This is a genomic window from Daejeonella sp. (assembly GCF_017495225.1).
In the GTDB taxonomy this organism is placed as follows: domain Bacteria; phylum Bacteroidota; class Bacteroidia; order Sphingobacteriales; family Sphingobacteriaceae; genus Daejeonella.
Map to the genome: position 1 here is coordinate 1 of NZ_JAFEIG010000001.1, position 57,671 is coordinate 57,671.

A 57,671-nucleotide genomic window follows, 5' to 3' on the forward strand; every position below is an offset into this window, starting at 1 on the left:
TAACTGACAACTGCTAACTGCTAACTGACAACTGCTAACTGACAACTGATAACTGATACCTGATAACCTCCCCAAAAAAACTGTGGAAAACTTTTTTGTGGGAGATAGTGGTAAAAAGTGGTAAGTTTTTTACTTTTACACTTGAATTATAGAATAAAAATAGAGAATGTCCCATTTCTTAGGAGAATTTGATTGTAAACTTGACGCTAAAGGCCGGATGATGATACCATCCAGCCTGAAAAAACAGCTTCCAGAAGCTGAGCGTGAAGGTCTTGTGATCAATCGTGGCTTCGAGAAACATTTAGTGATCTACACTAAAAAAGAATGGGATTCTATCACCGAAGAGTTAAGCAAGCTCAATGCTTACGAAAAAAAGAGTCGCGATTTTATCCGATACTTTACTCGAGGTGCTACCGAGCTAAGCCTCGATTCTGCAAATCGTATTCTTTTTCCTAAAGCTTTAATGGAATATGCAGGCATCACCGGCGAAGTGGTTCTTTCTTGCGTACTCAATAAAATTGAAGTCTGGGCCAAAGATGCCTACGACAATCAATTAGATAGTGAACCTGAAAACTTTGCCAACCTTGCCGAAGAGGTGATGGGCAATACTGCAAGAAGGGGGGCAAATGACTGAATATCATAATCCCGTTATGCTTCAGGAATGTATCGAAGGTTTGAATATTAAACCAGATGGGGTTTACGTCGATGTAACCTTTGGCGGTGGTGGTCACTCTCGCGAAATATTAAAAAATTTAGGCCCCAAAGGTCGCCTGATTGCCTTCGACCAAGATGCAGACGCGCAAAAGAACTTGCCACAAGATGAGCGACTAACTTTTATCGATCAAAATTTTAGATATCTAAAAAATAATTGCCGACTTCAAGGTGCTACCGCTGTGGATGGTATCCTAGCTGATCTAGGCGTTTCTTCTCATCAATTTGATCAGGCTGAACGTGGCTTCTCTATTCGCTTTGATGCTGAATTGGATATGCGCATGGATCAAGCAGGACAACTCACTGCTAAAGAGGTAGTTAATACCTATAGTGAAGAACAGCTACACCGCATTTTCGGAATTTATGGTGAGATAAAAAATGCTAAAACTTTAGCCAATACTCTGGTTACTCAGCGTTTAAATAAGCCTATAAATACCGTTCAAGATTTAAAAACAGTCATCGCTAAATTAATCCCAAAAGGGAAAGAAAATAAATACTTAGCCCAAGTTTTTCAGGCACTTCGAATTGAAGTAAATCAAGAACTAGAGGCTTTGAAAGAGTTTTTAGAACAAACTATTGATATTCTAAAGCCTGAAGGTCGTTTGGTTATTATGTCCTACCACTCACTTGAAGATAGACTCGTAAAGAATTTTATTGCCAAAGGGAAATTCCATGGGGAGGTTGAAATCGATTTTTTTGGAAATCAAATCAAACCGCTGGAAAGTTTTACCCGCAAAGCAATTATTGCCTCTGATGAGGAAATAGCACAGAATAATCGCGCTAGAAGTGCGAAGTTGAGAATAGCAGTAAAGAAAAATTTATCTAAATCTTAATTTATGGCTAATCAGTTTAGAACAAATAAAGTAGAAGAAGAGATTGAACCAATAGCAAAGGTTGAGGCTCCAGCTAAGCTAGATGAAAAGGTAGAGATTCCTAAGAATTTCTTTACCCAATTATTTACTGAAGGGGTAATTTCTAAGCAAGCAGCTACCAGCTTCCTGCCATTCATCATCTTCATCGCTTTTTTAGGAATGATTTACATCGCCAATCGTCATTTCGCCGAAAATAATATTCGCGATATCGACAAGTTAAGCACCGAGGTAAAGGAACTAAGCTGGGATTTTAAATCATTGAAAGCTGATTTAATGCTCAAAAGCACCCAAACGGAAGTCGCAAAAGAGGTGGATACTCTTGGTTTAATGGAGCCAAATGAACCACCTCTGAAAATTGTGCTTACACAAGGGGAATTTGATTAATATAATATACATAAAAAATAAATAAAAAGCAAATTGAATATTAGAACCGACATATTAGTACGTGTGTATATAGCCTTCGGCTTTATCCTTGTATTGGCTATGGCCGTGCTTTATCAATTGTTTAATGTTCAAGTTGTGGAGGGTGCAAAATGGCGCACTTTGGCTAAAAAGTACTCTACAAAATTTGTTAATGTAGAAGCTGCACGCGGGAATATTTATTCAGTAGATGGTAGCTTACTCGCAACTTCTGTTCCTGAATACGAAGTTCGTATAGATCTCCTTGCTGGTGGTATCGAAGACGATAAGGTGTTTTTTGAAAAAGTAGATTCTCTTGCGGATGAAATGTCTTCTTTTTTTGGAGATAAATCTTCCAAGCAATATGCTCGTATCTTAAGGGAAGGTCGCGCCGACAAATCTCGATACACCCTGCTAAAAAGAAATGTTACTCATCAACAATTAAAAGCTGTTCGTGAATTTCCGATTTTTAATTTAGGTCGTTATAGGGGTGGTTTAATTGCTGTTCCTCAAAATAAGCGCATTCTGCCTTTTCAATCTCTTGCTAAGAGAACAATAGGTTATAAGAACGATAACGTTCAGCCTGTGGGCTTAGAAGGGGCTTATAGCTCATTTATTGATGGCGAAAGTGGTCGCAGATTAATGCAGCGTATTGCTGGCGGTGTATTTGTGCCTGTAAATCAAGATGATGAAATTGCTCCTAAAGAGGGTGCCGATATAATTTCTACTATCGATATCAATATGCAAGATGTGGCTCAAAGAGCCCTTAAAAAGCAATTGATCGCCAGCGATGCTGATCATGGTTGTGTAATCCTCATGGAAGTGGCAACAGGCGAAATTCGGGCAGTAGCTAATTTTAGTAAAACACCTTCTGGTAATTATGAGGAGCAGTATAACTATGCAATCGCCGCAAGTCAGGATCCTGGTTCAACATTTAAACTCGCTTCATACCTTTCCCTTCTCGAAGATAATAAAGTGGATACCAATTCCATGATCGCTACGGGTGATGGTACCTATCGTATTCCTGGTCATACCATTCGTGATTCGCATGGGAGTATCGGGACTGTCACAGTTAAAAAAGCTTTCGAAGAGTCTTCAAATGTGGCTATCGCCAAAATGATTAATGCAGCCTATCAAAATGATCAGGCTAAATTTTCTGAGAATCTATACAACTGGGGACTAAACAAAAAATTAATGCTGCAAATTCCTGGTGAAGGAACTCCAGTGATTAAAAATCCCAATAATAGAAGCTGGAACAATAAACAATCGCTTCCGCAAATGGCCTATGGCTATGAAATGAATATTACACCACTGCAAATGCTCGCTTTTTATAATGCAGTTGCCAATGATGGTAAATACATCGCACCCATATTTGTGCGTGAAATACGCCGACTAGGCAATACCGTTGAGCAATTCAAAGCTCGTGTTATCAACGAGAAAATTGTTTCTGATCAAACCATTAAAAAAGCTCAAGCGCTGCTTGAAGGGGTAGTAACAGAGGGAACAGGTAAAGGCCTTGCTTCGCCTCTATACCGTATCGCAGGAAAAACAGGTACTGCTCAAGTGGCAGATGCAAATAAGGGTTATAAGGCTGATAAAAAATATCAAGCTTCTTTCTGTGGCTATTTCCCAGCTGATAATCCTAAATACTCTCTAATCGTGGTGGTTAATAATCCGCGTAAAGGGACTTATTACGCTGCATCTGTTGCGGGGCCAGTCTTTCGTGAGATTGCCGATAGAGTTTATACAAGCGATGTGAACATGTATAATCCACTAAATGGACAAAAAATTGTGGCTAACGCAAAAATGCCTGAAGCTAAATTAGGCGAGAAAAAAGCAACTCAAAATGTGTTTAAAGCATTCGGAATTAAAGCTGCATTCGGTGGATCTGGCGAATATGTAAAAATTGACTCTAACTCCGGTCTCGCCAATAAAAATATTCAAGTTATCGAAGGTTCTGTTCCTGATGTAAATGGGATGGGTTTGAAAGATGCATTGTTTGTTTTGGGTAACTCGGGACTCAAAACTCAAGTGCGTGGTAGCGGCAGGGTAGTGAGGCAATCAATCACAGCTGGAACGCGTGTAAATAAAGGTGTACCAATTATTTTAGATCTACAATAATGAAGACTCTCAAGGATATATTGTACAGTGTGCCCCTTAGCAAGGTAATAGGCTCAACTAGTCAGCAGGTAGAGCACATCTGCTTCGACTCTAGAAAAGTTGTACCTGGGGCTTTATTTGTGGCAATTCGCGGGACTGAGTCAGACGGGCATGCTTTTATAGATAAAGCCATCGATCTGGGTGCTACTTCAATTATCTGTGAAGAATACCCTTCTACTATTCGTCAAGAAATCAATTATTTCTTAGTTGAAAACTCGGCACAAGCGCTCGGAATTATCGCCGCTAATTTTTACGATAACCCTTCTTCTAAACTTAAATTGGTTGGTGTTACTGGCACCAATGGTAAAACAACTATCGCTACGCTACTTTTTCAATTGTTTAGAGATCTTGGATTTAAAGTAGGATTGCTCTCAACCGTTCAAAATCAAATCAATGATTTGGTCATTCCTTCTACACATACAACTCCTAATCCGCTTGCAATCAACGAATTACTAAATGATATGCTGATCTCTGGTTGCGACTATTGTTTCATGGAGGTTAGCTCGCATGCAGTGGCTCAAGCTCGAATTGAAGGTCTCGATTTTGCTGGTGGTATTTTTACTAATCTTACGCATGATCACCTCGATTTTCATAAAACATTCGATTCTTATCTAAAGGCTAAAAAAGGCTTTTTCGACGGGCTAAGCAATAAGGCTTTCGCATTAACCAATGTGGATGATAAAAATGGAATGGTGATGCTCCAGAATACTAAGGCGCATAAAAAAACCTACGGACTTAAAAATATTGCTGATTTTAAAGCTAAAATCATTGAAAACCATTTTAGCGGACTCCTTCTTGACATCGATCAAGATGAGGTTTGGTTTAAAATGGTAGGTAGCTTCAATGCTTATAATTTATTGGCTGTTTATGCCACTGCACTCTTACTTGAGCAAGATAAATTGAGAGTCCTAACTTCCTTAAGTCGCTTAACCGGCGCTGAAGGTCGCTTTGATTATATGATTTCTCCTGCTGGAATAATCGGTATTGTTGACTATGCTCATACGCCAGATGCAGTACAAAATGTGTTAAGTACCATCCAAGATATCCGCAAAGGCACCGAACAGCTTATAACTGTAATTGGCTGTGGTGGCGATCGCGATAAAACAAAGCGCCCCCTAATGGCTCAAGTGGCTTGCGATTGGAGCGATAAAGTGATTCTAACTTCTGATAACCCTCGTTCTGAAGCTCCTGAGCAAATTATTAGGGAAATGGAAGTCGGCGTAATGCCTCACAATAAGAAAAAAGTACTCTCAATCACCGATAGGAAAGAAGCCATCCGCACGGCTTGCCATTTGGCAAAACCTGGCGATATCATCGTGGTAGCCGGAAAAGGTCATGAAAAATATCAGGAAATCGCTGGTGTTAAACTTCCTTTTGATGATAAAGAAATATTAACTGAATTTTTAAATCTAGTAAGCTAATGTTATACTACCTATTTGCCTGGCTTGATAAGCAATATGATATTCCTGGAGCAGGATTATTCCAGTTTATATCGTTCCGCACAAGCATGGCTGTAATTTTATCACTCCTGCTCACTACCGTGTATGGTGCGCGATTAATCAGGATTCTCCGTGCTAAACAAGTAGGAGAATCTGTTAGGAATTTAGGCCTTGAAGGACAAATGCAAAAGCAAGGGACTCCCACAATGGGCGGACTCATTATTCTGCTAGGTATTTTAGTCCCAACGCTTTTATTCGCCCGTATTGATAATATCTATATCATCCTGATGCTCATCACCACCGTTTGGATGGGTGCAATTGGCTTCCTCGATGACTATATCAAAGTATTTAAAAAAGATAAGGAAGGTCTTGCCGGACGATTTAAAATTATGGGTCAGGTGGGATTGGCTTTAATCATCGGCTGGACCATGTACTTTCACCCAGATATCGTGGTGAGAGAACGTATTGCTGCTCCTGCAGATATCCAGTCCTCAACTAATACTCAAGCTCCCGAAAAATATTATTATCGAGACGTAAAATCAACACTCACCAATGTGCCTTTTTACAAGGATAATGAATTTGATTACGCCAAAGTTTTAACGGTTTTTGGGGATGATTATGGAAAATATTCATTAGCAGTTTTTCTATTATTCGTCGTTGTTATTGTTACCGCCGTGTCTAATGGGGCCAATTTAACAGATGGTATCGACGGATTAGCAACAGGTACTTCAGCAATTATTGGTATTACCCTAGCTATTCTAGCCTATGTTTCGGGAAATACCATTTTCGCAGATTACCTCAATATCATGTACATCCCTTACTCAGGTGAGCTGGTAATATTTGCCGGTGCCTTTGTGGGTGCTTGTGTGGGATTCTTATGGTATAACTCTTATCCTGCTCAAGTATTTATGGGCGATACGGGTAGCCTTGCCATCGGTGGTATCATCGCCGCCTTTGCGATTATGATTAGAAAAGAACTTCTAATTCCAGTGCTATGTGGGGTGTTCTTAATCGAAAACCTATCCGTAATCATGCAGGTGTCTTACTTTAAATATACGAAAAAGAAATTTGGTGAAGGCCGTCGTATCTTTTTGATGTCGCCTCTTCACCATCATTACCAGAAAAAAGGGTATCACGAAGCTAAAATCGTAACCAGATTCTGGATTGTAGGTATCATCCTAGCCATTTTAACCATCGTCACCTTAAAGCTAAGATAATGGGAGAAAAGAAATATATCGTTATTCTTGGTGCCGGCGAAAGCGGGGTAGGTGCAGCATTACTTGCCCAAAAGCAAGGTTTTGATGTTTTTGTGTCTGATTTTGGTCCAATCACTGATCAGTATAAAAACGATTTAATTCAAGCTAATATCGCTTTTGAAGAGAATGGTCATACTGATGATCTTATTCTTTCAGCTAGTAAAGTGGTTAAAAGTCCGGGAATACCCGACAAAGCTCCCATAATCAAAAAACTAATCGAAAAGAATATTCCTATTCTCTCCGAAATTGAATTTGCCGGTGCTTATACCCAAGCAAAAATGATTTGTATTACCGGCTCTAATGGCAAATCAACTACCACCTTGCTTACTTACCATATTCTTAAAAATGCAGGCCTCAATATTGGCCTCGCCGGAAATATCGGTAAAAGCTTCGCACGTCAGGTAGCATTCGAAAACTTTGATTTCTATGTATTGGAAATTAGCAGCTTTATGCTCGATAATATGTATCAGTTTAAAGCTGATATAGCGGTTTTACTGAATATTACGCCCGACCATCTAGATCGTTACGATTATAAAATGGAAAACTACTCGGACTCAAAGTTCCGAATTATTCAAAACCAGGGACCAGAAGATGTGTTTATCTACTGTGCCGATGATGCGGAGACTCAAAAAGGTCTTTTAAAACATCAAGTCCATGCTCAAGCTTTTCCTTTTTCAATTGAAAAAGTGCTTGAAAATGGCGCATTCCTTCAAAACGATCAGATCACTATAAAACTTCACCAAACGCAAGACTTATTTACTATGTCATTAAAAGATTTAGCCCTTCAAGGCAAGCACAATATCTACAATTCTATGGCTTCTGGAATAGTGGCAAAAGTTCTTGAATTAAGAAATGAAAGCATCCGCGAAAGCATGGGTAGCTTCACCAATATTGAGCATAGACTGGAGCATGTGGCGCGCATCTCGGGTATTGATTTTATCAACGACTCCAAAGCGACAAACGTGAACTCTACTTGGTATGCTCTTGAAAGCATGCCTTCTGATGTTGTTCTTATTCTTGGTGGAGTAGATAAAGGCAACGATTATAATATGCTTAAAGATCTGGTGAAGTCGAAAGTGAAAGCCATCGTTTGCCTTGGTAAAGATAATAAGCGTATTCACGATGCCTTTGAAGATGATGTAGAAGTAATAATAAACACCTTCTCAGCCGAGGAAGCCGTGCAAATGGCCTACCACCTCGCCGCAAAAGGTGATACCGTACTTCTATCACCAGCTTGCGCAAGCTTCGACCTCTTCAAAAATTATGAAGACCGTGGCCAACAATTTAAAAACGCCGTTAAACAACTTTAATTAAAATTGTTAACCACCAACTGATAACTGCCAACCGATAACTGATAACCGCCTACTGATAACCGATAACTGACAACTGATAACTGATAACCGATAACCGCCAACTGATAACTGATAACCGATAACCGCCAACTGATAACCGATAACTGATAACTGCCAACCGATAACCGATAACTGACAACTGATAACCGCCTACTGATAACCGATAACTGATAACTGCCAACTGATAACTACCAACTGATAACTGACAACTGAACCATGGAAAGACTAATTAGCAAAACAAAAGGTGATCGCTGGATCTGGCTCATTGTGATCCTACTATCCGTATGGTCGCTTTTAGCTGTTTACAGTGCCACAGGTACGCTTGCCTATAAAAAAGGTGTGGGTAGTGAGCAGTTTCTAATTAAACACTTGGTCATGATTGTTGGTGGTATTGCTTTGATGTACTTTTCACACTTATTGGATTATCGCTACTATGCGGGAATAAGTAAGGTTTTGATGGTTATTACTATTCCTTTACTTCTTTACACCCTACTTTTCGGGGCCAATGTAAATGAGGCGAGTCGTTGGGTAACTATTCCAATTATTAATCAAACATTCCAAACTTCCGATCTTGCTAAACTTGCCCTAATAACCTTTTTGGCAAGAAGCTTAAGCAAGAAACAAGAAAATATAAAAGATGTAAAAAAGGCATTCATTCCAATTATGGGCGCCGTTTGTGGTGTCTTTGTCTTAATTGCTCTGGCAAACCTTTCTACTGCCGTGATGTTATTTGGTGTAAGTATTCTTCTTCTTATCATCGGTAGAATAAGTATTAAACAAATTGCTGTAGTATGCCTTGCCGGCTCTATATTACTTGCCGCTGTAATGTTCCTCGGTCCGCGACGCAATACTTATTGGTCGCGTATTCAAACATATTTGAACCCTGAAACTGCTACTTCTGATAAGTCATTCCAAGCTGATCAAGCTAAAATTGCAATCGCTACTGGCGGACTATTCGGTAAAGGACCCGGAAATAGCACGCAAAGAAATTATTTACCGCACCCTTATTCTGATTTTGTGTATGCACTCATTATTGAGGAATATGGAATGGTGGGGGGCGTCGGACTAGTCCTGCTTTACCTCGTCTTTCTGTATCGATGTGTGTTGATTGTGACGCAGAGTCCCAAGGCCTTTGGAGCACTCCTCGCAGCAGGTTTGAGCTTCAGCTTAAGTATTCAAGCATTTGGAAATATGGCAGTAGCAGTAGGCTTGGGACCTGTAACGGGTGTGCCGCTGCCTCTGGTAAGTATGGGTGGGACATCCATTTTGTTTACGAGTATCGCTTTCGGAATTATTCTAAGCGTGAGCCGAGATAATGATGAACGTAAAAAAGAAAAGGATGAAAAGGTTATTGTAGGTGAGATTCCAGCAATGGCTTAATTATAATATACGAAAATACAACGAGAAAAACAAGAAAAAATGGCAAAAAGAGTGATCATAAGCGGAGGCGGGACTGGCGGGCATATTTTCCCGGCAATTGCCATTGCTAATGCCCTGAAAAAAATCGATCCCCAAACGGAGATCCTTTTTGTCGGTGCTAATGGTCGCATGGAAATGGAAAAAGTCCCAGCAGCAGGCTATAAAATTATTGGTTTAGATATCAGCGGTTTTCAGCGTGCTTCGCTTCTTAAAAATGTATTCCTGCCATTCAAGGTCTTGAAAAGTGTGCTCAAAGCAAGGGCAATTATTAAAGATTTTAAGCCTGATGCAGCTGTAGGAGTGGGTGGCTATGCCTCCGGTCCGTTATTATACGCCGCTTCTCAAATGAATATTCCTTATCTTATTCAGGAGCAAAATTCTTATGCAGGCATAACAAATAAATGGCTCGCTAAAAATGCCAAATTAATATGCGTAGCCTTTGAGGGAATGGAAAAATTCTTCCCGAAAGCTAAAATTTTACTAACCGGAAATCCTATCCGTAAGGAATCAATTGCTATAGAGAATAAAGGCCCTGAAGCTGCCGAGCATTTTGGGATCTCAGTTGATAAAAAAACAATTTTAGTTATTGGCGGTAGCCTCGGTTCAGGTACGCTAAACAAAAGTGTGTTGGGCGCTCTAGATAAAATTATTGCTGCAGATGTGCAGGTGATTTGGCAGACTGGAAAATATTATTTCCAATCAATAAATGAACAATTGAAAGGAAAAGAACATGCCAATATTAAAGTGCTTGAATTTTTAAATCGTATGGATTTAGCCTATGCGGCCTCTGATTTAATTATTTCGAGGGCAGGAGCAGGCACAATCGCCGAATTATGTGTGATTAAAAAACCTGTGATTCTTGTCCCTTCACCAAATGTTGCCGAAGATCATCAAACAAAAAATGCCATGGCACTGGTTGAGAAAAATGCAGCTCTATTGGTTACAGATGCCTCAGCTGAACGCGAATTGATGGATATCGCACTGCTTTTAATCAATAACAAAGAAAAATGTAAAGAATTGGCAAATCAGATAGGTAAAATGGAACTGCCTCATTCTGACGAAATTATAGCAAAAGAAGTATTCAAATTAGCTAAATAGAAAAGACTATGGAACTGGAGAATATACAAAGGGTGTTTTTAATTGGTATTGGCGGAATAGGAATGAGCGGACTAGCACGTTATTTTAAAAAACGGGGCTGTGTGGTTTGTGGTTATGATAAAACAGGTACCCCGCTTACGGAGTCTTTAATGAATGAAGGTATTCCTGTTGTTTTTATGGATGATGAGGATAGTATCCAAGTAAGCTTCCTTGAGAATGATTCTAATACGCTGGTTATTTATACTCCTGCAATTCCTTCAGATTCTAAAATATTAAATTTCTTCAAAGAGGGTGGCTACACCATGAAGAAACGCTCGGAAGTACTCGGAATTATCAGTAAAGGAATGTTTACCATCGCTATTGCTGGTACTCATGGCAAAACTACAACATCCAGCATCGTAGCGCATGTGCTTAAAGATTCGGGATATGATTGCTCGGCTTTCCTTGGTGGGATAGCTACAAACTATAATTCAAATGTGCTATTCGGCGATAATAATACCATGGTGGTTGAAGCGGATGAGTATGATCGCTCATTCTTAACACTACACCCTGATATCGCCATCGTTACTTCTATGGATGCCGATCACCTCGATATTTATGGAGATAAATCGCATCTCGTTGATTCTTTTAAGCAGTTTACTTCTCAACTGAAAGAGGGTGGAAGGTTAATCTATAGGCAAGGTCTTGATCTTAGCAATGGTAAAACTTATTCTGCCAATGTGGTTGCTGATATTCAGGCAGTTAACGTGCAAATTAAAGAGGGTAGCTTCTTCTTCGATTTTAAAAATGCAAATGGAATAATCGAAAATATTCAATTAGGCTTACCAGGTTTACATAATATCGAAAATGCTGTTGCAGCTATTGAAGTGGCACTTCATTTGGGAATTTCAGCAGATAAAATTCGTAATGCTCTGGCAAATTTCCTAGGTGTAAAACGTCGCTTCGAATATGTGGTGAAATCACCTGAGCATATTTATATCGACGATTATGCACATCACCCTGAAGAATTAAGGGCTTGTATTCAGGCAGTGAAAAGCTTGTACCCTAATAAAAAGTTGACGGCAATTTTTCAACCGCATTTGTTTAGTCGGACTAGAGATTTTGCTGATGGATTTGCAGAAGTACTCGCTATGATCGACGATTTGATTATGCTTGATATTTATCCTGCTAGAGAACTTCCTATCGAAGGGGTTAATTCGGCAATGATTCTCGATAAGATTAATAATCCTAAAAAACAGATTCTAAGCAAGCAAGATGCCATCGAATATGTGCGTGCAAATAAGCCTGAATTGTTGCTCACTGTGGGTGCTGGAGATATCGATACTTTAATTCAACCTTTAAAAACAATATTCCAAAATGCTTAAAAATATTAACTGGAAAGGGATTTTAATGGCTTTTACATGGCTTGTGAGCCTCTCCGGACTTGTCGTCTTGATGAGTTTTATTGAGGTGAAAAAGGCAAGTCAGAAGTGTAAGGATTTAAAAGTTATCCTTCCGGGAAGAAATAATTTTATTGAGCGTAATGAGATCGATAGAATCCTCTTGGATGCTGGCGGCGCTCTCATTGGTAGAGACCTCAGAGATATAAATATTCACAAATTGGAGAACTCCTTAAAAAGCAATCCTTTTATTGAGTTTGCCAAGGTTTATGTGGATATGGATGGTGTTATTCATGCAGAAGTCAGACAAAGACAGCCTATTTTAAGATTAATAAATAGAGCCAATGTTCAATTCTATATCGATGAAAATGGCTTAAAAATGCCTCTTTCAGAGAATTTTACTGCGAATGTATTGGTGGCTAACGGACTAATTGACGAAGATTTTTCAGGTAAAGTGGATACTCTGAATACTAAACTGGCTAAAGATCTCTTCCGAATGGCTCAATTTATTAAAGCAGATACACTTTGGGATAGTCAAATAGAACAACTCTATGTAGATGTTAAAGGAGATATTGAGATGGTGCCAAGAGTAGGTAATCATAAAATTATTTTAGGCGATGCGGATTCATTGCAAAGCAAGTTTAAAAATCTACTCGCTTTTTATAAGAAAGCCATGCCTAAAGTGGGATGGGATACCTACAAAAGCATCAACCTGAAATTTGCTAATCAGGTTGTATGTTCTAAAAACAGCCTTAATACAAGTAAATTAGTGGTAGATAGCATTCCAAACACTGTTGATAGTACAATGGTTATAAATAAAGAATTAACAAAAAATTAAATATAAACCCTATGGATCAAATTAACTCAGCTTCAGCTAAAAATTCACCAATTGTTGTCGGTCTGGATATCGGTACAACAAAAATCTGTGTTACCGTTGGCCGTAGAAGCGAACATGGTAAAATTGAAATTTTGGGTATGGGTAAAGCCGAATCGGCAGGAGTAACTCGTGGCGTGGTCTCCAATATCCAAAAAACTGTTCAAGCAATCATGCAAGCAGTTGAAGAAGCCAGCGCACAATCAAATGTTGACGTTAAAATTGTTAATGTTGGTATCGCTGGGCAGCACATCAAAAGTTTGCAACACCGTGGTATATTGACTCGTAAAGAGCTTAATACCGAGATTCAGCGTAAGGATATCGATAAGCTAATCGAAGACATGTACAAATTATTGATGCCTCCAGGCGAAGAAATTATTCATGTTTTACCGCAGGAATTTACTGTAGATAACGAGCCTGGTATCAAAGATCCAATTGGTATGGCAGGCGTGCGACTTGAAGCTAATTTCCACATTATTTCGGGTCATGTAAGTGCTGTAAAAAACATTTTAAAATGTGTAAGCAATGCTGATCTTGAAACACAAGAGCTTATCCTTGAGCCTCTTGCATCTTCTGAATCGGTTTTAAGTGATGAAGAAAAAGAAGCGGGTGTTGTTTTAGTGGATATTGGTGGTGGTACTACTGATGTGGCTATCTTCCATGAAGGTATTATTCGTCATACCGCCGTAATTCCTTTTGGTGGAAATAGCGTTACCGAAGATATTCGTGAAGGTTGCTCAGTGATGCGCAATCAAGCCGAACTACTTAAAACTCGCTTTGGTTCTGCTCTGGCCGATGAAAATAAAGAGAATGAAATTATCTGCGTCCCAGGATTAAGAGGTAGAGATCCTAAAGAAATCTCAGTTAAAAACCTAGCTTATGTAATCCAAGCACGTATGGAAGAAATTATCGAACACGTGTACTATGAGATTAAATCTTCTGGTTATGAGAAGAAATTAATTGCCGGTGTGGTTATTACAGGTGGCGGTGCACAGTTAAAACATCTTCCTCAATTGGTTGAATTTGTTACTGGTTTAGATAGCCGAATTGGATATCCTAACGAACACCTCGCTAAAAATGATGTACTTCCTAAATCAATTTATGAAGAACTAAAAAGCCCAATGTATGCCACAGGTATTGGTCTGCTAATCAAAGGTATTCAAAAAGCCGAAATGATCGAAGAATCGCTTTCAACTGGAACAAGCTCAGTAGAGAAAATTGCATCGCCAATCAAAGAGAAAAAGGGACTTGGTATGCTAGATTGGATATTGCAATCAGGTGCAAAATTCATTAAGGATGATATCAAAGACGAGGATTATGTTCGTTAATTATCCACAATCGTTGAGTTTCCCACATTTTAACAAATGTGGATAACTAATGTGGATAAATAACTATAATTACGTATCAAAAATCTAGGGAATAAATAAATTCTAATCAACTGATAATTAAGTATATGCAGTTTGAAATGTTAAAGGAAAAGTCATCAATCATTAAGGTAATTGGTGTTGGTGGCGGCGGCGGAAATGCTGTAAATCATATGTACCGTCAGGGAATAACTGGTGTTGATTTCATTATTTGTAATACTGACGCACAAGCCCTTGAATTAAGTCCGATACCTAACAAGGTTCAACTCGGCGCTAGCTTGACCGAAGGGATGGGGGCAGGCTCTATTCCTGAAGTGGGAAAGAACTCAGCCATCGAAAATATTGACGACATCAAAAGGATGTTAGGTCCCAATACCAAAATGCTTTTTATTACCGCAGGAATGGGTGGTGGTACCGGAACTGGTGCTAGCCCTATAATCGCAAAAGCAGCTAAAGAAATGGGTATTCTAACCGTAGGTATTATTACCACTCCCTTTTCTTTTGAAGGTAAACGCAGAAAAACTCAAGCTGAAGAGGGTTTAGAAGAGTTTAAAAAACAAGTTGATTCATACTTAGTGATTTCCAATGATCGCCTACGTGAGATATTTGGAAATTTAACGCTTGGTTCTGCATTTGCTCAAGCAGATAATATTTTGACAACCGCAGCCAAGGGTATCGCAGAAATTATTACTATTCCAGGTTATATAAACGTCGATTTTAAAGATGTGCGTACCGTAATGCAAGAAAGCGGTGTTGCCATCATGGGTAGTTTTGCTGCCGAAGGTGAAAATCGTGCGCTAAGAGCTGTTGAAGGTGCCTTAGCATCTCCATTATTGAAAGATAATGAAATTGAAGGCGCTCGTTATATCCTTTTAAATATCAGCTCTGGTGATAAAGAAGTTACCATGGATGAGGTGACTGTTATTACCGATTTTATCCAACAAGAGGCTGGATTAGCTGCCGATTTAATCTGGGGTAATTGTAGTGATGCTGGCTTAGGAGAAAAAATTTCTGTCACCATTATCGCCACAGGTTTCCAAACCATGGAAGAACGTGAAGTTGAAAAAAGTCAGGTGCGTAAAGTATCTCTCCTAACTCCTGAACAAGCACCAATGGTGAAACCGGTTCAGACAAATAACTTTATTCAAGAGAAAAAAGAAGAGTTAAAAGAAGAAATTAATGAGCCTGTTCTTAAATCACCTCAGGATAGTCAGGTAGATCTTTTTGCAGGTTATTTCCATAGTACTCCTAAAGTAGAGGAGCTTAAAGTTGAAGATCCCAATACTATTCGCCATGAATTGGATGAGGAAATTGCAATGGAAGTTAGTCCGCTAGAGACAAGCTTCGAGTTTGAAATAAAAAACCAAGACTTCACTCCTCAAGAGCAGGAGCCAGAAGTAAAGGAAATTCAAATGCTAGATGAAGAAGTTACATTCGATTTCCAACTGCAAGAAGAAGAAGTGTCTATCGCTTGGGAAAACCCAGACGAAAATAAAACAGATGATTCTATCGAAGAGCAATTACGTAAATCGAAAGAAAGAATTCTTCGTCTTAAAGATCTCAGTATGAAACTTCGTACCAGCAATGGTTTACAAGAACTGGAAAATGAGCCTGCATACAAACGCAAGCAAATGTCGCTGCATGATGTACCGCATTCTTCCGAATCTGAAGTCTCACGTTTTACGCTAAGTAATGATGAAGGTATCACCGAAATCAGACCAAATAATTCCTTTTTACATGATAATGTAGACTAATAGGAATCAAATTTATATTAAAAGGCCTTTATTCTACGAATAAAGGCCTTTTTTGCATAAACTATTTAATTTATATATTCCAATTTAGCTTTTGATAATCAGCCAGCTAAATCTTAACTTTGCACCAAATATCCGTTAACTATAAAATTATACAAATTGGATTTATTTGATAAAATTTCGAAAAATATGGGACCTCTGGGCCAGCACCAGAAAATGGCTCATGGTTATTTTTCCTTTCCTAAACTAGAGGGTGAAATAGCTCCACATATGATGTTCAGAGGTAAAGAACACTTGGTTTGGAGTCTTAATAATTACCTCGGACTTGCAAATCATCCGGAAGTTCGTAAAGCTGATATCGAAGGTGCTCAAGAATATGGCCTTGCTTACCCAATGGGTGCTCGTATGATGTCAGGTAACTCTAATCACCATGAAGCCCTTGAAAGAGAGCTTGCTGAATTTGTTGGTAAACAAGATGCATTCTTGCTAAACTTTGGTTACCAGGGTATTATGTCGGCAATTGATGCAATAGTTGATAGACACGATGTAATCGTTTACGATGCTGAATCTCACGCTTGTATTATTGATGGTGTTCGTTTACACCAAGGTAAACGCTTTGTTTACTCTCATAATGACATGGTAAGCCTTGAAAAGCAATTGGAAAGAGCTACCAGATGGGTTGAAAATACAGGTGGCGCAATTCTTGTAATTACCGAAGGTGTTTTTGGTATGTCAGGTGCACAAGGTAAATTAAAAGAGGTTGTTGATCTTAAAAGTAAATTTAGCTTCCGTCTCCTAATTGATGATGCACATGGTTTCGGTACTATGGGCGCTACTGGCGCTGGTACGCATGAAGCACAAAATTGTATCGATGGTGTTGATATTTATTTCGGAACTTTTGCTAAATCAATGGCCGGAATCGGTGCCTTTATTGCCGCAACTGAAGAAATTACTAATTTCCTTCGCTATAATATGCGCTCCCAAATTTTTGCTAAATCTTTACCTATGCCAATGGTTGTTGGTCTGCGTAAAAGATTAGAATTATTGAAGAGCCAGCCAGAAATGAGAGAAAAACTTTGGTTTATCGCTAAAACTCTTCAGTCGGGACTAAAAGAAAGAGGTTTTGATATCGGTGTAACTGATACGATGGTAACTCCTGTTTTCCTTCAAGGTGAACTCCAAGAAGCTACAGCAATCACAATGGACCTAAGAGAAAATTACGGTATCTTCTGTTCTATAGTTGTTTACCCGGTTATCCCTAAAGGTTTAATCATGCTTCGCTTAATTCCTACGGCACTTCATACCATTGAAGACGTAAATCGCACCTTAGATGCGTATAGCGAACTCGCTGAAAAACTTAAAAAAGGTCACTACAAAGAAAAAGTAGCTTCAAATGCTTAAATAATTAGCAAGTAGTAATACTCATTTTTATAATTTTCAAGAATGCCCTCTACATGTCGTTGAGGGCATTTTATTTGACAATAATTACATAAATCATTGATTTACAGGTTTTTATTAATTTAAAAATTTTCTTCTTACATTTCTTTTTTTAATAAATGCTTGTTTAAACTCAATAAACGCATTTTTTTTATTTTTTTATTTTTGCTTTTTTATAAAAAATCCTTTTAAATTAGATAAAGTAACATTACTAACCTTAATACTAAAAGAGTAAAACCATGAAAAAATTCACCGAAGCAAAAAATTTATTTGCGTCTCTAGAAGCAGATGCTGACAAGTTCTACACTAAAGGTAACAGCGCAGCTGGAACTCGTGTAAGAAAAGGCATGCAAGATTTAAAAAACCTAGCTCAAGCTATCCGTCTTGAAGTTCAGGACATGAAGAATAAAGAAGCAGCGAAAGCAGCTAAGAAATAATAAATTCTTCTTAACAAAGAAGGCCCGTTCATTAGAGCGGGCCTTTTTTGTTTTAAAGCATTTTTAAGAGCTCTAGCTGAGCTCGAATCTGCTCTTCGGTATGATTGCTTACATTAACCAAAGGAAGGCGCATCGTGTCGCTACAAAGTCCTAATTGCTTCATAGCCGATTTTACACCTCCAGGATTTCCTTCTACAAAACATAATCCTGTAATCTCTGTCAAACTGTGATGCAAAGGCTGTGCCTCTATAAACTTCCCATCCAAACACATTCTTACCATCGTTGAAAATATCCCCGGAAGGGCATTGCCTATTACCGATATTACTCCGGCAGCGCCCATCGCAATCAAAGGCAAGGTAATAGGATCATCTCCCGATAAAAACAAGAAATCGGCTGGTTTATCCTTTATGATTTTATTGAACTGATCGAAATTTCCTGAAGCTTCCTTCATGGCAATAATATTCTTGAAATCATGCGCCAAACGAAGTGTTGTGTCAGCTGTCATGTTTACTCCCGTTCTGCCAGGAACATTATAAAGTATGATCGGCAATACGCTTTCCTCAGCTATCGCCTTATAATGTTGGTATATTCCTTCTTGTGTGGGTTTGTTATAATAGGGGCAGACTGATAAAATAGCGTCAAAGCCTTTGCTGTCAAATTTTTTAAGATCTTTTAATACTTCTGCTGTATTATTTCCCCCAACGCCCGCTACAAGTTTTACGCGACCATCAACATGTGATATCGTAGTCTCCCAAACCGATTTCTTCTCATCACTACTCAAGGTAGCCGACTCGCCAGTAGTTCCTAAAGATACAATGTACTCAACACCACCATTGATAATATGGTCAATCACATTTTTTAAAGCTGCATGATCAACAGTTCCATCTGTTTTAAATGGAGTGATGATGGCTACTCCCGTTCCATGAAACTTATTCATTATTTTTATCTATTTTTTGATTTTAATTGAGAATGCTTCAATATTAAGAGGATTTTTTAAATATTTCGGCATTTTCTTTAAATTATTGCAACATTTTGATCAAATCTTCATCAGAAATGATCGGAATTTGAAGTTTTAATGCTTTTTCAAGCTTCGCAGGTCCCATATTGTCGCCAGCAACTAAATAGTTCAGTTTTGGTGAGATACTACTCAATATTTTACCCCCATTAGCCTCAATCATGTCTTTTAACTCATCGCGACTATAATCTCCAAATACCCCCGAAATAATAAAGGTCTTGCCCTCAAAAGTATTGCTCTCTAAAACAATGCTTTTATGCAATGATTCAAACTGTAATCCATGACTCCTTAACGCTTCAATCTGCTCTACATGTTTAACTTCCTTAAAATATTCAATCAGACTCTCTGCAATGCGCTCACCAATCTCATCTACGCTTTTTAGTTCCTCAAAACTTGCACCCATCAATTGGTCAATGTTTTTAAAATGTGCCGCAAGCTTCTTCGCCACTGTTTCTCCCACATACCTTATGCCAAGTCCGAAAAGTACCTTCTCAAAAGGCATAGACTTCGATTTCTCGATGCCTTCAAGCATATTATTTATCGATTTCTCGCCAAATCGATCCATCTGCTTTAATAAATCTACCTTCTGATATAAAGTATATAAATCGCTAATATGCTTTACAAATCCTCTTCTGTAAAATGCATCAACGGTCTCATCACCCAATCCATCAATATTCATCGCCTTACGGCCAATAAAATGTTGCATTTTGCCGATAATTTGTGGGGGACAACCTTCATCATTGGGACAGTAATGAACGGCTTCTCCTTCTTTACGGATGAGAGATGTACCACATTCCGGACATACATCTGGATAATTAACTTTTATTGCATCTGCATTACGTTTTCCAGTATTTACAGCAATAATTTTTGGGATAATCTCGCCACCCTTCTCCACCAAAACAGTATCCCCCAAGTGTAAATCTAAACGCTTAATTTCATTGGCATTGTGTAAAGTGGCTCTCTTAACGGTAGTGCCAGCCAATAAAACGGGCTTTAAATTAGCTACAGGAGTCACAGCGCCAGTTCTACCAACTTGATAAGTCACTTTTTCAAGGATGGTTTCTACCTCCTGCGCCTTGTACTTGTAGGATATCGCCCATCGAGGAGATTTTGCTGTAAAGCCTAATTCTTGCTGCTGACTAAAACTATTGACCTTGATTACTATTCCATCAATGTCATAACTCAATCCAAAGCGATGCTCATCCCAATAGTTGATGAATTCTAATACATCATTGATGCTTTTGCATAATTTGGTATGCTCACATACGTGAAAACCCCATTTTTTTACCGCCTCTAAACTCTCCCAATGGGTGCCGAAATTGTTTTTATCGCTGTATAAAAAATATAAAAAACAATCTAGTGGTCGCTTGGCAACTACCGCCGAATCTTGCATTTTTAATGTCCCAGATGCAAAATTTCTAGGATTAGCAAAAGCTACTTCATTGTTTTCAATGCGCTCATTATTAAGCTTTTCAAATGCTGCACGATGCATAAATATCTCCCCCCGAATATCAAATATCTCTGGGAAGTTTCCTGCCTTAATGCTTTTCGGTATGCTGCGTATAGTCTTTACATTATTCGTTACATCATCACCCTGAGTGCCATCTCCTCGCGTAACTGCACGTATCATTTTTCCATTTTCATACGTAATGTTAATGGATAATCCGTCGAACTTTAACTCACATACATACTCGAAATCATGGCCAATCGATTTTCGAACACGCTCGTCAAATTCCTTTAAATCTTGTTCATTATAGGTGTTACCCAATGAAAGCATCGGCCATTTATGCCTTACCGTTTCAAATTCCTTGGTAATATATCCGCCAACTTTTACAGTCGGCGATTCTGGATCTAAATATTCAGGGTATTCTTTCTCTAATTTGGCTAGCTCTTCAAGCTTTTTATCAAATTCAAAATCTGAAATTTCTGGTTGCGCTAATACATAATATTTGTAATTATGCTCATTTAACTCTTTTACGAGACTTTCAATCCGTTCTTTTATTTCAAATAGTGACATGAAGCGAAGATAATTTTTTCAATTGATAATTTGAATTTGACAGCTAATTTGTTCTCCCTTTTATCCAAAAATTAATCTATTTGAGAATTATTTATATGCTAATTTATTTTATATTGATGGGTCTATCACCAGACTGATTTCATCATATATTTCTAAATAATTTTCCTTCAATAATTCATGGTATTCACTAAGTATTACCGAAAGATTTTGCATTTGTTCCTCATTCAATGGATCTTTCCAAATACGCATGCAAATACGATTTAATGCATACATAATATGATGGCTTTCGCGATAGCTATTGAGGTAATTCGATTGTATAAACTTCTCAAAGAAATTGAAAAAATGATCGGTATCGTCTAATTGGTTAATTTCTAAAAAACGTTTTATTAATGCTCTGTCGGATTGGCGTAGGTGCACATATAAATCCTCCGCATCCAAATGATTTTCTGTAAGCAAAGTGCTATCGAGCATCAGCTCTAAGGAAATATGGGCTAAAAATGAGGGCCTTACGACCGAGTTTTGCAGACTTGGTTTGATGAGATCTCGGATAGCATGGGTATGGGCATGAAAAAACTGTGAATTGTGAAAATGACGGTCGACCGCCAAATGTCGCTTCCAGCCCGTTAAAATGGAATGTTCAACCTGACTATCATATAATTCAATCTTTTTCTCTGGATGTAAATTCCAATCCTTTCTCGCATTTTTTACTAAATCCGGCAAAATTGTACCTAGCACCAAATGCGGGTCTTCACTGTTCCGGTCGAAGTAAAAGTGTGATAGGAAATTCATTTTCTTTGCTTTAGGATGTGAGTTTAACGCATCTTAAATGGATATGCTCAATGATATAAAAATACGAAAATTTTACGATGCATGGGTTTTATCAATTCTGCTATATTTGTAGCTCTAATGAGCCTTAATATAAAATGAACTTTGTAGAAGAATTACGCTGGCGAGGAATGCTGCACGATATCATGCCCGGAACGGAAGAGGAGCTGAATAAAAAAATGACCTCTGGGTATATAGGTTTTGATCCAACAGCAGATTCGCTGCATGTGGGACACCTAACGCAAATTATGACCCTCATACATTTTCAAAGAGCAGGGCATAAGCCTGTAGCTCTTGTTGGTGGGGCAACAGGTATGGTTGGCGACCCGTCTGGGAAGTCGGCAGAGCGTAACCTCCTCTCAGAAGATGTGCTAAATCATAATGTACATTGCCTCGAAAGTCAGTTGAAGAAATTCCTCGACTTTAATTGCGGTGCCAATAGTGCCGAAATGGTGAATAATTACGATTGGTTTAAAAACTTTACTTTCCTTGATTTTATTCGCGATGTAGGTAAACACCTAACTGTCAATTACATGATGGCTAAAGACTCCGTAAAAAAGCGTTTGGAAGGCGAAACGGGAATGTCGTTCACTGAGTTTAGCTACCAGCTTGTGCAAGGTTACGATTTCTACTATTTATGGAAAGAAAAGAATTGCCAAGTTCAAATGGGTGGTTCTGATCAGTGGGGGAATATTGTAACCGGGACAGAATTAATACGTAGGAAGGGCTCAGGAAGTGCTTTTGCAATTACTACTCAATTGATTAAAAAAGCAGATGGGACTAAATTCGGGAAGACGGAAAGTGGTGCGGTATGGCTCGACCCCGCAAAAACTTCTCCCTATAAATTTTATCAGTTTTGGCTAAATACTACCGACTCCGACGCTAAAAGCTGGATTCGTATTTTTACGCTTAAATCACAGTCAGAAATTGAAGCTCTTGAAAAAGAACATGATCTTGCTCCACATTTAAGAATCTTGCAAAAGGCTCTTGCTGAGGAGATTACTATCCGTACTCACTCGCAAGAAGCGCTACTAACTGCTCTCAAAACATCCGATTTCTTGTTTGGCAACGGTACCCTCGAATTCCTGAACTCACTCTCAAAAGAGGATGTTCTCGAAGTTTTTGAAGGTTTACCTCAATTTACTATTTCAAGAAATGAACTTGCAGGAGGTATCAATGCAACAGATCTTTTGGCCGAAAAAACAAGTGTTTTCCCTTCAAAAGGTGAAGCTCGTAAGATGATTAGTGGGGGAGGGGTATCTATCAATAAAGAGAAAATTGCTGATCCCGCGCTTATTCTTAATTCCGAAAACTTAATAAATGGAGAGTTTTTGGTCGCGCAAAAGGGTAAAAAGAACTATTTCTTGATTAGTGTGGAATAAACTAATTCTGTTCTTGCAATATTCATTTATAGGTTCCTAAATTAACATAATGTTTATGCAAGATCAGATTTTCGATTATTATAAAGCCCAATTAATAGATTCTGAGCTAGAAATTATCCGCTTGGATAGACTAATTAATGTCTATTCATTTCTGCGTCTTTTTGCCTTAGCTTTTGCTTTGATTATTTTTTATCAGTGCATCAAATATGATCAAATTTGGCTTTCTATTCTGACTGTTCTGCTTTTTATCCTCGGATTTTCCTGGCTCGTTTCTAAACAAAGTGCTTTCCAAAAGCTTAAAAAATATGTTAGCGCTTTAGCGGATGTTCATACCAATGAACTCAATAGCATCGATAGAAAGGGATCCTTGTACTCTGATGGTTCGGCCTTCACTGATGATCTACATCCTTACTCCTCAGATTTAGATATTTTCGGAAAATCTTCTCTCTTTGAGATGATAAATCGCTGTTCTACAGTCCTTGGAAACACTATTTTATCAAATTGGCTACTTAAACCTAGCTCCACAATTGATATCAGAGAACGCCAGGAAACACTAAAAGAATTAAGCTCCAAGCTTAAATGGAAACATAATTTTCAAGCTGTTCTGCTCTTTGCTAATAATCCCTCCGAAGATAAAGTAAAAGATTTATTTCGCTATCTAGAGGCTAAACCCGAAGTGTCGGCAAGCTGGATAAAATACTATGCTAACATTGCTCCTTGGCTCTTTCTATTCTTTTCAATTGCTACTTTCTTTGTTCCTTATTTATCCTTAATACTTTTTGTACTCCTTATTTTTAACTTCTTTCTTAATCAAAGTTTTAATGCTAGGATTCTTAAAACTGATAGTATTATCGGTAAAATGAGTAATATTCTTACTCAATTTTCGGAGGCTATTAAAGCGATTAAAACTGAAGATTGGACTTCTGATTTGGCTGAAAAATTAGCCTCAGATCTCAAAAATGATGAAAATGCTAAGTTTTCTGAACAAATTAAACGTTTTTCGCTCTTAATTAATCATTTAACATTCGGGCTGACTAGTATTGGGGTTCTTCTAAACGCTGTTATGATCTGGAATATCCGTCAATTGTTTGCTATTGAGGATTGGAAAAAACAAAATCATACTAATTTGAAGGAGGCTTTCGACTTAATTGCCACTTTTGAAGCGCTAATTAGTCTGAGTAGCTTAAATAGTAATTATCCTGATTGGTGTTTCCCCACTATCCACGAAGGGGAAAATTATACGCTGAATACCAAGGATATTGGTCATCCTTTAATTTCGTCTCAAATTCGCGTGACTAATAATTATAGCTTGAAGGATGAATTGAAGATTGATATCATTACCGGTTCAAATATGGCTGGTAAAAGTACTTTCCTGCGCACACTCGGTATAAATACTATTTTGGCTTTATCTGGCGCACCATGTTGCGCAAAAGAAATGACATTAAGTAGGATGATGGTATTTTCTTATATGCGTATCCGCGATTCTTTAAATGAAAGTACCTCCACTTTTAAAGCTGAATTGGATCGTTTACAAGCATTATTAAAGATTCTGGAAGGATCTGAAAAGATATTCTTCTTAATTGATGAAATGTTACGCGGAACGAACTCTCAGGATAAATATTTAGGTTCTAAGGCAGTTATTGAGAAATTAATCTCACAAAATGGCGTAGGAATTGTAGCTACCCACGATTTACAAATTGCAGATCTAGAAAAAAAATACCCCAATTATATTCGCAATTTCTACTTTGATATTCAGGTAGAAGGGGAGGAAATGAACTTCGATTATAAGCTTAAACCCGGCGAATGTAAAACCTTCAATGCCTCTTTATTACTTAAACGCATCGGTATCTATCCTGAAAAGGAATAATCTAAACATTTCAAAATTTTTAATCATAAATAAAGCCCTTAAAATCTTGATTTTAAGGGCTTTATTATTTAGACTTTTAGAGTCCTTGTACTAATTTCTAACTACTAATTACTAACTACTAACTACTAACTACAGTTTCTTTATCTCAATATTCCTATACCATACCTCATCTCCATGATCTTGAAGCGAGATTTTTCCTGATTTGTACTTCGCAAATCCAGGCATGGTATTAAACTTACTTCCAGCAACCATCTTATTCCATTGCTCATCCCAAATAGTAGTTGATACGATGTTAACACCGTTCATCTTGAAATCAAGCTTACCATTGTTTGAAATGATTTCTACCTGATTCCATTCACCCACCGCTTTAACAGGTTCTGAACTACTTGCAATTAGGTCGTAAAGGTCGCCAGCACGATGTTTATTAAATTTTCCATCTGGGTGACCGTCATTATCTAATACTTGCATTTCGGGGCCAGTATTATAAGATGCTCCGTATTTTGAAAGATCCTCATTTACGAAAAACATGATTCCACTATTTCCGTTTTTAGAAATCTTCCACTCAAGCTTAAGATGAAAATTACCAAATTCTTCATTCGTAGTAATATCACCACCTTGGCCGTCTTTTTTGTTCTTTGCATCAAAATATAAAGCACCATCAACTACCTTCCAAGCTTTTCCAGCCTTCTTTTCGCCATAACTATGCCATCCAGAAGTTGTTTGTCCGTCAAATAGCTTTTGCCATTCGCCTGAACTTGTATTTGAAGGAGTTTTCATTGCGTTCTTATTTGATCCACATCCGCTAATGATAATTGCAGAGAGAATAATTAAGCTTAAATATTTCATATTAATTAGTTTTTAAAGAAAGAATATATTTAACCATTTCTGTTGCATCTTCAGTGCTAATTGCTGGGTGTGGTGCCATCGGAATTTCACCCCAATTTCCTGAACCTCCTTGAATGATTTTTCCAGCTAACATAGCAATATTCTCATCAGTTGCTGGATATTTATTGGCTACATCAACATAAGAAGGGCCAACAATTTTAGAATTTACTTGATGACAAGTTAAGCAGTCGGACGTACTGATTAATTTCTCTCCGGTTGCTGATCCTACAGCTGCAGTAGCAGGTGCTGCTTCTTCAGTTTTTGTTGTACTACTTGTTTCTTCAGTGCTTTCTGATTTCTCGCTTCCACAAGCAAAAATTACACTGCAAATACCCAAAATGGCGATTATCTTTTTCATATTGTTTTGTTATATTAATGTAAAAATAGTGATTTAAATTAAATCCCTAGTATTTTTCGGTTAAACTCTTCATCACTTCCGCGTCCAGCAAAATCATCAAAAGCTTTCTCTGTTACTCGGATAATGTGGTCTTTAATAAAGGCCGCTCCTTCACGTGCTCCATCTTCTGGATGCTTGATGCAACATTCCCATTCCATCACCGCCCATCCCTTAAAATCATATTGTGTTAATTTGCTGAAAATCTTCTTGAAGTCAACCTGTCCATCACCCGGTGAACGATATCTTCCCGCACGATTTGCCCAGCTCTGATATCCGCCAAATGTTCCTTGTTTTCCTGTTGAATTGAACTCTGCATCCTTCACATGGAAGGCCTTTATCCGCTCATGATAATGGTCTATATATTGCACATAATCAAGGCATTGCAAAACAAAGTGTGATGGGTCATACAATAAACAAGCTCTCGGATGATTGTTTACTTTCTCTAAAAATAGCTCATAAGTCACCCCATCAAATAGGTCCTCCCCAGGATGTATCTCATAACAAACATCTACTCCATGTTCATCAAAATGGTTAAGAATAGGTAACCACCTTCTTGCTAATTCTTTAAAGCCTGCATCTACTAATCCCTCAGGTCTTTGTGGCCAAGGATGCCAAGTATGCCATAATAATGAACCGCTAAATGTGGCATGTGCATTTAAACCTAAATTTTTTGATGCCTGTGCAGCGTACTTTAATTGCTGAACTGCCCACTCTGTACGTGCCTTCGAATTATTATGTACCGAAGCAGGTGCAAAATTGTCAAATTGGAGATCGTAAGCTGGGTTAACAGCCACCAATTGGCCTTGCAAATGGGTTGAAAGCTCTGTAATCTCTAATCCGCAAGAATTGATTAATCCCTTTAACTCATCGGCATAGGTCTTACTTTCTGCTGCTTTTTGAAGATCAATGCAGCGTGGATCCCAAGTAGGAATTTGTACTCCCTCATAGCCAAGGCTCTTTGCCCATTTACAAATCGACTCTAGACTGTTAAATGGAGCTTCATCTCCTAAAAATTGTGCTAGAAATATTCCAGGTCCTTTTATTGTTGTCATATTCTATTAATTAAACGTCAAAATTTGTCCACTTTTCATTGCTTAAACCACTCTTTACCACATTGTCAATAAAGGCCATTCCTCTTACTCCTTCATTTACTGATGGATAGTCTAAGGCTTCCGCAGGTGCTTCAATGCCCTCAATCTTCGCCGAAAGGCATAATGCAAAGTTTCGGTAAAGGTTTCCAAAGGCCTCTAAATAGCCTTCTGGGTGACCAGCAGGAGTGCGACTATTGAAATTAGCCTCATTGCTTAATCGGTGACTTCCCGTTCTTAGTATTTGAATAGGCTCATCCAACCATTTCATAATCAAGGTGTTTGGCTCTTGTTGTGCCCATTCAAGGCCTCCCTTTTCGCCATAAACTCTAATTCTAAGCGCATTCTCTTCACCTGCAGCAATTTGCGAGGCAACAAGCACTCCGTTGGCGCCATTGTCGAATTTAAGGAGTACATTTCCATCATCATCCAATTTTCTTCCCTCCACAACAATGTTGAGATCTGCACAGAGCTTCGTAATCTTTAATCCGCTAATATATTCAGCCAAATGGGCCGCATGGGTACCAATATCGCCCATACATCCACTCTTACCTGATCTCGCTGGGTCCGTCCGCCAAGCGGCTTGGGCATTACCATCCTTCTCTGAAAGTCGGCTTAACCAGCCTTGTGGATACTCAACCAATATTTTTCTAATCTTACCCAATTCTCCCATCTTAACCATATTTCTTGCCTGCTTCACCATTGGGTAACCAGCATAAGTATGAGTCAAAAGTAGTAATAGGCCTGTTTCTTCAACTTTTTTCTTTAACTGCTTCGCCTCATCCAACGTAAATGAAATAGGTTTGTCAATAACCACATGAAAGCCATGGTCTAGGGCCATCATCGCTGGACCGAAATGTGCATGATTCGGGGTAACAATGGTCAGAAAATCCATCCGCTGATCTGCTGGTAATTGGCTTTCCCTCTTAATCATATCTTCATAGCTATGATAAGTTCTGTCTTCTGCTAGGAATAGCATTTTTCCGCTTTCGTTGGCTTTCTCCGGACTAGTACTCAATGCGCCACAAACTAGCTCAATCATTCCATCCATATTGGCGGCAATGCGGTGTACGGCACCAATAAAGGCTCCTTTACCACCACCAACCATTCCCATTCTTAATTTTCTATTCATATTTTTCTAAAAATGTATTCGCTAAACTCCTTATAAATGAATCGATTATGAGCTATAATATTATTTTTTAAGCGCTAATTAATCCATTTAAATCATGGCTCAATATAATAATCCACTGGCGGAATTAAAATTTCTTAAAGGCATTTTTCTAGAATTTTTCAACGTCTCTGTCTATTCTATTTTGTAGGAATAAAAGCTAAACTTCTCAATAATGGCCTCTTTTTTGCATTTTTAGGATCTGCAATGATGTGCACATAAATCGTATGTAACTTCTTATCAATTACAGGTTTAAGTGCAAGCAATAAATTTCTTTGTGAATTTGCTACTCCATTGTCTATCAATGCACCTTTCCCAATTAAAAGGCCCTTCTCGGAGTCTAATCGCAACTCTATGCTGTAATTCCCTGATTGCCCCGAAGAAATATTAGATAATTCAATAGCATTAATGCCTGTTAAGTCAATTTGCTTCATTTTTATCCATCCATTATTTTCAGGATAGACCAAAAATCCACTGCTTGTTGAATCTTTTAATGCTATATTTTTTCTATCTACAAGCTCCCTAGCATTAATTTTATTGCTGCGCAATAGTACCGATGCCGTGCTAGTCAATGGTTTTAATCCAAATGCTCCTTGGTCTGTATAACTTGCAAATAAATTGAAATTTTTAGGCTCATCTTCATCTTTTGCGGGCTCAGGAATGATTTTTCCTAGCATAGGAAGCGATGCCTTCGGAATAGCTGCATTTTCAAGTGATAATACCCACTGCGCAATTTTTTTAGAATCGGCTTCGCTAATTGTTGGATGCGCCGACATAGCTACCGGTCCCCAAACTCCACTACCTCCATTAATAATTTTTGTTGCTAAATAACTCAAAGCATTGGCATCTTTCTGGTATTTGGCAGAAACCTGCTTAAAGGATGGTCCAACAGATTTCCTATCCATCTGATGACATGCCTGACAATCAGATTTTAACATCAAAGCCTGGCCAGCCTGCGTTTCAGAATAAACTTGATGGCCCAAAGATGATCCCGCCATGTCGCTGCCCTTATTATAACTATTCGCTACATAAACTGTATTTTTATTAACTACTGCTCCTTCATCACTTACCATTACTTGATATTCAATGGGTTTTCCTGTAAAATAGAAGCTACGATTGCCTGCTAATTTTATGTTGAGCTTCGGACTAGCATTTCCCGCTACTATTTCGATTTTATTGCTCTGACTGCTTGCTTTGTGCTTGTCAATAACTTGAACACTTACCTGATGCTCGCCCGCTTTGGTATAAATATGCTCAATAGATGGCACTGAAGTGGTTTTTTTAATACCATTTCCTAAATCCCATAAATAGCTTAGCGCATCTCCATCTGTATCTATAGCCTCAACTCTTGCTTCTAATTTGAATGGGATTAATCCACTGCTATTTTTTACACTAAACTTTTTGATTTTTGGAGGGCGATTACCAGCAATATAATCGATGCGGGAAATGCTTGCATCAGCATTTTTTGTAAACCATCCTTTTCCATATTCTAGAATGTAAAGTCGGCCATCGGGACCAACTTCCATATCTACAGGGGCAGCAAATGATGTGGATGGCATGAAATTTTCCATGTTATCATAGTCGCCATTCTCTTTCATGCTCACTGCCTTAATCCAATTTCTTATCCAATCATAAAAAAATAATTTTCCATTGAAATAGTCTGGATATCTGGTCTCTTTAGGATATGTTTCATTATAATAAACTGGTCCCGCCATTGCTGTTCTTCCACCTGTACCCAATTGCGGAAATTCCTTCGATTCTCCATAAGGATACCAAATAAATGCCGGTTGAACTGGAGGGAGATTCTTTAATCCCGTATTATTAACAGAGTTATTAATAGGCTTTTTAGGATCAAATGCCTCACCCGAAACTCCTGTTTTATAATCGTATGCTCGGTATGGATAATTATTCCCAACAAAATAAGGCCAACCAAAGAAACCTGCATTTCTTGCCTGGTTTAATTCGTCATAGCCTCGGGGGCCACGCTCGGGACTATCAGCGCTGGCGTCGGGGCCAACCTCGCCCCAATATAAAAAGCCTGTTTTGCTATCTATTGAGATACGATAAGGGTTACGGTTTCCCATAACGTATATCTCTGGTCGCGTACCTGGGGTGTTGGGTGGGAATAAATTCCCCGCTGGAATTTCATAGCTTCCATCTTCCTTGAGCTTAATTCTCAGAATTTTACCTCTTAGATCATTGGTATTCCCCGATGATCTTCCTCCATCGTATTGCTCTAATCCAGACCTGTTATCCATCGGTCCGTAACCTTTATTCACAAATTTTTCATCCGGTACATCAAATGGGGTAGTATTATCCCCCGAAGAAACATACAATAAACCATCCGGTCCAAAGGCAATCGATCCTCCTGTATGGCAGCAAATTTCACGCTGCGATTTTACATCTAAAATCACCTTTTCGGATGATATGTCTAATTTATCATTTGTGAATTTGAATCTTGAAAGTCGGTTGACTGCAGTATCTAGCGGACTATAATAAATATACACAAAATTATTTTCCTTGAAATTTGGATCCGCTGCCAAGCCTAAAACTCCTTCTTCGGCATTTACTCCTTTGATAGATGTTTGTGAATAGGTTTTTAATTCTGCTACCTGACTTATGCTATTTGTGCTCGCTTTGTAAAGCATCACTTCCCCACGACGCTGCACCAATAAAATATCTAAATTAGGTAGAATGGCCATTTCTGTAGGTTCAAATAATGTCCCCATGGTTAAAACCGTTTTTACGAGGCGGTCTTCTTCTGGCACTCTTACTGTCTTCGCTTTTGAATAATCTAGCTTTGTATTCGTTCCAATTGCATATTGAATTCCTCCTAAAACATGTTTTAGGAAATTTTCTTCGGTATAGGATTCATTGGTATGGCCTAAACCTGTATAAAATGCTCGGCCGCCATCAAATTCATGAAACCATGATATGGGATGATTTTCTCCATTTTCACCGCCTTCATAACTCTTCTCATCTAAATTAATTAATACCTGAATATCTTTATTCAAGTCCTTATAATTATACCACTCATCCTTGCGAATCCAATTTTCTGGCAAATGCTTAGTGGAAATATGATTTTTATTTCGTATATTAAGGCTAGCGTCTTGAATTTTCGGGTGACTAACAAAATAGCCGCCTGCTAATTTTCCGTACCAAGGCCAGTCGTATTCAGTGTCCGCCGCCGCATGAATTCCAACATAGCCGCCGCCAGCTTGAATGTAACGTTCGAAGCTAATTTGCTGCGGACTATTCAAAACATTGCCTGTTGTGCTTAAGAAAATTACCGCCGAATATTTTTTCAATGAATCTTCACTGAAGTAATTTTCATTCTCTGTAGTGTCAACCACAAAGCCATTTTCATTTCCTAATTTTATCAGTGCAAGCTTCCCCGCCTGGATTGATCCATGTCGGTAGCCAGCCGTTTTACTGAAAACTAAAACTCTTGGCTTTACAATTTGCTTCCAATTATTGAAAGCAAATAAGGATATCATAATAATAAATGCAGGAATTAATTTTGCTGTACGCTTCATTTTATATTGATTGTTTTATTCTTAAAATTTTTAATTTTTCTTTAATTCCAGCCCTGAGCTAATTGAACACAAATATTTTTGATATTTTTCAAGGATTTTAACAAAACAGGATTTAAAAAATTTAACAATGAATTATAATTGAGTATGAATATTAAAAATAAAAATATACATTTATTTTAAAGAAAAAATAGAAATTGATGGATGTGTTATTGTTTTGGAAGATTTATGTTTATGATCACTACAATGTTCTCATTTAATGATCATAATTCGATAATTGACTCTTTATCAATTCATTTCATTCTTTTTCCGTTTTTACCGTTGAAAATAAACTAAATAAAAATTAATTATGACCCCAACAAAACGAATTAAATTATCCTTCATGATGTTCCTAGAATTTTTTATCTGGGGCTCTTGGTTTGTTACTCTTGGTACTTTTTTAGGAAAAAATCTTGCCGCTGATGGTGCTCAAAGCGCCGCAGTATTTTCTACTCAATCTTTTGGAGCTATTATCGCGCCATTTATCATCGGACTTATTGCTGATAGGTTTTTTAATGCTGAAAAAATTCTTGGTTTCCTACACCTTATTGGAGCATTATTGATGTTCCAAATGTACAATGCGACTGATTTTGCAGGTTTTTACCCTTATGTTTTTACCTACATGATCATGTTCATGCCAACTTTGGCTCTTGTTAATTCGGTGTCTTTTAATCAAATGAAAAACCCTGAGCAGGAATTTTCTTCCATTCGTATTTGGGGGACTATCGGTTGGATTGTTGCTGGTTTATGTATCAGTTTCTTATTTCACTGGGACTCACCACAAGGCGTAAGTGATGGCCTTTTGAAAAATACTTTTTTAATGGCCGCTATTGCATCTGCTATTTTAGGTCTCTTTAGTTTTACTCTTCCTCAAACTCCTCCTTCTGCTGCTAAAGGCGATAAGGTAACCATGTCTGATATTTTAGGCCTCGACGCTCTGAAATTATTGAAGAATAAAAACTTTTTAATCTTTTTCATCTCATCTATCTTAATCTGTATTCCTCTCGCATTTTATTATCAAAATGCCAACCTTTTCTTATCTGAACTGGGTATGGAAAATCCGACAGGGAAAATGACTATCGGACAGATTTCGGAGGTGTTATTCCTTTTATTATTACCTGTTTTCTTCACAAAGTTTGGTTTCAAGAAAACAATTCTTGTTGGTATGATTGCATGGGCTCTACGCTATGTTTTCTTCGCCTACGGTAATGCAAATGAATTGGCATCTTTATTAATTATCGGAATCGCTTTGCATGGTATTTGTTATGATTTTTTCTTCGTTTCCGGACAAATCTATACTAACTCAAAGGCCGGCGAAAAATATAAAAGCTCGGCTCAAGGTCTTATTGCCCTAGCCACTTATGGTGTTGGTATGCTCATCGGTTTCTGGGTTGCAGGTTTAGTAAGCGATGCTTATAAAATTTCTGAAACAAGCCATGACTGGTCGAAAATTTGGTTGGTGGCGGCCGGCATCGCTGCAGCAGTAGCCATCATATTTGTGATCACTTTTAGCCAAAAAGAAGAAGAGGCGCAAAGACAAAGTGATGCAGTATCTCATTAATCTTTGATTAATTTCATCGCAATAGCGATTATATAATTTTTAGTGAAAAGCAGTAAAAATGCTGCTTTTCACTTTCTTCTCTACAATGAATAAACTTTCTCAAACTCTTAAAGGTAATATTAACCACTCTGTTTGCAGATGGTGCTTCAACTCACTAAGCCTAGATGAACTTTGTATCCTAGCTAAAGAAATCGGAATAAAGGGTATCGATTTAGTCGGACCGAAAGACTGGTCAATTTTGCAAAAATACGGACTCGAATCAACCATGTGTAATGGTGCAGAAATAAGTCTCGAAGAGGGTTGGAACAATAAATCATTTCATCCTACGCTAATCAAGAATTATCTCGATATGATTCCACTAGTTGCTAAAACTGGATATTCTAATTTAATATGCTTTAGTGGCAATAGAAAGGGCTTGGATGATGAAATGGGTCTTAATAATTGCGCCGAAGGTTTATCACAAATCATGCATCTCGCCGAAAAATACAATGTATGCATAATAATGGAATTGCTCAATAGTAAAATTGATCATCCTGATTATCAGTGTGATAGGACCAAGTGGGCAGTTCGTTTGGCAAAAAAGATTGATTCGCCAAATTTCAAACTATTATACGATATTTATCATATGCAGGTTGATGAAGGTGATGTGATAAGAACAATTCAAGAGAGTCATGAATTTATTGCTCATTATCATACGGCAGGGGTTCCTGGAAGACATGAAATTGATGATTCACAGGAATTGAATTATCCAGCAATTATGAGAGCTATTCATGCGACTGGTTTTAAGGGTTTTGTAGCACAGGAGTTCATTCCGCTACAAACAGACAAGGCAGCATCTTTAAGAGCTGCAATTAGTATTTGTGATATTTAAAAGAATTGAAATTGTAAATAAAAAATATGGCTGAGAATAAGTATGATGCAATTGTAATCGGTTCAGGAATTAGTGGGGGCTGGGCTGCCAAAGAATTGACCGAAAAAGGATTGAAAACAATCATGCTCGAGCGTGGAAGAAACATCGAACATGTTAAAGATTATGCAAGCGCAACCAAAAATCCATGGGAATTTCCTCATAGAGGAGGGCGCACGCAAGAAATGATTGAGAATTATCCTGTTCTTAAGCGGGATTATGCCCTCAATGAGAAAAACCTCGACTTCTGGGCAAACGAAAAGGAGAGTCCCTATACTGAAGTAAAGCGTTTTGATTGGTACAGAGGCTATCAGGTGGGTGGTCGTTCACTGATGTGGGGCCGTCAAAGTTATCGCCTAAGTGAAATGGACTTTGAAGCGAACGCCAAAGAAGGTATTGCTGTCGATTGGCCTATTCGTTATAAAGACCTTGAAAAATGGTATGGCTATGTGGAACGCTTCGCCGGAATTAGTGGTTCTAAGGATGGTTTAGCTCAACTTCCTGATGGCGATTTTCTCCCTCCCATGGAGATGAATGTAGTCGAAAAGGCAGTTGCCGCGCGTATAAAAGAGCACTACAAAGAAAGTAGACATATGCTAATTGGAAGGGCAGCTAACCTCACCAAGGCTATTCAAGGTCGTACAAATTGTCAATACCGTAATAAATGTTGGCTAGGATGCCCTTTTGGGGGATATTTTAGCACGCAATCTTCAACTCTTCCTGCCGCAGTGGCAACCGGGAACCTAACACTTCGTCCATTTTCTATCGTAACTAAAATATTGTACGATAAGGACACCAAAAAAGCTACTGGAGTAGAAGTATTGGATGCCGAAACTAATCAGACTTACGAGTATTTTGCAAAAGTTATCTTTTTAAATGCATCAGCACTAAATTCTACCTGGATTTTAATGAATTCAGCAACAGATGTTTGGGATGGTGGTTTAGGTAGCAGTAGCGGTGAACTAGGTCATAATTTAATGGATCATCATTTCCGCTTAGGCGCATCTGGCAGAGTGGAAGGTTTTGAAGATAAATATGTATTTGGCCGCCGACCAAACGGAATTTATATCCCTCGTTTCAGAAATCTAGGCAACGAAAAACGCGATTATCTTCGTGGATTTGGTTATCAGGGTGGCGCTGGTCGCGAAGGCTGGGGAAGAAATGTGGCCGAATTGAGTATTGGTGGCGATTTTAAAGATGCACTTTGTGAACCAGGATCATGGACCATGGGTATTACCGCCTTCGGTGAAACACTTCCATATCATGAAAATAAAGTTACACTGGATAAGACTAAAAAAGATAAATGGGGATTAAATGTCCTCTCCATTGATGCCGAAATCAAGCAAAATGAGCTCAATATGCGTAAAGACATGATGGCTGATGGTCAGGAAATGCTCGAAAATGCAGGTCTGAAAGATGTAAAAACATTCGATTCAGGCTATACCCTAGGCATGGGAATCCACGAAATGGGTACCGCACGTATGGGTCATGATCCAAAAACATCAGTACTGAACAAGTTTAATCAGGTTTGGGATGCCACTAACGTATATGTAACTGATGGGGCAGCAATGACCTCTGCAGCTTGTCAGAACCCATCACTAACCTACATGGCTTTAACTGCCCGCGCAGTTGATCATGCTGTTACAGAATTGAAAAAAGGTAATATTTAATTCAGATAAAATGAATAGAAGAGAAGCAATATCGCAGGTTAGCTGGATTTTAGGTGGAACTATCATCGGCTCAAGCCTTTTTCTTGAGTTTGGATGTAGCTCTAGCCCAGCGCAAAAGCCAGTATTTTTCGACCAAAAAACAGTCGACTTGCTAAATGAAATAGGGGAGACTATCTTGCCAAAAACAAGTACTCCTGGGGCAAAAGAGGCACAAGTGGGACTTTTTATGGATATCATGGTGAACGATTGCTATACCAAAGAGCATCAGCTAATTTTTCAAGATGGAATTAAGTCGCTCGAAGCTGAAATTAAAGCCAAATCAGGAAAATCTTTCCTAGATTCGACTGCTCAGGAACGTACAGATCTGTTAATAAAGCTTGATGCAGAGCAAAAAGCATACACGGAGACTAAAACACCGGAGGATCCTCCTCATTATTTTAGAATGATGAAGGAATTAACACTTCTCGGGTTTTTTACTTCCGAAATTGGATCAACTAAAGCCCTAAGATATGTTGAAACACCTGGTAGTTTTGATGGCGATGTGCCCTATAAAAAGGGTGATCGTGCCTGGGCAAATGCTTAATAAATAATTTTTTCAATAAATATTTTATGAAAGAGAATACTAATTCAAGAAGAGATTTTGTTAAAACAGCATCTCTTGCTGCAGCAGGATTTATGATTGTACCTCGCCATGTATTGGGTGGGAAGGGCTTCATCGCGCCGAGCGATAAATTAATTGTTGCTGGTGTTGGTGCTGGAGGAAAAGGGGAAAGTGATCTTACAGGCTTTGTTAGCGGTGGTAAAGCCGAGGTTGGCTTTTTATGCGATGTTGATGATCGCCGTGCTGCAAACTCCGTAAAGAGATTTCCCAAAGCTAAATTTTATAAAGATTGGCGCGAGATGATGGATAAGGAATCGAAAAATTTTGATGCGGTTTCTGTCTCTACTCCTGATCATAATCATGCCATCATTACCCTATCTGCCATGCAGCTTAAAAAGCATGTTTACGTTCAAAAACCGCTAACTCATGATATTTATGAGGCTAGAATTCTGACGGAAGCGGCAAAAAGATATAAAGTGGTAACCCAAATGGGTAATCAAGGTTCATCTACTGATGGCGCTCGTAAATTAATGGAATGGTTCAATGCCGGCATTATTGGTGATGTACATACTGTTTATTGCTGGACCGACCGACCTGTTTGGCCTCAGGGTATTCCTTGGTCTGCAAATAAAGCAGCAATTCCAAAGCAGTTAGATTGGGATTTATGGCTTGGAACAGCACCTCAGACCGATTATGTAGATAAATTAGTGCCTTTCAACTGGCGTGGATGGTGGGATTATGGAACTGGTGCCCTCGGTGATATGGGCTGCCACCTAGCAGATGCACCTTTTAGAGTGCTCGGCCTAAATTATCCTACTGACGTGGAATGTAGCGTGGGTAGTGTTTATGTGGATTCATTTAAGCGTGGCTATTTCCCAGAAAGTTGCCCTCCTTCATCACATGTAATCATGACCTTTAACTCGGAAAAGCAAAATGGCGCCCAAGTAAAATTGCATTGGATGGATGGTGGAATTCAACCAGAACGCCCTCAAGAGCTTGGTCCAGATGAGATTTTTGGTGATGGTGGAAACGGAGTTTTATTCATCGGCACCAAAGGCAAAATGCTTTGCGATACCTATGGTAAAAACGCTAGATTATTGCCGCTATCCAGAAATCAAGAAGTAAATGTGCCTGAAACTCTTGCTCGTGTTCCGGGTCAAGAAGCTGGTCATTATACGCAATGGGTTGATGCCGCAATTGCTGGATATGGTAAAATGGAAGTGAGCTCCGACTTCTCAGTCGCAGGCCCACTAACCGAAGCTTTATTAATGGGTAACCTTGCTATTCGTGGCTTCGATATCCGTAAAGCAAATGCCTCTGGAAATGGATTTACCTACCCTGGTAGATATAAAAAATTATTGTGGGATGGTCCAAATATGAAAATTACAAACTTTGATGATGCTAACCAATTCGTGAAGAGAAAATATCGCGCTGGCTGGACTTTAGGTATGTAATTTAAATCTGTTAGATTATAAGATGGGGAGTGGAATTTTCTACTCCCTTTTTTATTGAGTAAATCTAATATTAACTAAAAAGAAATTAATTATCCTTTTTTAATAATTTACTGATATATCTAACTCTGAACCAATAGGTTACATCCTCTGATATCGCTATTATCAAATCTTCCTAAAATCTCAAAACTGCCATTGGGATAGGTCTTACCAAGGTCTTGTGTGGCAATAAAGGAACATGAATTAATATTGGCAAAATCGGTGATATTTATTCCGCCAGTTTGTTCATGACCTATCAGACTTAATGGGTCGTTAGTATCTCTAACTGTTACTTTCATCCAAGGGGGACAAGAAAATATGCCATTTCCTTTCGAATAGGCTTGAGATAATAGCTCGGTCATGCCATATTCTGAATGGATAGAATTTACTCCAAATCCACTGCATAATATTTCATGTAGTTCTGCTCTTAATATCTCTTTTCTCTTCCCCTTCATGCCTCCTGTTTCCATAACTATTAGTTCTGGAAAATTAATTTGATGCTGCTCTACAAAATCCAATAAGGCATAAGTAACACCAATTAAAATTGTTGGTATTTTGCTTTTTTGGAGATCTTCCATCGTGTTTTTTAATGCTTCATGGTCGTAGAGGAAATAACCGCTTTTTTCTTGATTGCTTTGTCCGATTAAATCGTCAATCATGTATATTAAAGATGATCCCTCTCGTTCCTGGTAGGATGGAAGCAATGCCAAAAGTGCATATTCCTTGATATCTCCATAAAATAATTGGAATGCCTTGCGATAACTATCAACGTAAATGGAAACATCTGTTACTAAATGTTGACTTTGAACCATTCCACTTGTGCCTGAGCTAGTAAAAATAGCTTCAGCTATAGATTTGCCGGTAATAATCTTCTGGCTTTTGAAAAATTCAATGGGTAAATATGGGATATCTTTATGATGATGGATACTTTGAATATCAATCCCGAGATTAGCTACAAAACGACCATAAACTTCATTATTCTGTACCTGATAATTGAAAATTTCAAGAGATAGGGCTTCGAATGTTTGATGATCAGAAAAAGAAAAAAGTAGACGACTATCTATAAATTCCACATACAAAGATACAAAACCTTTTTCAATGTACTTGAAAATGGTCGTCTAAACCTAAATTGACACCTTTTATTAGCCTTTCGATGAAGCTAACGCTTCCTTGGCATAACGTCCTGCAAGAGCAGAAAATCCAGCTGCAAGTCCTCCAATCAGTCCACTAATTACCAATACAATTAACCAGCTTAAAGAACTACTCGGCAATGTTAGCATGCTCGCAACACGATTCGCTAAGATATTTTCATTTGGAATGGTATGAACCAAGCCTGCAATAATCCAAACCACAAAAATGGCTAAAAAACCACCAATAAAGGCATTTTTAGCGGATTTTGCTTTCCATGCTGCAAAAACAAAGGCAACTGGTGCAATAATCCACCAGGGTAAAAACAATTGTAAAATCAGAGAAACTATTGCGATTAAAAGGAATAACATAATTGTAAATATTTTTGTGAAGCCTAATTGGCCGTTAATTTTATTTTTTATTCAGTTTCCACGTTGAAATAATGCGTTTCGACGATTCATTTTTAGCCTTCAAGAAAAGCAATTCGTTTAACTTTCCATCCGACCAAGTATCAACCATATTGTCATAGTAATGGCTTCCCGGATTTCCTGATTCTCCACCTGGAAAAACGCCATAGGCCTTTACATCTTTACCTAATGCAACAATCATTCTCCAAGATGGACCATTAGTTTCGCTTACCGCATTTACCGAAGTCTTGGAGCCTCCATTGTACAAGTTTTTGGATCCGAAGCCTGCAATTTTAGCTAGATGCGGCACATTCGTGCTCTTTAAATTCCCCCAAGCCCAGTCTTTGTCAAGAGATCCATATTTACGTTTTAAACTATCAACAGCGAATTTAAATGATGCATTTACAAGGTCTTCTCGTGTTTCTTTCTTAGCGGTTTTTACATTATCGTACCAAACTGAATTGGGTTCATTTAAAAGTAACTCAACGCTTCTATCACGTGAAGGGTATCTCATAGGAGTTTTAGGGTCGCCAAATTCATCTCCCCAAATTTGAACTCCCAGATTTTTATGCCATAATTCAAAAATACTAGCACCAATTTCATCAGCATCAAAATGTTTATTCCATTTGCTAACAATGCTGAATCCTTCTTTCTCAATGTCTTTTAATCCTTTAGTATCTACAAGACTTAAAAGGGTTGGTAAAATATTTTCTGCAAGAATGCTATAATTATCGTTTTGTAAATTTTGTAAACTATCTACGTTGGCTTGCGTCATCACAGATAATCGCTTGTTAATTCTGTGTGAACGCTCATAGCCAGCATATTCCCAATTAATATAATAAGGATAGCTTGGGTCGTTCGGAAACTGATTAGCCGAACTAACAAATTTTCTATCAGGATTCTTTACCGTAGGATTATGTTCTGCCGGGATTCTACCTTGCCAATCGTTCGCTGGATCTGTCCCATCCAATAAAAACTTTCCTTGTCCGCTCCATTTTAGTGGTAAATAACCATTCGGAGTAATGGCGATATCATTATCAACACTAGCGAAAATAAAGTTTTGTGCTGGCGCCGAATAATAGGTTAGGGCTTTACGGTAATCCGTATAATTTTTCGCTCTATTCAACATGAAAAAAGTACGGGTATCGTTTGAGCCATCATGTGCCACCCATCTTAAAGCATGCCCTGTAGGGATATTGTTTATTTTTGAGAAATTGTTTGGTCGCTGCTGACTAGTGTAAACTATCGGTCCATGATGGGTATAAAGCACGGTATCTGTTAAGGTTTTTCCTCCATTTACTTGAATCGTTTCAATTCTTTGTTTTACAGGATTCCATTGATTATTGTACCAATATTCTTTTTTAGACTCATCCTTAAATTTGATATTGTACCAATCTAAAACATCAGCACCAACATTGGTTACTCCCCAAGCTACGTTTTGGTTAAATCCGATGATAATTCCAGGTGCACCAGGAATAGAAACTCCGCATGAATTCATGTCTGAAGAGGCCAGTTGTATCTGATACCAAATAGAAGGAAGGGTGAGATCAAGGTGGGGGTCATTAGCAAGAATTGGAAAGCCACTTGCTGATTTTTCTCCAGCAACGGCCCAGTTATTACTTCCTATCCCTTCTTCAATTTCTCTGGTTTTAATAGTGTATGCTGTTTTATCAGAGAGGTTTAATTTAGGTGCTTGAGGGGTTTTTATAGGGTCGAAATCCCATTTAGTGCCTACCGGAATGATAGGATCTTCTCTGTATGGATAATCAGGAAACAAATTTTTAGTTATTTCAGGGCCGAATTTATTTAGAATATTATTCATGTAAAATTCGTTGGAACCGCCTGCAAGGGTCGCCGACATTAATTTCAACAGTAAAGCAGAATTTAAAGGTTTCCAATCCTCTGGAGCATAATTCAATAATTTGAACTCTAGTGGGTAGTGGCCGGGACTAAGAGAATGGATATAAGCATTCACTCCAGCAGTGTAAGCATCCATAGTTTCCTTAATTTCAGGATCCTCCATCATGACCTTAACCATATTCTCAGCGCCAAAAGTCATTCCCATTCTGCGTTGGTATCGGTCAAGCTCTAGTGCTTTAGGACCTACAACTTCGGATAATCTTCCTGAAGCAAAACGAGTTTGGAAATCCATCTGCCACAATCTGTCTTTTGCAGTAATGTATCCTTGAGCAAAATATAAATCATGATTATTCTCCGCAAAAATATGCGGAATCATTTGATCATCGAAGTGTATCTCAACAGGAGCTTTTAAACCTTCAATATTTAGGTCGAGCTCCGGATTTTGTTGTTTCGCTTCTGCATTTTTCCAAAATCCTTGAAAAGGATCCAAAAACTTAGCAAGTGGTGGTATATCTCCAAATTTTGTGTTTAAAACTAAAATCAATGCAAATGCAAAAAGTCCGGATAAAACCGCTTTAACTATCTTCATAAAAATTAAATATTTATAAATATCCTAAAAATTTATAAGTTTTTCAAAATATTATTTTTTATGAAATATTTAGTATTTGTTTAAAATTCGCAGTTTTTTTGAGATTTGGAGACATAATTTTACTCTGCATGTACAAATAATTATCAAAATGGTTTGCTTGAGTAGAATTATTGCATTAGTTTTATTAATTATTTAAAAAAAATAACCAAAATAAATCCGAGAACTATGAATAAAACATTTACTCGTTTAGCCTGTATTTTATTGTTAATTATTGGCACTATGAACATTGGTTTTGCTCAAAATACAAGCATTTCTGGTGTCGTTACTGATAAATTAACGAATGAAACACTGCCAGGCGTTGCCATCAAAGTGAAAGGCAAAACAATTGGAACTTCTACTAATTCTGAAGGTAAATTCAGTTTGAGTACATCAGAAAAAGTACCATTTACTATTGAAATTTCTTACATCGGTTACAAAACAATTGAGCAAGTAATTTCTGGTCCTGTTTCTAATCTAGAAATTAAAATGGAATCGCAATCGATTCTAGGTCAAGAAGTTGTAGTTGCCGCTTCTCGTACGCCAGAAAGAATATTGGAATCTCCAGTATCTATTGAGCGTTTCGGACTAGCTGCGATTCGTGAAACTGCTGCTCCTTCTTTCTATGACGCTCTTAATAATTTAAAGGGTGTTGAAATGAGTGCGCAAAGTTTAACATTTAAGTCGATTAACACTAGGGGTTTCAATGCAAATGGAAACACTAGATTTAATCAGTACATCGACGGAATGGATAACCAGGCTCCTGGTTTGAATTTTGCCGTAGGAAACATCATTGGTATCAATGAGCTTGATCTTGATAATGTGGAGCTTCTCCCAGGTGCTTCATCTGCTTTATACGGAGCTGGTGGTATCAACGGAACCATGTTAATGAACTCAAAAGATCCTTACACCACTCAAGGTGTTAGTTTTTCATTGAAAAATGGTATCAACCACGTAAATGATCCTTTGCAAGGTTCTGCTCCTTTTAGAGAAATGGGTGTTAGATATGCTAAAGCATGGAATAAATTTGCATTTAAAACTAGTTTCTCTTACTTAGAGGCGGATGATTGGCAAGCAGCTAACGATTCAAACTTCGATCGTACTTCACGTACTGTTAAATCTGGAAATAGAACTACAGATCCAAACTATGACGGTGTAAACGTATATGGTGATGAGGTTACTCAAAATATGCGTAATATCGCTGCCTCTGTACAATCAGCTACAAACGCTGGTGTAGCTACTGCTACAGGTGGTGCTATTCCGAATGTTATCGGAATGATTAATGCTGGATTACCAGTAAATGCAACTCAAGCTCAAATTGGTGCATTTTTAGGGAATTTTCCAGCTGCATTAAGACCAACTATTCAAAATGTTTTACCGTTTAATATTGGTTTAAGAGCAGGATTAATTCCTGATCAAGCTGTTTCTCGTACAGGTTATAATGAGAAAGATTTAGTTGATTACGATACACGTTCAATTAAAACCTCAACTTCATTACACTATAAATTCAACGATAATTTACAGGCTATCTTCCAAGCTAATTGGGGTACCAGTACATCGGTTTATACTGGTTCAGACCGTTATTCTTTACGTAACTTCAGCATCGGTCAATATAAGCTTGAGTTGAAAGGTAAAGATTTTATGGTTCGTGGTTATACTACTCAAGAGCGTTCTGGAGATTCATACATTTCCTCAATTCTTGGAAGTTATATCAATGAAGCTTCTAAAGCTAGTACAACTTGGTTCCCACAATATATTGGTAATTATGTTGGTGCACGTGCTTCTGGAGCTCCTGATGCTCAAGCTCACGCATTTGCACGTAATGCAGCTGATGCTGGTAGATTCCAACCTGGAACGCCTCAGTTTGAAACAGCTAAGAACCAAGTTATGAACACCACAATCAGTACTGGTTTAGGTGCAAAATTCAATGATAAAACAAACCTTTACCACTACGAGGGTATGTATAATTTCACTAATGCGTTGAAAGATGCCTTCGAACTTCAAGTTGGAGCTTCATTTAGAAGATATGATTTGAATTCTGGTGGTACTATCTTTGATGATTTAAATCGTGAAATTGACATCGACGAAGTTGGAGCATTTGTTCAAGTTGGTAAGAAAATTGCCGATGCATTTAAGCTAAGCTTCTCTGGTCGTTATGATAAAAACCAAAACTTTGAAGGTCGTTTTACTCCAAGAATTTCAGGGGTTTATACGGTAGCACCAAACAATAATATTCGTGTGTCTTATCAAACAGGTTACCGTAACCCAACTACTCAAAATCAATTCATTGATCTTTCTGTAGGTGGTGGTTCTACTCGTTTAATTGGTGGATTGCCTGCAAGCTTAACAAAGTATAACTTGTTAGTGAATAAGCCATTTACCGATGTTAGTTACCGTAACTTCTTAGCTTCTGCTTCTGCAGGTTCTGCAAATCCTAGCCTTTTAAAAACCTATACTTTTGATGCTAAAGGCGTAAGACCTGAAAGCGTTAAAGCTTATGAACTTGGTTACAAGGGTTTATTAGGTAGTAATGTATTGCTTGATGCTTATGGTTACTTTAACACTTACAGTGATTTCATTACTTCTGTTGAAGTATTCCAACAAAGTGGTACTTCATTCACCAAGTTTGGTGTGCCAGTTAATGCTGAAGGTAATGTTACTACTTATGGCGCTGCACTCGGAATTGATTACCTAATAGGAAAATATAACCTTAATGGTAATATTTCTTACAACCAAATCGGTGATATTCCAGTTACTTATGTAAATGATTTCAATACTCCGAAAGTACGTTATAACTTAGGTATTAGTAATCGTAATGTTGTTAAAAACGTAGGTATGAACCTTACCTACCGTTGGCAAGATACATTCTACTGGGCTTCATCATTTGCTTCAGGAGAAGTTCCTTCATTTGGAACAGTGGATGCACAGGTTAACTTAAAGATTCCTTCAGTAAATGGAATGATTAAGATTGGTGCTCAAGATTTATTGAACAAATATTATGTTACCTCTTTTGGTAACCCTCAAATGGGTGGTATGTACTACGTAGGTTTTACATTCAACCAATAATATTTAATAAATCATTCTCTATTTCGGACATTATTTATTGTCCCTAAAATTTGCAAAACCCGCCCCGATACTTCGGAGCGGGTTTTGTTCTTTTAGCCTATGCCCCCTCTTTTAAAATCTCTATACAATTGATAATTTTTGTATAAAATTGATTTTTCTGCAAGCAAATTCTCTTCTCGATTGTTGTTCCAAATGTGCTCAATTTCAATTCAGGAGCCATTAAATAATGATGATTGATTAATTATGGAAGAAAATGAGGGTTTATCATCTATGCCATTTGGTTTTAATGAACAAGAAGATGCGCTGAAACATATCAATAATCCCATTCTGGGTCTAGAACCGATAGTGAAAAGGTATCTATTAGCAGTTATAGGATATAGGCAGGATTCAAATCGATTCTTCTTTACTGATGGTATCGCTGAAGTTGAAATCAAGGTAATTAGTAATGAGATTATTAGAGTACGACTCGCTCCTGGGTCAGTGTTTTTAGATGAGTTTTCTTATGCTTTATCGAGTACCGTTCATAATAGCTCTGGATTTTCGTGCAAAGAGCTCGATGATTCTTATCGGGTAGAGACAAATTCTGTTGCCTGCGTAATTAATAAAAAAAATTTTTTGATCTCTTTTGAAGATACTCACGGCGGAATAATTAATGAGGATAGAATCCCAATGCATTGGGAAGAAAATATTGATTACGGGGGGTATTATGTTTACGCGACTAAAAAATGTCAGGATAATGAGAGCTTTTTCGGACTAGGGGATAAATCAAGTGATTTTAATCTTATCGGCAAAAAATATGTTAATTGGAATACAGATGCTTATTCTTATGACAAAGACCAAGATCCGCTCTATCGTACCATTCCCTTTTATATAGGCATAAATAAAGGCTTTAGCTATGGTATTTTTTTTGATAATACCTTTAAAAGTCATTTTGATTTTGCACATCAAGACCAGGAAGATGTTAGCTTCTGGTCTGATGGTGGTGAAATGCAGTATTATTATATCCATGGTCCGCATATGATGGATGTAGTAAAACGATACCATACACTCACAGGAACGCATCAATTGCCTGCAAAATGGACGCTAGGCTTTCACCAATGCCGCTGGAGCTATTATCCTGAAGAAAAGGTAAAAGATCTTGCCCATAACTTTCGGCAGCGGAAAATCCCTTGCGATTCAATTTATCTCGATATCGATTATATGGATGGCTACCGCTGTTTTACCTGGAATACAAAGTATTTTCCTGAACCCGCCAGAATGATAAAAGAATTGGCTGATGAGGGTTTTAAAACTGTGGTAATTATCGACCCCGGAATTCGTGTGGATCCCAATTATTCGGTTTATAAGGAGGGAAAATTAAATAATTTTTTCTGTAGACGCTGTGATGATTATTTTATGGAAGGTCATGTTTGGCCCGGAAGATGCCAATTCCCGGATTTTACAAATCCTAAGGTTAGAGTCTGGTGGGGGAACTTGTTCAAAGAACTCCTCGATACAGGGGTTGCTGGGGTATGGAATGATATGAATGAACCCGCAGTATTTGGATCTGGTACATTTCCTGTTGATGTAAGGCATAATTATGATGGTTTCCATGGATCGCATCGTAAAGCACATAATGTTTATGGGATGCAAATGGTACGTGCAACCTATGAAGGTTTAAGAAAACTTCAAATAAATAAAAGACCATTTACCATCACTAGAGCTGGTTTTTCAGGGGTTCAGCGCTATTCCTCAGTATGGACCGGTGATAATGTTGCTACATGGGAACATCTTAAAATTGCCGTTATTCAATGCCAACGTTTGTCAATTTCCGGAATTTCTTTTTGTGGCTCAGATATTGGCGGATTTAGTGGTGAGCCAGATGGTGAACTATTCACCCGATGGATACAAATGGGTGTTTTTTCACCTTTTATGCGCGCACACTCGGCCGGTGATACCATCGAACGTGAACCTTGGAGCTTTGGGAAGCAATTTGAAGATATAAACAGAAAATTTATAGAACTGAGGTATAGGCTGCTACCCTATATTTATACTGCTTTTTGGGAGCATTATCGCTATAATCTCCCTATTATCAGGCCTTTAGTAATGCATGAACAAGAAAATGTATTCACACATTCTATTCAAGAGGTCTTTACTTTTGGTGATAAAATCTTAGTCGCGCCAATAACTGATCAGGGTGCAACAGTCAAAAATGTTTATTTGCCAGCTGGTTGTTGGTATAATTACTGGACTCATGAACTCCTAAAGGGTGGGAGAGAGCATCAAGTGCTTGCGCCACTCGATTCTATGCCAATTTTCGTAAAGGCAGGCTCAGTAATTCCCGAAGCTCCGGTAATGCAATATGTTGGTGAATTCGAGGTCTTGGAAATGATCTATCAAATATATTTCTCCGAATATGAGGTGAGCTCAATATGCTTTGAAGATCATGATGAAACTTTTGCCTATGAACAAAATATTTATCTCGAGAAAAAATTTATAATAAATGGAGACGCAGCTTCAATGCATATTTCGCAGTCTATTCAAGGTTTATTCAATCCCATGTATAATTTATATGACCTTAAAATTATTGACCTCCCTTTCACTCCTAAAAAAGTCTTAATTGATGGCGTCGAATTTCTAGGCTCTATTGCATTTGATGAATTCAAACAATTCAGAATTAAATGCAATAAGAATTTTAAAACAATTGATATAACTCCTTAATAATTAAGTATTTGTTTATTTATAAGTTTCAATTATATACAATGCTAAAAGATAATATAGCGCTAAGCACTTCACAAAAAGGATTAAACTCAGTTATTTCTAATTCATTTTCTCTTCTTACTGATTTAGATATTAGCCTTTTTAAATCTGGCAAACATTTTAAATTATATGAGAAATTAGGTGCTCATGTAGTCAATGTTGAGGGTGTTGAGGGAACATATTTTGCCGTTTGGGCTCCAAATGCAAAGAAGATTTCAGTAAAATTTATTGGATCTAATTACTCAACTTATCCAATGAATAAGAGGTCTGATGGTTCAGGTATCTGGGAAATTTTTATTCCTGAAATTATAAGAGGAATACGCTATAATTATTTAATTAGTACCAAAACAGGCCAAATTCTTGAAAAATCCGACCCTTTTTCTTTTAAATGGGAACAACAACCATCAATTTCCTCAACGGTCTGGGACACAGCTTATTCATGGCAAGATAATCTGTGGATGGAAAATAGAAAGGAACACAATGGACTAAATAAACCGATGTCTGTTTATGAAATTCATTTTGGCTCATGGACGCGAAGCCTTGAATCACCATACGAGTTTTTAACTTATCGCCAAATGGCTGAAGTCTTAATTCCTTATCTTAAAGAAACCGGATTTACACATGTAGAATTCCTGCCATTGATGGAACACCCTTACTATCCCTCTTGGGGATACCAAATCACAGGATATTTTGCCGCTACAAACCGTTATGGTACTCCGCAAGACTTAATGTTCCTCATTGAACAATTACATCTTAATGGAATAGGTGTGATTCTAGATTGGGTACCTTCCCATTTTCCCGGCGATGAGCATGGTTTATATCGTTTTGATGGTAGCCATCTCTTTGAATATGATGATCCCAAAAAAGGCTTTCACCCCGATTGGAAATCCTATATTTTTAATTATGGCAAAAGTGAAGTGAAATCATTTTTGATTAGTAATGCCCACTTTTGGATGGAATGTTTTCATGTTGATTGCTTACGCGTTGATGCGGTAGCTTCAATGCTCTACCTCGATTATTCGCGCAAAGAAGGGGAGTGGATCCCCAATATTAATGGTGGAAAGGAAAATTTGGAGGCTATCTCTTTTATTCAAGATTTAAATCAATCGCTCTATACTCATTTTCCTGATATTCAGACTATTGCAGAGGAATCGACTGCCTTTCCGGGGGTAACTAGGCCTGTTCATTTAGGCGGACTAGGCTTCGGAATGAAATGGATGATGGGCTGGATGCATGATACCCTTGAATATTTTGGTAAAGATCCGGTACATCGTAAATTTGAACATCAAGGGATAACTTTTAGTACTCTTTATGCATTTACAGAAAATTTCATGCTCACATTTTCTCATGATGAGGTGGTACATGAGAAGGGCTCCCTACTCAATAGAATGCCTGGAGATGAATGGCAGAAATTTGCCAACCTCCGCTTACTTTATCTGTACATGTTTACCCATCCGGGGACTAAATGTCTTTTTATGGGAAATGAAATCGGACAAGTTGATGAATGGGATTTCAATAAATCAATCGATTGGCATTTATTAGAACATGCTAAGCATCAAGGGATTAAAAGGGTAGTTACCGCACTCAATCTGCTCTATAAATCAGAACCCGCTTTATACGAGAAGAGTTTTGACGAGTCTGGTTTCGAATGGATTGAGGGATCTGATGCCGACAATTCGATTTTAGCCTACCTCCGTAAAGGCTTTAATCCTAAGGATGATATTTTAGTCATTCTTAATTTAACTCCTGTTCCAAGAAATTCATGGCGTGTAGGTTTGCCAGTTAAAGGAAAATGGAAGCTCTTGTTAAATTCTGATGAAGAACAATTTTATGGTGCGGGCCTCTTTAATGCTATAGAGATTTTATCTGAGGAGAAGGCTTGGCATGGTAGAAAATATTCGACTTTAGTCAGTTTGCCACCCTTAGCGGGCCTAGTCTTTAAAAGATCAGTTGCTGATGATATTTCATGAAAAAACCCTGTTTTTGAATAAAAAACAGGGTTTTGTAATATCAAAAATAATTCGTATATTATTTTACACTAGCAATATGCTGAACTAGGTCGATTAACTTATTGGAATAACCCCACTCATTATCGTACCATGCAACTACCTTTACGAAATTATCATTCAAAGCTATACCTGCTTTTGCATCAAAAATTGAGGTACGTGCATCGCCAAGGAAATCTGTTGAAACAACTTCATCTTCAGTATATCCTAAAATGCCTTTTAACTCGCCTTCTGAAGCATCTTTCATAGCTTTCTTGATGTCCTCATAACTAGCAGCTTTGTTCAAGCGAACAGTTAAATCTACTACAGAAACATCCGCAGTTGGAACACGGAATGCCATGCCTGTTAATTTTCCTTTTAGTTCAGGAATTACTAAGGTAACCGCTTTTGCTGCACCTGTAGATGAAGGAATGATGTTCTGATAAGCTCCTCTACCACCTCTCCAATCTTTTGCTGATGGTCCATCAACAGTTTTTTGTGTAGCTGTAGCCGCATGAACGGTAGTCATTAAGCCTTCTACAATTCCGAAATTATCATTCAATACTTTCGCAATTGGCGCCAAACAATTTGTTGTGCAAGATGCATTTGAAACAATCGACTGGCTAGAAGTAAGATCTTTATGATTTACGCCCATCACAAAGGTTGGGGTATCATCTTTTGCAGGTGCAGATAGAACTACTTTTTTAGCTCCAGCATCAATGTGTTTTTGAGCATCTGCCTGAGTTAAAAACAAGCCTGTTGATTCAATAATCACTTCAGCACCTATTTCATTCCATTTAAGGTTTGCTGGATCTCTTTCTGCCGTTACGCGGATAGTTTTTCCGTTAACCACTAAATTGCCATTCGAAACCTCAACTGTTCCTTTGAACCTACCGTGAGTCGAATCATATTTTAACATATAAGCCATGTAGTCTGGTTCAACAAGATCGTTGATACCTACAACTTCAACTCCTTCTCTTTCAATTGCAGCCCTAAAAGCTAAACGCCCAATACGGCCAAATCCATTGATTCCAATTTTCATTTTTATTAATTTTTGTTAGAGTAATATTTTAATAGATTATATATAGGCTCCTTTATTATGGAGCTAATTTCTAAATTATTGTTTGATGCAACCTCGATTAAATATTCTTCAAATCCAGCAGCAACGGTCCCAAGTATATGTATCTCACTTGTAGGATATTGTTCTTTCAAAGGCTTAATATAGGTTTTAAAATACAGATCAAAGCCTTCACTAACCATTTTTTTAACGAATGGATGATTTTGATTTTCCGTCAAAAAATCAACAAATGAACTCAAATACAGTGCCGGTTCTGCTTTTCTGTAAACTTTGTCCAAAATCTGTGTTCTATCTAAATCATATTTTTTAATGAACTTTTCAGCAAAATCTGGAGGCATTAAATCATTCAGAAATGATTTTAAGAGTCGCCTGCCCAGCCAATTCGCAGAACCCTCATCTCCTAAAATATATCCAAGTCCGAAGTTATTATCACTAATCTTTTTCCCATCAAAATAGGCAGCATTTGAACCACTACCTAAAATACCAATTATTCCTTTTTCATCACCACATGCTGCTAATGCAGCCGCTTTAAGGTCATGCTCAACCACTATTTTGCTGAAACGAAAAAAGCTGCCCAATGCATTGTTCACTATATCTTGGCGCTCTTTTGAGGATGCTCCCGCACCAAAAAAATACACCCAGTTGATTTTTTCGGCATTATTTATTAACTCAACACTTTTATCCAATAGCTGAACAATGTGGTTTTCATCACTGAAAAAAGGATTTATACCCGGAGTTTTGAATTCCGATACGATTCTCCCTTTTTCCGCCAATTTCCAATCGGCATGCCTCGAACCACTATAAACTACCGCAATCATATTAAATAGATAAAACGCTAACCATCTCCATTAAATCTTCTTCCAATTTAAAATGAGGCGAATTTAATGCCTCTTCAAGTGGTGTCAAAGCAATCGAATTGCCTCTTAATCCAATCATCTGACGAGTCTGGCCATTTAAAAGCTCTTTTACAGCTGCATAACCTAACCTGCTAGCCAGGACTCTATCGAAGCTACTCGGACTGCCACCTCTTTGTAAATGCCCTAAGATAGTTACTTTGATATCGTAATAATTGAATTTTTCTTTAACTCGCTCAGCTAATTGATAAGCACCACCGCTTTTATCGCCTTCAGCAACAATTACAATGCTCGATGTTTTTTTATTTTTTGCATCTCCAGAAAGCTTGTTAATCAATTCATCAACTGCAGTAGCACGTTCTGGTAATAAAACCGCCTCTGCACCCCCAGCTATTCCAGATCTTAATGCAATACAACCCGAATCGCGACCCATAACTTCTATGAAAAATAAACGATTATGGGATGCAGCAGTATCTCTAATCTTATCTATTGCCTCAATAACTGTATTTGTTGCGGTGTCGTAGCCTAAAGTGAAGTCTGATCCGTAAAGATCATTATCAATTGTGCCCGGTATGCAAATCACAGGTATGTCAAATCGTTTTGAAAGTCGCTCGGCTCCACGTGAAGTTCCATCTCCACCTATTGCAACTAAGGCATCAATGCCATGTGCTTTAATATTTTTATATGCCTTCTCAGTCCCCTCATCGGTTTGAAATTCAAGACAACGAGCAGTTTTTAGTATCGTACCACCAAGATGAATTATATTGCCTACAGATCGAGCATCCATATCCCAAAAATCACTTTCTAGCATTCCCTGATAACCTCTGCGTATCCCAACAACCTCTGTTCCATAGAAAATTGCTGTCCTAACCACTGCCCGAATGCAGGCATTCATACCCGGAGCATCACCACCTGAAGTAAAAACTCCTATTTTCTTAATTTGCGACAAATTTTTTTCTTTATAATTTATTACGAATATAGTGTGTATTCTTTACACTAAGTAATTTTTATTATATTTATGTTTAATATCATAAATCCATCTATATTTATTCTTTAATTCAAAATTTTTGGAAACGATACTGCCTAAATTTGATTCCGTTTTTTCAATTGACTGTGTAATTTTTGGCTTCGATGATGGCGAATTAAAAATTCTGCTCATTAAACGAAATGAAGAACCCTTCAAGGATTGGTGGGCATTACCCGGTAATATCATTCAACACGATCAAAGTATTGATCTTGCGGCCGAACGAATTTTATATGAGCTTACAGGGCTCAAGGATATTTTCATGGAGCAGTTTCATACTTTCGGTGATGTAAATAGACATCCGCAAGGGCGCGTAATTACTGTTGCATACTATGCGATGATAAGGCTCAATGGGACAAAAGAGCTTAAACCCATTAGTAATTATGCCTCAAAAGCAGTATGGATTCCCGTAAATGATCTCCCCAAACTTGCTTTCGATCATGAAAAAATCTTCTCTCGTGGATTTGATAAAATTCGAAATAAAATTAGCTACCAACCCATTGCTTTTGAATTACTTCCCGAGAAATTTACACTCACCCAATTGCAGCAACTGTACGAAGTTATCCTAAGTAAAAAGCTCGACAAGAGAAATTTCCGCAAAAAGATGCTCAATTACGGTATCCTAAAAGAACTCGACGAAAAGCAAAAAGGAGTTTCCTACCGTGCCGCAAAACTGTATAAATTCGATAAACGGAAATATGCTAAGCTCTTTCAAAAAGAACTTACATTCAGTAGTTAATCTTCCTTTATAATAAAATTAGTTTTTCTCTGATTCTGCTATAGCCCTACATTTATTATTTACTAGGCTGAACCATAATGGCGGAATTAAAGCGGGTAAAAGCATGCTCGCATAGCCACCAGGTAACACCGGACTAGCAGGATAGGAAACTAATTTATTGAAAGGTTTTGCAGCATGAAAATGGTGATCAGAATGCCTGCTTAAATCGATCAGGAAAAATCGACTTATCAATTTGTCGCTTTGCCAAGAATGCCTCTCATCTACTCGTTCATTGTCTTTTCTACTCAATCCATAATGTTCTATGTAATTGGTGTACTCAAGCAATATATTGGCCAAGAATGCCTGAAGTAGGAGGGCTATCGATACTTCCCAAGCAATGAAATATCCCACCAAAGTTAAAACTAGAATATATCCTACAAGGCATGACAAAATATAGTTATGAAGACCAAATATTGATTTGCCTTTAGAAAGGCAACGCTTCTGCTCCAATTGGAAGGATTGTTTTAATTGTCCAGAAACCGAACGTATCAAATAATGATAGTAATTCTCCCCAAATTTAGCACTTACTGGATCTTCATCTGTCCCAACATATTTATGGTGTATCCTTAGGTGGTGGACATAGAAATATGGATTAAAAACACTGAAAAGCAAGAATCTACCCGCAAAATTCCATGCTTTTTCTTTTCTATGAATCAGCTCATGCGCAACTACAATGGCTAAAGTGCCAGATGAGGTCCCAGTAGAAATTGCTGCCGCTATAATCCAGTTATCTTTGATAATTCCAGATGAAACCCCGTAAATTAGACTTGAAATAGATAAAAACTGTGCTAAAACCGATAGTGACATCAATATTTCAGGTAGCTCATCGTCTACAATATCATCATTCGTATGGTCCTCAGGGAGGATAATTTCAGCAATTCCCAATATGGCAAAAGTGAAAATAAAATTCATGAGGGTGTACCAGCCACCATTCAAATTCCCATAAATAACTAGTGAAATTGGAAATAAATTGAGAAAATATTTCCAATTTCTGAATGATTTCTTTTTAGATATTGTCCCTAAATCCATTGTTTTTAGATAATAGCTTAATTAAAAATTTAAACTTTATCTAAAATACCTAAAACTAAGAACTTCTTACTGTTTTATTTTTCTTTGAAAATAAAATCATGATTATTGCCCCCGAAAAGATCAATCCCCAGCCCAACCAACGATATTTAATGATACTGCTAGCAAGTGCTGCTAACTTTTTCAAGGGAATAAAGCTAAAGTAATTCGTTACCTTAAAATAAACGGCTATAAAAGTGAATGTAAGTACGAAAAGCAAAGCCCATCCGCAAAAGCGTAAAAGACCGAACTTGCTACCCGAAGCTGCAAATAGGGCCAGTGCAGCTAATGCATAAATCACGGATGCTAAAACTGTATCAATATCCCAATAATTCCAATTCCCAATGATCGGGATATGTAGCATCGGCGAAAAACCACCAGCAACAACCATTAATGCGCCAATGATGCCTAAGTAATTTTTAATTGTCATTTTTATTCAATTATCCTTTCAATGCAGATTGAGGGTTATTTCCTTCAGTAAGCTCCATTTTTTCGGCAAAATGTGCACAATAATCACGTAAATCTTCTACAATGGCCTCTTCACCAGTTGCACGAAGAAAGCTATCACCCATGGTCTGTAAAGTCTCATAAAAGAATCGCTTCATTTCATCAACAGGCATATCTTTAGTCCATAGGTCGATACGCAAAGAGTTTTTATAATTATGATCCCACAAAGCAAGCATCATCGATTTAACAGGTAGTGCTTCCTTATTTTGTGAGTCAGTAGATTCCCACAAAATATTTTCAGGAACATTTTGATCGTCTAATTCAATAGTTAGTTTTATTTCAGCTTTTTTCATTGCGTCTTATTTATGGATATAATTGTTTACAAATAGCTTTTAATGATAAATATCAAAAAGCCGACAAATATTAGAAATACTAATTCAAATAACCAAATTCGTTTTATATCTACCACTAATCTCCTAAAAATCATATCGCTAATGAAGCAAATAATTACCAAAAATAGCACTGAAGCTAGGCTTGGGTAATTGTAATTTGCTTTAATGGGAAAGATTTGAAGGTAGGCAGTCCCGACAAGTAAAATGGAGGAAATTATGTTTAGCGGACTAACGCGAAGGCTCATTTTTTCTTTCTATCTTTTTTGTGAACAGCATCAAATTTGACACTTTTTTTTCTTCTTGCAGCACCAGGTTTGTTATTTCTTGCCTTGGCTTTGGGCTCCGACTTCGTAGTTTTTATTCCTTTTGTGTTTTTTGCCTTTTTCTCATGGAATGCTCCCTTAAATTCAGGATCCTCCCTGCGTTTTTGAAGATCTATCTCCCTAGCAATATTTTGACGTTCTTCATAAGGTGTATCATCTACAAAAACCTCTTCCGGAAGGTCAAACAATGGAATTTTTTGTCGGATGAGTTTCTCGATTTTTTCTACGTAATATTCTTCCGAAGGACTACAAAAAGTAATAGCATCACCGGTTTGTAGGGCACGTCCTGTTCTTCCGATGCGGTGTACATAATCCTCTATGATAATCGGTACATCGAAATTGATAACATGACTCACATTACTTACGTCTAATCCCCTAGAAGCCACATCTGTAGCCACCAAAATACGTATTTGTCCTTCTTTAAATGCGTTTATGGAGTTAATTCGCGTATTCTGACCCTTGTTAGCATGAATCACACGAACCTGCTCTGCACCATATCTGCGCTCTAAAAAATGGAAAATATTATCAGCAACAGTTTTTGTTTTACAGAATATGATAAGTCGCGTAAAGTCTTCCGTGTCTTTTAATAAATGTTGAAGTAAGTTTAGTTTGGTCTTTAAATTTGGGACTTTGTAGAGCGCCTGACTAACCGTGTCTGCTGGTGTAGCTTGGGCCGCGACTTCAATTACCGTGGGATGTTTTAGGAAATCGCCCGATATTTTATGTACCAGCTCACTCATCGTAGCCGAAAACAAAAGATTCTGCCTTTTACGAGGTACCACCTCCAAAATTCTGTGAATAGAGCCAATAAAACCCATATCCATCATCTTGTCGGCTTCATCCATCACCAAAAACTTGAAGTATTGGGTATTGATATGCCCCTCCAAGTATAAATCTAAAAATCTTCCTGGTGTGGAAATCAGAATATCTACGCCTTTTTTTAATTCGGCAATTTGGGTCTTCGGACCTAATCCTCCAAAAAGTACAACAGTCCGTAAATCAGTGTACTTGGCAAAGGTCTTCACATTTTCCTCAATTTGCATCGCCAACTCACGTGTAGGAGCAATAATTAAGGCTCTTGCATCATTCCCCTGAGCAAACTTAAGCTTCATCAAAATAGGAAGCACGAAAGCCGCAGTTTTACCAGTACCAGTTTGCGCAATTCCCATAATATCCTGACCAGATAAAATGGGCATAATTGCCTTTTCTTGTATTGGAGTAGGCAAAGTATAGCCCGCATCCGAAATGGCATTTAGGATCTGTTTGTTGAGCTTAAAATCTTCAAAGGTTATTGACATAGCCGCAAAGATACGTGTTTGCTTTTATGTGATTAGATTAAAGTTACTTATTAGATAATTAAGGAGGCCGAGGAGTGATGATTTGCCTAACTATTAATATACACAATTTAATTGAATAAAGCAACAAAAATTAAATAAATATGCTTAATTCTGAAGTTGAGGATGTAATTTTATAGCAAATTCTGAACCATGGCCTCAATTCTCATAAA

At 37.8% G+C, this 57,671-nt stretch carries 45 protein-coding genes (1 of these 45 running past the window's edge); 27 read left to right on the forward strand and 18 right to left on the reverse strand.

Annotation, left to right across the window (positions count from 1 at the left end; translation table 11 throughout):
* Nucleotides 1-166: 166 nt before the first annotated feature.
* The 15 genes from mraZ (at nucleotide 167) to QZ136_RS00075 (ending at nucleotide 17,948) form a co-directional block, all read left to right on the forward strand.
* Nucleotides 167-634, forward strand: a complete 468-nt coding sequence (gene mraZ / locus QZ136_RS00005; protein ID WP_291399261.1) for a division/cell wall cluster transcriptional repressor MraZ — start codon at nucleotides 167-169, stop codon at nucleotides 632-634.
* Nucleotides 627-1,544 carry a 16S rRNA (cytosine(1402)-N(4))-methyltransferase RsmH gene (gene rsmH, locus QZ136_RS00010; RefSeq protein ID WP_291399262.1) on the forward strand — a complete coding sequence of 306 codons (918 nt, stop codon included), beginning with the start codon at nucleotides 627-629 and terminating at the stop codon, nucleotides 1,542-1,544. Before mraZ ends, rsmH begins: the two co-directional genes overlap by 8 nt.
* A 3-nt stretch (nucleotides 1,545-1,547) precedes the next feature.
* A complete protein-coding gene (locus QZ136_RS00015; protein WP_291399263.1) occupies nucleotides 1,548-1,967 on the forward strand; it encodes an FtsL-like putative cell division protein in 420 nt (139 codons plus the stop codon).
* A gap of 33 nt (nucleotides 1,968-2,000) precedes the next feature.
* Nucleotides 2,001-4,103, forward strand: coding sequence for a penicillin-binding protein (locus tag QZ136_RS00020; protein WP_291399264.1), 2,103 nt, complete (start codon nucleotides 2,001-2,003; stop codon nucleotides 4,101-4,103).
* Entirely contained in the window at nucleotides 4,103-5,563 is a 1,461-nt protein-coding gene (locus tag QZ136_RS00025) for a UDP-N-acetylmuramoyl-L-alanyl-D-glutamate--2,6-diaminopimelate ligase (RefSeq protein ID WP_291399265.1), read from the forward strand. Before QZ136_RS00020 ends, QZ136_RS00025 begins: the two co-directional genes overlap by 1 nt.
* Nucleotides 5,563-6,798, forward strand: coding sequence for a phospho-N-acetylmuramoyl-pentapeptide-transferase (mraY, locus tag QZ136_RS00030; protein ID WP_291399266.1), 1,236 nt, complete (start codon nucleotides 5,563-5,565; stop codon nucleotides 6,796-6,798). Before QZ136_RS00025 ends, mraY begins: the two co-directional genes overlap by 1 nt.
* Complete coding sequence (gene murD, locus QZ136_RS00035; protein WP_291399267.1) at nucleotides 6,798-8,147, forward strand: UDP-N-acetylmuramoyl-L-alanine--D-glutamate ligase; 1,350 nt, start codon at nucleotides 6,798-6,800, stop codon at nucleotides 8,145-8,147. Before mraY ends, murD begins: the two co-directional genes overlap by 1 nt.
* Nucleotides 8,148-8,405: 258 nt before the next feature.
* A complete protein-coding gene (locus QZ136_RS00040; protein ID WP_291399268.1) occupies nucleotides 8,406-9,569 on the forward strand; it encodes an FtsW/RodA/SpoVE family cell cycle protein in 1,164 nt (387 codons plus the stop codon).
* A gap of 39 nt (nucleotides 9,570-9,608) precedes the next feature.
* A complete protein-coding gene (gene murG / locus QZ136_RS00045) occupies nucleotides 9,609-10,706 on the forward strand; it encodes an undecaprenyldiphospho-muramoylpentapeptide beta-N-acetylglucosaminyltransferase (protein WP_291399269.1) in 1,098 nt (365 codons plus the stop codon).
* Between the two features lie 8 nt (nucleotides 10,707-10,714).
* Nucleotides 10,715-12,070, forward strand: a complete 1,356-nt coding sequence (gene murC / locus QZ136_RS00050) for a UDP-N-acetylmuramate--L-alanine ligase (RefSeq protein ID WP_291399270.1) — start codon at nucleotides 10,715-10,717, stop codon at nucleotides 12,068-12,070.
* Nucleotides 12,063-12,923 (forward strand): cell division protein FtsQ, encoded by an 861-nt coding sequence (locus QZ136_RS00055; RefSeq protein WP_291399271.1) that lies wholly within the window; start codon nucleotides 12,063-12,065, stop codon nucleotides 12,921-12,923. The genes murC and QZ136_RS00055 overlap by 8 nt, the downstream gene beginning before the upstream one ends.
* 11 nt (nucleotides 12,924-12,934) lie before the next feature.
* Nucleotides 12,935-14,287, forward strand: a complete 1,353-nt coding sequence (gene ftsA, locus QZ136_RS00060) for a cell division protein FtsA (RefSeq protein WP_291399272.1) — start codon at nucleotides 12,935-12,937, stop codon at nucleotides 14,285-14,287.
* Between the two features lie 125 nt (nucleotides 14,288-14,412).
* Nucleotides 14,413-16,077 (forward strand): cell division protein FtsZ, encoded by a 1,665-nt coding sequence (gene ftsZ, locus QZ136_RS00065; RefSeq protein WP_291399273.1) that lies wholly within the window; start codon nucleotides 14,413-14,415, stop codon nucleotides 16,075-16,077.
* A 156-nt stretch (nucleotides 16,078-16,233) separates the two neighbouring features.
* Entirely contained in the window at nucleotides 16,234-17,475 is a 1,242-nt protein-coding gene (locus QZ136_RS00070; RefSeq protein ID WP_291399274.1) for a pyridoxal phosphate-dependent aminotransferase family protein, read from the forward strand.
* 275 nt (nucleotides 17,476-17,750) lie between these two features.
* The gene (locus QZ136_RS00075) at nucleotides 17,751-17,948 is read left to right on the forward strand and encodes a histone H1 (RefSeq protein ID WP_291399275.1); all 198 of its coding nucleotides are present in this window, start codon (nucleotides 17,751-17,753) and stop codon (nucleotides 17,946-17,948) included.
* A gap of 52 nt (nucleotides 17,949-18,000) precedes the next feature.
* On the opposite strand, the gene dapA is transcribed toward QZ136_RS00075, so the two are convergent.
* From dapA to QZ136_RS00090, 3 genes are all read right to left on the reverse strand, one after another.
* A complete protein-coding gene (dapA, locus tag QZ136_RS00080) occupies nucleotides 18,001-18,885 on the reverse strand; it encodes a 4-hydroxy-tetrahydrodipicolinate synthase (protein ID WP_291399276.1) in 885 nt (294 codons plus the stop codon).
* A gap of 82 nt (nucleotides 18,886-18,967) precedes the next feature.
* Nucleotides 18,968-20,980, reverse strand: coding sequence for an NAD-dependent DNA ligase LigA (ligA, locus tag QZ136_RS00085; RefSeq protein ID WP_291399277.1), 2,013 nt, complete (start codon nucleotides 20,978-20,980; stop codon nucleotides 18,968-18,970).
* 108 nt (nucleotides 20,981-21,088) lie between these two features.
* A complete protein-coding gene (locus QZ136_RS00090; protein ID WP_291399278.1) occupies nucleotides 21,089-21,769 on the reverse strand; it encodes a hypothetical protein in 681 nt (226 codons plus the stop codon).
* A gap of 134 nt (nucleotides 21,770-21,903) precedes the next feature.
* Between QZ136_RS00090 and tyrS the strand changes: the two genes are divergently transcribed.
* Together tyrS and QZ136_RS00100 are read left to right on the forward strand one after the other, a co-directional pair.
* On the forward strand, nucleotides 21,904-23,187 hold the full coding sequence (gene tyrS, locus QZ136_RS00095; protein ID WP_291399279.1) for a tyrosine--tRNA ligase: 1,284 nt from the start codon (nucleotides 21,904-21,906) through the stop codon (nucleotides 23,185-23,187).
* A 55-nt stretch (nucleotides 23,188-23,242) separates the two neighbouring features.
* A complete protein-coding gene (locus tag QZ136_RS00100; RefSeq protein WP_291399280.1) occupies nucleotides 23,243-25,054 on the forward strand; it encodes a DNA mismatch repair protein MutS in 1,812 nt (603 codons plus the stop codon).
* Between the two features lie 129 nt (nucleotides 25,055-25,183).
* Here QZ136_RS00100 and QZ136_RS00105 read toward each other — a convergent pair whose 3' ends face one another.
* From QZ136_RS00105 to QZ136_RS00125, 5 genes are all read right to left on the reverse strand, one after another.
* Nucleotides 25,184-25,900: a DUF1080 domain-containing protein gene (locus tag QZ136_RS00105; protein WP_291399281.1), complete on the reverse strand. Its 717-nt coding sequence runs from the start codon at nucleotides 25,898-25,900 to the stop codon at nucleotides 25,184-25,186.
* Between the two features lies 1 nt (nucleotide 25,901).
* Nucleotides 25,902-26,297: a c-type cytochrome gene (locus tag QZ136_RS00110; protein ID WP_291399282.1), complete on the reverse strand. Its 396-nt coding sequence runs from the start codon at nucleotides 26,295-26,297 to the stop codon at nucleotides 25,902-25,904.
* Between the two features lie 38 nt (nucleotides 26,298-26,335).
* Nucleotides 26,336-27,388, reverse strand: a complete 1,053-nt coding sequence (locus QZ136_RS00115) for a sugar phosphate isomerase/epimerase (RefSeq protein ID WP_291399283.1) — start codon at nucleotides 27,386-27,388, stop codon at nucleotides 26,336-26,338.
* Nucleotides 27,389-27,398: 10 nt separating this feature from the next.
* Nucleotides 27,399-28,556: a Gfo/Idh/MocA family oxidoreductase gene (locus QZ136_RS00120; RefSeq protein ID WP_291399284.1), complete on the reverse strand. Its 1,158-nt coding sequence runs from the start codon at nucleotides 28,554-28,556 to the stop codon at nucleotides 27,399-27,401.
* A 176-nt stretch (nucleotides 28,557-28,732) separates the two neighbouring features.
* Complete coding sequence (locus QZ136_RS00125; RefSeq protein ID WP_291399285.1) at nucleotides 28,733-32,128, reverse strand: ThuA domain-containing protein; 3,396 nt, start codon at nucleotides 32,126-32,128, stop codon at nucleotides 28,733-28,735.
* A gap of 346 nt (nucleotides 32,129-32,474) precedes the next feature.
* On the opposite strand from QZ136_RS00125, the gene QZ136_RS00130 reads away from it, so the two are divergent.
* From QZ136_RS00130 to QZ136_RS00150, 5 genes are all read left to right on the forward strand, one after another.
* On the forward strand, nucleotides 32,475-33,725 hold the full coding sequence (locus QZ136_RS00130; RefSeq protein ID WP_291399286.1) for a nucleoside permease: 1,251 nt from the start codon (nucleotides 32,475-32,477) through the stop codon (nucleotides 33,723-33,725).
* An 85-nt stretch (nucleotides 33,726-33,810) separates the two neighbouring features.
* Nucleotides 33,811-34,596, forward strand: coding sequence for a TIM barrel protein (locus QZ136_RS00135; protein WP_291399287.1), 786 nt, complete (start codon nucleotides 33,811-33,813; stop codon nucleotides 34,594-34,596).
* A 26-nt stretch (nucleotides 34,597-34,622) separates the two neighbouring features.
* Nucleotides 34,623-36,302, forward strand: a complete 1,680-nt coding sequence (locus QZ136_RS00140) for a GMC family oxidoreductase (RefSeq protein WP_291399288.1) — start codon at nucleotides 34,623-34,625, stop codon at nucleotides 36,300-36,302.
* Between the two features lie 10 nt (nucleotides 36,303-36,312).
* A complete protein-coding gene (locus QZ136_RS00145) occupies nucleotides 36,313-36,885 on the forward strand; it encodes a gluconate 2-dehydrogenase subunit 3 family protein (RefSeq protein ID WP_291399289.1) in 573 nt (190 codons plus the stop codon).
* Between the two features lie 26 nt (nucleotides 36,886-36,911).
* Entirely contained in the window at nucleotides 36,912-38,357 is a 1,446-nt protein-coding gene (locus QZ136_RS00150) for a Gfo/Idh/MocA family oxidoreductase (protein WP_291399290.1), read from the forward strand.
* Between the two features lie 119 nt (nucleotides 38,358-38,476).
* On the opposite strand, the gene QZ136_RS00155 is transcribed toward QZ136_RS00150, so the two are convergent.
* From QZ136_RS00155 to QZ136_RS00165, 3 genes are all read right to left on the reverse strand, one after another.
* Entirely contained in the window at nucleotides 38,477-39,466 is a 990-nt protein-coding gene (locus QZ136_RS00155) for an acyl transferase (RefSeq protein ID WP_291399291.1), read from the reverse strand.
* Nucleotides 39,467-39,535: 69 nt separating this feature from the next.
* The gene (locus tag QZ136_RS00160) at nucleotides 39,536-39,892 is read right to left on the reverse strand and encodes a hypothetical protein (protein ID WP_291399292.1); all 357 of its coding nucleotides are present in this window, start codon (nucleotides 39,890-39,892) and stop codon (nucleotides 39,536-39,538) included.
* 40 nt (nucleotides 39,893-39,932) lie between these two features.
* Nucleotides 39,933-42,377 carry a penicillin acylase family protein gene (locus QZ136_RS00165; RefSeq protein ID WP_291399293.1) on the reverse strand — a complete coding sequence of 815 codons (2,445 nt, stop codon included), beginning with the start codon at nucleotides 42,375-42,377 and terminating at the stop codon, nucleotides 39,933-39,935.
* 225 nt (nucleotides 42,378-42,602) lie between these two features.
* On the opposite strand from QZ136_RS00165, the gene QZ136_RS00170 reads away from it, so the two are divergent.
* From QZ136_RS00170 to glgB, 3 genes are all read left to right on the forward strand, one after another.
* Nucleotides 42,603-45,479, forward strand: a complete 2,877-nt coding sequence (locus tag QZ136_RS00170; protein ID WP_291399294.1) for a TonB-dependent receptor — start codon at nucleotides 42,603-42,605, stop codon at nucleotides 45,477-45,479.
* A 243-nt stretch (nucleotides 45,480-45,722) separates the two neighbouring features.
* Nucleotides 45,723-48,179, forward strand: a complete 2,457-nt coding sequence (locus QZ136_RS00175) for a TIM-barrel domain-containing protein (protein WP_291399295.1) — start codon at nucleotides 45,723-45,725, stop codon at nucleotides 48,177-48,179.
* A 41-nt stretch (nucleotides 48,180-48,220) separates the two neighbouring features.
* A complete protein-coding gene (glgB, locus tag QZ136_RS00180) occupies nucleotides 48,221-50,188 on the forward strand; it encodes a 1,4-alpha-glucan branching protein GlgB (protein ID WP_291399296.1) in 1,968 nt (655 codons plus the stop codon).
* A 58-nt stretch (nucleotides 50,189-50,246) separates the two neighbouring features.
* Here the strand turns inward: glgB and gap are convergent, their stop codons facing one another.
* The 3 genes from gap to pfkA are packed head-to-tail and all read right to left on the reverse strand — an operon-like array spanning nucleotide 50,247 to nucleotide 53,084.
* Complete coding sequence (gene gap, locus QZ136_RS00185; RefSeq protein ID WP_291399297.1) at nucleotides 50,247-51,245, reverse strand: type I glyceraldehyde-3-phosphate dehydrogenase; 999 nt, start codon at nucleotides 51,243-51,245, stop codon at nucleotides 50,247-50,249.
* Nucleotides 51,246-51,250: 5 nt separating this feature from the next.
* Nucleotides 51,251-52,099 (reverse strand): hypothetical protein, encoded by an 849-nt coding sequence (locus tag QZ136_RS00190; RefSeq protein WP_291399298.1) that lies wholly within the window; start codon nucleotides 52,097-52,099, stop codon nucleotides 51,251-51,253.
* A 1-nt stretch (nucleotide 52,100) separates the two neighbouring features.
* Nucleotides 52,101-53,084: a 6-phosphofructokinase gene (pfkA, locus tag QZ136_RS00195; protein WP_291399299.1), complete on the reverse strand. Its 984-nt coding sequence runs from the start codon at nucleotides 53,082-53,084 to the stop codon at nucleotides 52,101-52,103.
* Nucleotides 53,085-53,202: 118 nt separating this feature from the next.
* On the opposite strand from pfkA, the gene QZ136_RS00200 reads away from it, so the two are divergent.
* Nucleotides 53,203-53,898, forward strand: coding sequence for an NUDIX domain-containing protein (locus QZ136_RS00200; RefSeq protein WP_291399300.1), 696 nt, complete (start codon nucleotides 53,203-53,205; stop codon nucleotides 53,896-53,898).
* Nucleotides 53,899-53,916: 18 nt separating this feature from the next.
* Here the strand turns inward: QZ136_RS00200 and QZ136_RS00205 are convergent, their stop codons facing one another.
* From QZ136_RS00205 to QZ136_RS00220, 4 genes are all read right to left on the reverse strand, one after another.
* Nucleotides 53,917-54,966, reverse strand: a complete 1,050-nt coding sequence (locus QZ136_RS00205) for an alkane 1-monooxygenase (protein ID WP_291399301.1) — start codon at nucleotides 54,964-54,966, stop codon at nucleotides 53,917-53,919.
* A 55-nt stretch (nucleotides 54,967-55,021) separates the two neighbouring features.
* Entirely contained in the window at nucleotides 55,022-55,432 is a 411-nt protein-coding gene (locus tag QZ136_RS00210) for a hypothetical protein (protein WP_291399302.1), read from the reverse strand.
* A gap of 10 nt (nucleotides 55,433-55,442) precedes the next feature.
* A complete protein-coding gene (gldC, locus tag QZ136_RS00215; protein ID WP_291399303.1) occupies nucleotides 55,443-55,802 on the reverse strand; it encodes a gliding motility protein GldC in 360 nt (119 codons plus the stop codon).
* 280 nt (nucleotides 55,803-56,082) lie between these two features.
* The gene (locus QZ136_RS00220; RefSeq protein WP_291399304.1) at nucleotides 56,083-57,462 is read right to left on the reverse strand and encodes a DEAD/DEAH box helicase; all 1,380 of its coding nucleotides are present in this window, start codon (nucleotides 57,460-57,462) and stop codon (nucleotides 56,083-56,085) included.
* Nucleotides 57,463-57,651: 189 nt separating this feature from the next.
* Here QZ136_RS00220 and QZ136_RS00225 point away from each other — a divergent pair, with 189 nt between their 5' ends.
* Nucleotides 57,652-57,671: the 5' end (the start) of a dihydroorotase gene (locus QZ136_RS00225; protein ID WP_291399305.1), read on the forward strand. 1,315 nt of this gene lie beyond the right edge of the window; the window shows 20 of its 1,335 coding nt (coding positions 1-20); its start codon is at nucleotides 57,652-57,654; the stop codon falls past the right edge of the window.

Excerpts from the sequence above, each read along its gene's own strand:
- mraZ (WP_291399261.1), top strand. The coding sequence starts at position 167 with ATGTCCCATTTCTTAGGAGAATTTGATTGTAAACTTGACGCTAAAGGC.
- rsmH (WP_291399262.1), top strand. The coding sequence starts at position 627 with ATGACTGAATATCATAATCCCGTTATGCTTCAGGAATGTATCGAAGGT.
- QZ136_RS00015 (WP_291399263.1), top strand. The coding sequence starts at position 1,548 with ATGGCTAATCAGTTTAGAACAAATAAAGTAGAAGAAGAGATTGAACCA.
- QZ136_RS00025 (WP_291399265.1), top strand. The coding sequence starts at position 4,103 with ATGAAGACTCTCAAGGATATATTGTACAGTGTGCCCCTTAGCAAGGTA.
- mraY (WP_291399266.1), top strand. The coding sequence starts at position 5,563 with ATGTTATACTACCTATTTGCCTGGCTTGATAAGCAATATGATATTCCT.
- murD (WP_291399267.1), top strand. The coding sequence starts at position 6,798 with ATGGGAGAAAAGAAATATATCGTTATTCTTGGTGCCGGCGAAAGCGGG.
- QZ136_RS00040 (WP_291399268.1), top strand. The coding sequence starts at position 8,406 with ATGGAAAGACTAATTAGCAAAACAAAAGGTGATCGCTGGATCTGGCTC.
- murG (WP_291399269.1), top strand. The coding sequence starts at position 9,609 with ATGGCAAAAAGAGTGATCATAAGCGGAGGCGGGACTGGCGGGCATATT.
- murC (WP_291399270.1), top strand. The coding sequence starts at position 10,715 with ATGGAACTGGAGAATATACAAAGGGTGTTTTTAATTGGTATTGGCGGA.
- QZ136_RS00055 (WP_291399271.1), top strand. The coding sequence starts at position 12,063 with ATGCTTAAAAATATTAACTGGAAAGGGATTTTAATGGCTTTTACATGG.
- ftsA (WP_291399272.1), top strand. The coding sequence starts at position 12,935 with ATGGATCAAATTAACTCAGCTTCAGCTAAAAATTCACCAATTGTTGTC.
- ftsZ (WP_291399273.1), top strand. The coding sequence starts at position 14,413 with ATGCAGTTTGAAATGTTAAAGGAAAAGTCATCAATCATTAAGGTAATT.
- QZ136_RS00075 (WP_291399275.1), top strand. The coding sequence starts at position 17,751 with ATGAAAAAATTCACCGAAGCAAAAAATTTATTTGCGTCTCTAGAAGCA.
- dapA (WP_291399276.1), bottom strand. The coding sequence starts at position 18,885 with ATGAATAAGTTTCATGGAACGGGAGTAGCCATCATCACTCCATTTAAA.
- ligA (WP_291399277.1), bottom strand. The coding sequence starts at position 20,980 with ATGTCACTATTTGAAATAAAAGAACGGATTGAAAGTCTCGTAAAAGAG.
- QZ136_RS00090 (WP_291399278.1), bottom strand. The coding sequence starts at position 21,769 with ATGAATTTCCTATCACACTTTTACTTCGACCGGAACAGTGAAGACCCG.
- tyrS (WP_291399279.1), top strand. The coding sequence starts at position 21,904 with ATGAACTTTGTAGAAGAATTACGCTGGCGAGGAATGCTGCACGATATC.
- QZ136_RS00100 (WP_291399280.1), top strand. The coding sequence starts at position 23,243 with ATGCAAGATCAGATTTTCGATTATTATAAAGCCCAATTAATAGATTCT.
- QZ136_RS00105 (WP_291399281.1), bottom strand. The coding sequence starts at position 25,900 with ATGAAATATTTAAGCTTAATTATTCTCTCTGCAATTATCATTAGCGGA.
- QZ136_RS00110 (WP_291399282.1), bottom strand. The coding sequence starts at position 26,297 with ATGAAAAAGATAATCGCCATTTTGGGTATTTGCAGTGTAATTTTTGCT.
- QZ136_RS00115 (WP_291399283.1), bottom strand. The coding sequence starts at position 27,388 with ATGACAACAATAAAAGGACCTGGAATATTTCTAGCACAATTTTTAGGA.
- QZ136_RS00120 (WP_291399284.1), bottom strand. The coding sequence starts at position 28,556 with ATGAATAGAAAATTAAGAATGGGAATGGTTGGTGGTGGTAAAGGAGCC.
- QZ136_RS00125 (WP_291399285.1), bottom strand. The coding sequence starts at position 32,128 with ATGAAGCGTACAGCAAAATTAATTCCTGCATTTATTATTATGATATCC.
- QZ136_RS00130 (WP_291399286.1), top strand. The coding sequence starts at position 32,475 with ATGACCCCAACAAAACGAATTAAATTATCCTTCATGATGTTCCTAGAA.
- QZ136_RS00135 (WP_291399287.1), top strand. The coding sequence starts at position 33,811 with ATGAATAAACTTTCTCAAACTCTTAAAGGTAATATTAACCACTCTGTT.
- QZ136_RS00140 (WP_291399288.1), top strand. The coding sequence starts at position 34,623 with ATGGCTGAGAATAAGTATGATGCAATTGTAATCGGTTCAGGAATTAGT.
- QZ136_RS00145 (WP_291399289.1), top strand. The coding sequence starts at position 36,313 with ATGAATAGAAGAGAAGCAATATCGCAGGTTAGCTGGATTTTAGGTGGA.
- QZ136_RS00150 (WP_291399290.1), top strand. The coding sequence starts at position 36,912 with ATGAAAGAGAATACTAATTCAAGAAGAGATTTTGTTAAAACAGCATCT.
- QZ136_RS00160 (WP_291399292.1), bottom strand. The coding sequence starts at position 39,892 with ATGTTATTCCTTTTAATCGCAATAGTTTCTCTGATTTTACAATTGTTT.
- QZ136_RS00165 (WP_291399293.1), bottom strand. The coding sequence starts at position 42,377 with ATGAAGATAGTTAAAGCGGTTTTATCCGGACTTTTTGCATTTGCATTG.
- QZ136_RS00170 (WP_291399294.1), top strand. The coding sequence starts at position 42,603 with ATGAATAAAACATTTACTCGTTTAGCCTGTATTTTATTGTTAATTATT.
- QZ136_RS00175 (WP_291399295.1), top strand. The coding sequence starts at position 45,723 with ATGGAAGAAAATGAGGGTTTATCATCTATGCCATTTGGTTTTAATGAA.
- glgB (WP_291399296.1), top strand. The coding sequence starts at position 48,221 with ATGCTAAAAGATAATATAGCGCTAAGCACTTCACAAAAAGGATTAAAC.
- gap (WP_291399297.1), bottom strand. The coding sequence starts at position 51,245 with ATGAAAATTGGAATCAATGGATTTGGCCGTATTGGGCGTTTAGCTTTT.
- QZ136_RS00190 (WP_291399298.1), bottom strand. The coding sequence starts at position 52,099 with ATGATTGCGGTAGTTTATAGTGGTTCGAGGCATGCCGATTGGAAATTG.
- QZ136_RS00205 (WP_291399301.1), bottom strand. The coding sequence starts at position 54,966 with ATGGATTTAGGGACAATATCTAAAAAGAAATCATTCAGAAATTGGAAA.
- QZ136_RS00210 (WP_291399302.1), bottom strand. The coding sequence starts at position 55,432 with ATGACAATTAAAAATTACTTAGGCATCATTGGCGCATTAATGGTTGTT.
- gldC (WP_291399303.1), bottom strand. The coding sequence starts at position 55,802 with ATGAAAAAAGCTGAAATAAAACTAACTATTGAATTAGACGATCAAAAT.
- QZ136_RS00220 (WP_291399304.1), bottom strand. The coding sequence starts at position 57,462 with ATGTCAATAACCTTTGAAGATTTTAAGCTCAACAAACAGATCCTAAAT.